This is a genomic window from Bradyrhizobium sp. ma5 (assembly GCF_042258955.1).
In the GTDB taxonomy this organism is placed as follows: domain Bacteria; phylum Pseudomonadota; class Alphaproteobacteria; order Rhizobiales; family Xanthobacteraceae; genus Bradyrhizobium.
Genome location: NZ_CP170156.1, coordinates 2,614,703 through 2,671,272, shown reverse-complemented (window position 1 = coordinate 2,671,272; position 56,570 = coordinate 2,614,703). Strand labels below are relative to the sequence as shown.

At 64.5% G+C, this 56,570-nt stretch carries 53 protein-coding genes and 1 pseudogene (2 of these 54 running past the window's edge); 32 read left to right on the top strand and 22 right to left on the bottom strand.

Annotated elements, in window-relative coordinates:
* Nucleotides 1-424 carry the 3' portion of an SDR family oxidoreductase gene (locus ACE103_RS12350; RefSeq protein WP_375779638.1) on the top strand. Its footprint begins 356 nt before the window's first position, so the window shows 424 of its 780 coding nt (coding positions 357-780); its start codon lies off the left edge, out of view; its stop codon occupies nt 422-424.
* A gap of 121 nt (nt 425-545) precedes the next feature.
* Here ACE103_RS12350 and ACE103_RS12345 read toward each other — a convergent pair whose 3' ends face one another.
* Complete coding sequence (locus tag ACE103_RS12345) at nt 546-845, bottom strand: HU family DNA-binding protein (protein ID WP_021077434.1); 300 nt, start codon at nt 843-845, stop codon at nt 546-548.
* A 436-nt stretch (nt 846-1,281) separates the two neighbouring features.
* Here ACE103_RS12345 and ACE103_RS12340 point away from each other — a divergent pair, with 436 nt between their 5' ends.
* The 4 genes from ACE103_RS12340 to ACE103_RS12325 all read left to right on the top strand — a co-directional run bounded on the left by ACE103_RS12340 (nt 1,282) and on the right by ACE103_RS12325 (nt 6,556).
* Nucleotides 1,282-2,895 (top strand): ABC transporter substrate-binding protein, encoded by a 1,614-nt coding sequence (locus ACE103_RS12340; protein WP_375779637.1) that lies wholly within the window; start codon nt 1,282-1,284, stop codon nt 2,893-2,895.
* Nucleotides 2,896-3,123: 228 nt separating this feature from the next.
* Nucleotides 3,124-4,101, top strand: a complete 978-nt coding sequence (locus ACE103_RS12335; RefSeq protein ID WP_375779636.1) for an ABC transporter permease — start codon at nt 3,124-3,126, stop codon at nt 4,099-4,101.
* A 2-nt stretch (nt 4,102-4,103) separates the two neighbouring features.
* A complete protein-coding gene (locus ACE103_RS12330) occupies nt 4,104-4,934 on the top strand; it encodes an ABC transporter permease (RefSeq protein ID WP_375779635.1) in 831 nt (276 codons plus the stop codon).
* Complete coding sequence (locus ACE103_RS12325; protein WP_375779634.1) at nt 4,931-6,556, top strand: ABC transporter ATP-binding protein; 1,626 nt, start codon at nt 4,931-4,933, stop codon at nt 6,554-6,556. Before ACE103_RS12330 ends, ACE103_RS12325 begins: the two co-directional genes overlap by 4 nt.
* Nucleotides 6,557-6,586: 30 nt before the next feature.
* On the opposite strand, the gene ACE103_RS12320 is transcribed toward ACE103_RS12325, so the two are convergent.
* The gene (locus ACE103_RS12320; RefSeq protein ID WP_375781096.1) at nt 6,587-7,954 is read right to left on the bottom strand and encodes an NAD(P)/FAD-dependent oxidoreductase; all 1,368 of its coding nucleotides are present in this window, start codon (nt 7,952-7,954) and stop codon (nt 6,587-6,589) included.
* 78 nt (nt 7,955-8,032) lie between these two features.
* Between ACE103_RS12320 and ACE103_RS12315 the strand changes: the two genes are divergently transcribed.
* The 4 genes from ACE103_RS12315 (at nt 8,033) to ACE103_RS12300 (ending at nt 12,085) form a co-directional block, all read left to right on the top strand.
* Nucleotides 8,033-8,887 carry a VOC family protein gene (locus ACE103_RS12315; RefSeq protein ID WP_375779633.1) on the top strand — a complete coding sequence of 285 codons (855 nt, stop codon included), beginning with the start codon at nt 8,033-8,035 and terminating at the stop codon, nt 8,885-8,887.
* Nucleotides 8,888-9,003: 116 nt separating this feature from the next.
* On the top strand, nt 9,004-10,326 hold the full coding sequence (locus tag ACE103_RS12310) for a sugar ABC transporter substrate-binding protein (RefSeq protein ID WP_223968210.1): 1,323 nt from the start codon (nt 9,004-9,006) through the stop codon (nt 10,324-10,326).
* Nucleotides 10,323-11,264 (top strand): carbohydrate ABC transporter permease, encoded by a 942-nt coding sequence (locus ACE103_RS12305; protein ID WP_223968211.1) that lies wholly within the window; start codon nt 10,323-10,325, stop codon nt 11,262-11,264. Before ACE103_RS12310 ends, ACE103_RS12305 begins: the two co-directional genes overlap by 4 nt.
* Nucleotides 11,261-12,085, top strand: a complete 825-nt coding sequence (locus ACE103_RS12300; RefSeq protein WP_223968212.1) for a carbohydrate ABC transporter permease — start codon at nt 11,261-11,263, stop codon at nt 12,083-12,085. The genes ACE103_RS12305 and ACE103_RS12300 overlap by 4 nt, the downstream gene beginning before the upstream one ends.
* 247 nt (nt 12,086-12,332) lie before the next feature.
* Here ACE103_RS12300 and ACE103_RS12295 read toward each other — a convergent pair whose 3' ends face one another.
* The 3 genes from ACE103_RS12295 to ACE103_RS12285 form a co-directional block, all read right to left on the bottom strand.
* The gene (locus ACE103_RS12295; RefSeq protein ID WP_375779632.1) at nt 12,333-12,767 is read right to left on the bottom strand and encodes a DUF2721 domain-containing protein; all 435 of its coding nucleotides are present in this window, start codon (nt 12,765-12,767) and stop codon (nt 12,333-12,335) included.
* Between the two features lie 12 nt (nt 12,768-12,779).
* Entirely contained in the window at nt 12,780-14,219 is a 1,440-nt protein-coding gene (locus ACE103_RS12290) for a DUF1254 domain-containing protein (protein WP_375779631.1), read from the bottom strand.
* Between the two features lie 206 nt (nt 14,220-14,425).
* On the bottom strand, nt 14,426-15,388 hold the full coding sequence (locus ACE103_RS12285; RefSeq protein ID WP_375779630.1) for a cupin domain-containing protein: 963 nt from the start codon (nt 15,386-15,388) through the stop codon (nt 14,426-14,428).
* A 215-nt stretch (nt 15,389-15,603) separates the two neighbouring features.
* Here ACE103_RS12285 and ACE103_RS12280 point away from each other — a divergent pair, with 215 nt between their 5' ends.
* A complete protein-coding gene (locus ACE103_RS12280; RefSeq protein WP_375779629.1) occupies nt 15,604-16,374 on the top strand; it encodes an alpha/beta fold hydrolase in 771 nt (256 codons plus the stop codon).
* 82 nt (nt 16,375-16,456) lie between these two features.
* Nucleotides 16,457-16,984, top strand: a complete 528-nt coding sequence (locus tag ACE103_RS12275; RefSeq protein WP_375779628.1) for a hypothetical protein — start codon at nt 16,457-16,459, stop codon at nt 16,982-16,984.
* A 59-nt stretch (nt 16,985-17,043) separates the two neighbouring features.
* On the opposite strand, the gene ACE103_RS12270 is transcribed toward ACE103_RS12275, so the two are convergent.
* The gene (locus ACE103_RS12270) at nt 17,044-17,721 is read right to left on the bottom strand and encodes a cysteine hydrolase family protein (RefSeq protein WP_375779627.1); all 678 of its coding nucleotides are present in this window, start codon (nt 17,719-17,721) and stop codon (nt 17,044-17,046) included.
* Between the two features lie 211 nt (nt 17,722-17,932).
* On the opposite strand from ACE103_RS12270, the gene ACE103_RS12265 reads away from it, so the two are divergent.
* Entirely contained in the window at nt 17,933-18,946 is a 1,014-nt protein-coding gene (locus tag ACE103_RS12265; RefSeq protein ID WP_375779626.1) for a formamidase, read from the top strand.
* A gap of 18 nt (nt 18,947-18,964) precedes the next feature.
* Here the strand turns inward: ACE103_RS12265 and ACE103_RS12260 are convergent, their stop codons facing one another.
* Nucleotides 18,965-20,044, bottom strand: a complete 1,080-nt coding sequence (locus tag ACE103_RS12260; protein ID WP_375779625.1) for a YeiH family protein — start codon at nt 20,042-20,044, stop codon at nt 18,965-18,967.
* A gap of 86 nt (nt 20,045-20,130) precedes the next feature.
* Between ACE103_RS12260 and ACE103_RS12255 the strand changes: the two genes are divergently transcribed.
* Complete coding sequence (locus tag ACE103_RS12255) at nt 20,131-21,102, top strand: LysR substrate-binding domain-containing protein (protein ID WP_375779624.1); 972 nt, start codon at nt 20,131-20,133, stop codon at nt 21,100-21,102.
* Here the strand turns inward: ACE103_RS12255 and ACE103_RS12250 are convergent.
* The 3 genes from ACE103_RS12250 to ACE103_RS12240 all read right to left on the bottom strand — a co-directional run bounded on the left by ACE103_RS12250 (nt 21,050) and on the right by ACE103_RS12240 (nt 24,165).
* Nucleotides 21,050-21,484 carry a hypothetical protein gene (locus tag ACE103_RS12250; protein ID WP_375779623.1) on the bottom strand — a complete coding sequence of 145 codons (435 nt, stop codon included), beginning with the start codon at nt 21,482-21,484 and terminating at the stop codon, nt 21,050-21,052. The two genes, ACE103_RS12255 and ACE103_RS12250, sit on opposite strands and share 53 nt — an antisense overlap.
* 12 nt (nt 21,485-21,496) lie before the next feature.
* Complete coding sequence (locus ACE103_RS12245) at nt 21,497-22,735, bottom strand: ATP-binding protein (protein ID WP_375779622.1); 1,239 nt, start codon at nt 22,733-22,735, stop codon at nt 21,497-21,499.
* Nucleotides 22,736-22,893: 158 nt separating this feature from the next.
* Nucleotides 22,894-24,165, bottom strand: a complete 1,272-nt coding sequence (locus tag ACE103_RS12240; RefSeq protein ID WP_375779621.1) for an allantoate amidohydrolase — start codon at nt 24,163-24,165, stop codon at nt 22,894-22,896.
* A gap of 372 nt (nt 24,166-24,537) precedes the next feature.
* Between ACE103_RS12240 and ACE103_RS12235 the strand changes: the two genes are divergently transcribed.
* From ACE103_RS12235 to ACE103_RS12215, 5 genes are read left to right on the top strand one after another with little or no spacing between them, the layout of a single operon-like run.
* Nucleotides 24,538-25,647: a BMP family ABC transporter substrate-binding protein gene (locus ACE103_RS12235; RefSeq protein WP_375779620.1), complete on the top strand. Its 1,110-nt coding sequence runs from the start codon at nt 24,538-24,540 to the stop codon at nt 25,645-25,647.
* On the top strand, nt 25,644-26,756 hold the full coding sequence (locus tag ACE103_RS12230; protein WP_375779619.1) for an ABC transporter permease: 1,113 nt from the start codon (nt 25,644-25,646) through the stop codon (nt 26,754-26,756). The genes ACE103_RS12235 and ACE103_RS12230 overlap by 4 nt, the downstream gene beginning before the upstream one ends.
* Nucleotide 26,757: 1 nt before the next feature.
* Nucleotides 26,758-27,684 (top strand): ABC transporter permease, encoded by a 927-nt coding sequence (locus tag ACE103_RS12225; RefSeq protein WP_092124843.1) that lies wholly within the window; start codon nt 26,758-26,760, stop codon nt 27,682-27,684.
* 17 nt (nt 27,685-27,701) lie between these two features.
* Entirely contained in the window at nt 27,702-28,385 is a 684-nt protein-coding gene (locus tag ACE103_RS12220) for a cysteine hydrolase family protein (RefSeq protein ID WP_375779618.1), read from the top strand.
* Entirely contained in the window at nt 28,382-29,914 is a 1,533-nt protein-coding gene (locus tag ACE103_RS12215; protein WP_375779617.1) for an ABC transporter ATP-binding protein, read from the top strand. The genes ACE103_RS12220 and ACE103_RS12215 overlap by 4 nt, the downstream gene beginning before the upstream one ends.
* A 140-nt stretch (nt 29,915-30,054) precedes the next feature.
* Here ACE103_RS12215 and puuE read toward each other — a convergent pair whose 3' ends face one another.
* Nucleotides 30,055-30,993, bottom strand: coding sequence for an allantoinase PuuE (gene puuE / locus ACE103_RS12210; RefSeq protein WP_375779616.1), 939 nt, complete (start codon nt 30,991-30,993; stop codon nt 30,055-30,057).
* 1 nt (nt 30,994) lies between these two features.
* Nucleotides 30,995-31,408, bottom strand: coding sequence for a DUF3830 family protein (locus ACE103_RS12205; RefSeq protein WP_016843084.1), 414 nt, complete (start codon nt 31,406-31,408; stop codon nt 30,995-30,997).
* 199 nt (nt 31,409-31,607) lie between these two features.
* Between ACE103_RS12205 and ACE103_RS12200 the strand changes: the two genes are divergently transcribed.
* The 3 genes from ACE103_RS12200 (at nt 31,608) to ACE103_RS12190 (ending at nt 33,842) form a co-directional block, all read left to right on the top strand.
* The gene (locus tag ACE103_RS12200; RefSeq protein ID WP_375779615.1) at nt 31,608-32,342 is read left to right on the top strand and encodes an SDR family NAD(P)-dependent oxidoreductase; all 735 of its coding nucleotides are present in this window, start codon (nt 31,608-31,610) and stop codon (nt 32,340-32,342) included.
* 212 nt (nt 32,343-32,554) lie between these two features.
* Complete coding sequence (gene trpS / locus ACE103_RS12195; RefSeq protein WP_375779614.1) at nt 32,555-33,556, top strand: tryptophan--tRNA ligase; 1,002 nt, start codon at nt 32,555-32,557, stop codon at nt 33,554-33,556.
* 82 nt (nt 33,557-33,638) lie between these two features.
* Complete coding sequence (locus ACE103_RS12190; RefSeq protein ID WP_375779613.1) at nt 33,639-33,842, top strand: hypothetical protein; 204 nt, start codon at nt 33,639-33,641, stop codon at nt 33,840-33,842.
* 12 nt (nt 33,843-33,854) lie between these two features.
* On the opposite strand, the gene ACE103_RS12185 is transcribed toward ACE103_RS12190, so the two are convergent.
* The 3 genes from ACE103_RS12185 to ACE103_RS12175 form a co-directional block, all read right to left on the bottom strand.
* On the bottom strand, nt 33,855-34,745 hold the full coding sequence (locus tag ACE103_RS12185; protein ID WP_375779612.1) for an aldose 1-epimerase family protein: 891 nt from the start codon (nt 34,743-34,745) through the stop codon (nt 33,855-33,857).
* A 110-nt stretch (nt 34,746-34,855) separates the two neighbouring features.
* Nucleotides 34,856-35,623, bottom strand: a complete 768-nt coding sequence (locus ACE103_RS12180; protein ID WP_375779611.1) for an enoyl-CoA hydratase-related protein — start codon at nt 35,621-35,623, stop codon at nt 34,856-34,858.
* Nucleotides 35,624-35,674: 51 nt separating this feature from the next.
* Entirely contained in the window at nt 35,675-36,109 is a 435-nt protein-coding gene (locus ACE103_RS12175) for a MarR family winged helix-turn-helix transcriptional regulator (protein WP_223968234.1), read from the bottom strand.
* A 267-nt stretch (nt 36,110-36,376) separates the two neighbouring features.
* On the opposite strand from ACE103_RS12175, the gene ACE103_RS12170 reads away from it, so the two are divergent.
* Nucleotides 36,377-37,276 carry a CHAD domain-containing protein gene (locus ACE103_RS12170; protein ID WP_375779610.1) on the top strand — a complete coding sequence of 300 codons (900 nt, stop codon included), beginning with the start codon at nt 36,377-36,379 and terminating at the stop codon, nt 37,274-37,276.
* Between the two features lie 114 nt (nt 37,277-37,390).
* A pseudogene (locus tag ACE103_RS12165) lies at nt 37,391-38,632 on the top strand (SulP family inorganic anion transporter); the annotation flags it as partial.
* Nucleotides 38,633-38,667: 35 nt separating this feature from the next.
* Here the strand turns inward: ACE103_RS12165 and ACE103_RS12160 are convergent.
* Nucleotides 38,668-39,678, bottom strand: coding sequence for a LacI family DNA-binding transcriptional regulator (locus ACE103_RS12160; RefSeq protein WP_158231170.1), 1,011 nt, complete (start codon nt 39,676-39,678; stop codon nt 38,668-38,670).
* Between the two features lie 98 nt (nt 39,679-39,776).
* Between ACE103_RS12160 and ACE103_RS12155 the strand changes: the two genes are divergently transcribed.
* The 4 genes from ACE103_RS12155 (at nt 39,777) to ACE103_RS12140 (ending at nt 44,498) form a co-directional block, all read left to right on the top strand.
* Nucleotides 39,777-40,649 (top strand): phytanoyl-CoA dioxygenase family protein, encoded by an 873-nt coding sequence (locus tag ACE103_RS12155; RefSeq protein WP_375779609.1) that lies wholly within the window; start codon nt 39,777-39,779, stop codon nt 40,647-40,649.
* Nucleotides 40,650-40,726: 77 nt separating this feature from the next.
* Complete coding sequence (locus tag ACE103_RS12150) at nt 40,727-42,073, top strand: MFS transporter (protein ID WP_375779608.1); 1,347 nt, start codon at nt 40,727-40,729, stop codon at nt 42,071-42,073.
* 3 nt (nt 42,074-42,076) lie between these two features.
* Nucleotides 42,077-42,931 (top strand): sugar phosphate isomerase/epimerase family protein, encoded by an 855-nt coding sequence (locus tag ACE103_RS12145; protein WP_375779607.1) that lies wholly within the window; start codon nt 42,077-42,079, stop codon nt 42,929-42,931.
* A 64-nt stretch (nt 42,932-42,995) separates the two neighbouring features.
* Nucleotides 42,996-44,498 (top strand): hypothetical protein, encoded by a 1,503-nt coding sequence (locus tag ACE103_RS12140; RefSeq protein ID WP_375779606.1) that lies wholly within the window; start codon nt 42,996-42,998, stop codon nt 44,496-44,498.
* A gap of 14 nt (nt 44,499-44,512) precedes the next feature.
* On the opposite strand, the gene ACE103_RS12135 is transcribed toward ACE103_RS12140, so the two are convergent.
* Entirely contained in the window at nt 44,513-45,298 is a 786-nt protein-coding gene (locus ACE103_RS12135; RefSeq protein ID WP_375779605.1) for a division plane positioning ATPase MipZ, read from the bottom strand.
* 293 nt (nt 45,299-45,591) lie between these two features.
* Nucleotides 45,592-46,380, bottom strand: a complete 789-nt coding sequence (locus ACE103_RS12130; protein WP_194455818.1) for a crotonase/enoyl-CoA hydratase family protein — start codon at nt 46,378-46,380, stop codon at nt 45,592-45,594.
* Between the two features lie 105 nt (nt 46,381-46,485).
* Here ACE103_RS12130 and ACE103_RS12125 point away from each other — a divergent pair, with 105 nt between their 5' ends.
* The 4 genes from ACE103_RS12125 (at nt 46,486) to ACE103_RS12110 (ending at nt 50,146) form a co-directional block, all read left to right on the top strand.
* Nucleotides 46,486-47,055: a TetR/AcrR family transcriptional regulator gene (locus ACE103_RS12125; RefSeq protein WP_375779604.1), complete on the top strand. Its 570-nt coding sequence runs from the start codon at nt 46,486-46,488 to the stop codon at nt 47,053-47,055.
* A 37-nt stretch (nt 47,056-47,092) separates the two neighbouring features.
* Nucleotides 47,093-47,851, top strand: a complete 759-nt coding sequence (locus ACE103_RS12120; protein ID WP_375779603.1) for an SDR family NAD(P)-dependent oxidoreductase — start codon at nt 47,093-47,095, stop codon at nt 47,849-47,851.
* A 112-nt stretch (nt 47,852-47,963) separates the two neighbouring features.
* Nucleotides 47,964-48,887 (top strand): glutathione S-transferase family protein, encoded by a 924-nt coding sequence (locus ACE103_RS12115; protein ID WP_375779602.1) that lies wholly within the window; start codon nt 47,964-47,966, stop codon nt 48,885-48,887.
* Between the two features lie 224 nt (nt 48,888-49,111).
* Nucleotides 49,112-50,146: an LLM class flavin-dependent oxidoreductase gene (locus ACE103_RS12110; protein ID WP_375779601.1), complete on the top strand. Its 1,035-nt coding sequence runs from the start codon at nt 49,112-49,114 to the stop codon at nt 50,144-50,146.
* 84 nt (nt 50,147-50,230) lie between these two features.
* Here the strand turns inward: ACE103_RS12110 and ACE103_RS12105 are convergent, their stop codons facing one another.
* Complete coding sequence (locus tag ACE103_RS12105; RefSeq protein WP_375779600.1) at nt 50,231-50,464, bottom strand: porin; 234 nt, start codon at nt 50,462-50,464, stop codon at nt 50,231-50,233.
* Nucleotides 50,465-50,784: 320 nt separating this feature from the next.
* Between ACE103_RS12105 and ACE103_RS12100 the strand changes: the two genes are divergently transcribed.
* On the top strand, nt 50,785-51,567 hold the full coding sequence (locus tag ACE103_RS12100; protein ID WP_375781095.1) for a tetratricopeptide repeat protein: 783 nt from the start codon (nt 50,785-50,787) through the stop codon (nt 51,565-51,567).
* 27 nt (nt 51,568-51,594) lie between these two features.
* On the opposite strand, the gene ACE103_RS12095 is transcribed toward ACE103_RS12100, so the two are convergent.
* From ACE103_RS12095 to ACE103_RS12085, 3 genes are all read right to left on the bottom strand, one after another.
* Complete coding sequence (locus tag ACE103_RS12095; protein ID WP_375779599.1) at nt 51,595-52,305, bottom strand: hypothetical protein; 711 nt, start codon at nt 52,303-52,305, stop codon at nt 51,595-51,597.
* A gap of 741 nt (nt 52,306-53,046) precedes the next feature.
* Nucleotides 53,047-54,621: a porin gene (locus tag ACE103_RS12090; protein WP_375779598.1), complete on the bottom strand. Its 1,575-nt coding sequence runs from the start codon at nt 54,619-54,621 to the stop codon at nt 53,047-53,049.
* 842 nt (nt 54,622-55,463) lie between these two features.
* A protein-coding gene (locus ACE103_RS12085; RefSeq protein ID WP_375781094.1) for a DEAD/DEAH box helicase crosses the window boundary here: on the bottom strand, nt 55,464-56,570 show its 3' portion. The gene runs 1,998 nt beyond the window's last position; 1,107 of the gene's 3,105 nt are visible here — the last part of the coding sequence; the start codon falls outside the window, past its right edge; it ends in the stop codon at nt 55,464-55,466.

Below are 56,570 nucleotides of genomic sequence, written 5' to 3'. Positions count from 1 at the left end.
GATCCGCTTCAGCCGGCTGGTATGGCCGGGCATGAAGCAGCGCAAATGGGGCCGCATCATCAACGTGCTCAACACCTTCGCCAAGGCGCCGGCCGCCAATTCCGCGCCGACCTCGGTGTCGCGCGCGGCCGGCATGGCGCTGACCAAAGTGATGGCCAATGAAGGCGGCGAGCACAACATCCTGGTGAATGCGCTCTTGGTCGGCCTGATCATGAGCGATCAATGGGTCAAGCGTCATGCCGCCCAGGCGCCGGACACGGATTTCGGGGAATTCGCCAAGGGCCTTGCCAAGGGCACGCCGCTCGGCCGCATCGGCACGGCGGAGGAATTCGCCAACCTCGCCTGCTTCCTGGCCTCGGAGCAAGGCTCCTACATCACCGGCACCGCCATCAATGTCGATGGTGGCCGGTCGCCGGTAGTCTAGCACTTCGGCTTCGATCCAGTCGAAGCCGAAGCGCCAGGGTCTTGCTTTGGCAGGCAGCAACCTACGGCAGGAAGCGACGGCTCAAAAGCAAAAGGCCTCCGTCACCGGAGGCCTTCTATTCTTAAACCGCGTCCTTGGCGGCCTTGACCGGCCGCGCGCGGACGATCTTCCGGGCCGGCTTGGCCTTGAACATCATCTCTTCGCCGGTGAAGGGGTTGGTGCCCTTGCGCGCCTTGGTCGCCGGCTTCTTGACCACAACGAACTTGGCGAAGCCGGGGACGAGGAACACCCCGGCCTTCTTCAGCTCCTTGTGGCCGACATCGACGAGCGAGTCCAAAACGTTCTTGACGTCGCGCTTGGAGAGTTCGGTGGTGGTCGCGATCTTCTCGATCACTTGCGACTTCGACAGTTGGGTAGCCATGGTTGCTCCATTGATTCTGGAGTGGGCACGATATGGCGGAAAACGCCGAGAAAAACAGTGTTTTCTGCACTCACCACAGCAATATCGCTGTGGACAGCCCCCGAATCAGGGTTTTTTCCAGTGTTTTTTCCAGTCAAGTCGCTTCCGACCCCTAAAATTACAGCGTTTGCGCGGCTTCGGGGCGCCCGAAACGTCCCCTTGAGAGAATCACCCGACGCATCCCGCACGACCTGTGTGCGACAATATTGCGTGCAATTCGGGTTGCGGCGCACTGCGGCGCGCCACTTCAGGTTTCGGAAACGATCCTTCAAAAAGGCCGAGGCATTAGAAATGACTCGGGTTCCCATTCCATCGTAACATCGCAAAAAGGGGCGCCACGGCCGATCGGCCGGCCACCCCGATGCAAGCCTTTATCTATGTTCCGGAGACCCCGCGTATGGATTTGTCCCGCCTTGAGATCAACCGCCGCACGGCCCTTCTGACCTCGGCCGCAATTGCGGCCAATGTCATCAATCCGATGCGGGCATTCGCGCAGGAAACCCCGCGCAAGGGCGGCGTGTTCAACGTCCATTACGGCGCCGAGCAGCGCCAGCTCAACCCCAGCATCCAGGCCTCGACCGGCGTCTACATCATCGGCGGCAAGATCCAGGAGAATCTGGTCGACCTCGACGCCAACGGACAGCCGGTCGGCGTGCTCGCCGAGAGCTGGGAGGCGACGCCGGACGGCAAGACCGTCACCTTCAAGCTGCGCAAGGGCGTCACCTGGCACGACGGCAAGCCGTTCACCTCGGAGGACGTCGCTTTCACCGCAATGAACATGTGGAAGAAGATCCTCAACTACGGATCGACCCTGCAGCTGTTCCTCACATCGGTCGATACGCCCGATCCGCAGACCGCGATCTTCCGCTACGAGCGGCCGATGCCGCTGAACCTGCTGCTCCGCGCCCTGCCCGACCTCGGCTATGTCTCCGCCAAGCATCTCTATGAGAGCGGCGACATCAGGCAGAACCCGACCAATCTGGCGCCGGTCGGCACCGGCCCGTTCAAATTCGTCAAATACGAGCGCGGGCAATACATCATTGCCGACCGCAATCCGGATTACTGGCGGCCGAACGCGCCCTATCTCGACCGCATCGTCTGGAAGGTGATCACCGATCGCGCCGCGGCGGCCGCGCAGATGGAGGCCGGCGAGCTGCACTACAGCCCGTTCTCAGGGCTGACGATCTCGGACATGGCGCGGCTCGGCAAGGACAAGCGCTTCATCGTCCAGACCAAGGGCAATGAGGGCAACGCGCGCACCAACACCATCGAGTTCAACTTCCGCCGCAAGGAACTGTCCGACATCCGCGTCCGCCGCGCCATCGCGCACGCGATCAACGTGCCGTTCTTCATCGACAATTTTTTGGGCGATTTCGCCAAGCTCGGCACCGGCCCGATCCCCTCGACCTCGACCGACTTCTATCCCGGGCCGAACACGCCGCAATACGCTTACGACAAGGCCAAGGCGATCGCGCTGCTCGACGAGGCCGGCTTCAAGGCCTCCGGCGGTAACCGCTTCTCGCTGAAGCTGCTGCCGGCGCCGTGGGGCGAGGACATCTCGCTGTGGTCGACCTTCATCCAGCAGTCGCTGGGCGAAGTCGGCATCCAGGTCGATATCGTGCGCAATGACGGCGGCGGCTTCCTCAAGCAGGTCTATGACGACCACGCCTTCGATCTCGCCACCGGCTGGCACCAGTACCGCAACGACCCCGCGGTCTCGACCACGGTGTGGTACCGCTCCGGCCAGCCCAAGGGCGCGCCGTGGACCAACCAGTGGGGCTGGGAGGACAAGACCGTCGACAAGACCATCGACGATGCCGCGACCGAGGTCGATCCGGTCAAGCGCAAGGCGCTCTATGCCGATTTCGTCAAGGAAGTGAACACCGAGCTGCCGGTCTGGATGCCGATCGAGCAAATCTTCGTCACCGTGATCACCGCCAAGGCCCGCAACCACTCCAACACGCCGCGCTGGGGCTCGGCGAGCTGGCACGATCTTTGGCTGAGCGCGTGAGGCGGCGGCGGCGCGCCTTGCTTCTCCCTCGCCCCGCTCTTGCGGGGGCGAGACGAGCGAAGCTCGCTCTTAGAGGGCTGGGGTGAGGGGCTCTCTCCACCAATATTGCTCTATCGATGGACCTGTACCCCTCACCCGGACTGCTTCGCAGTCCGACCTCTCCCCGCAAGTGGGGCGAGGTAAGAAGAGGCCGGTGTCCACTTCGTCTGAAAACGCTATAGATAATCGATGCGTATCCTGAGCCTTGCGGGGCGGCGGCTGGCCGCCTCGATCCCGACCCTGTTCCTGATCCTGATCGGCGTGTTCCTGCTGTTGCAGCTCGCGCCGGGCGACACCGTCGATGCGCTGATGGCGCAGATGGGCGGTGGCGATGCCGCGACCGCACAACAGCTGCGCAAGTTCTACGGGCTCGACCTCTCGGTTCCGGCGCAGCTCGGCAACTATCTGTGGCACCTGGTGCGGCTCGACCTCGGCTTCTCCTCGATCTACGGCAAGCCGGTCGCGACCGTGATCCTGGAGCGGCTGCCGCCGACCATCCTGCTGATGACCGCATCGCTGTCGTTCGCGTTCTTCTTCGGCCTCGTGTTCGGCGTGATCGCCGCGCGCGGCGTCAACCGCTGGCCGGACACGTTGATCTCGACGCTTGGCCTGATCTTCTACGCCACCCCCTCGTTCTGGTTCGGGCTGATGACGATCGTGGTGTTCTCGGTCTATCTGCAATGGCTGCCGTCCGGCGGTTTCCAGGACATCGGAACGGTGCAGACCGGCATCCGGGGCGTGCTCGATATCGCCGCGCACCTGGTGCTGCCGACGCTGACGCTCGGGCTGATCTTCCTTGCGATCTATTTGCGCATCATGCGCGCCTCGATGCTGGAGGTCCTGAACCTCGATTTCGTCCGCACCGCCCGTGCCAAGGGCCTGGACGAGACCCATGTCATCACCCGCCACGTGCTGCGCAACGCGCTGCTGCCGATGGTGACGCTGATCGGCTTGCAGGCCGGCACCATGCTCGGCGGCTCGGTCGTGGTCGAGAGCGTGTTCTCGCTGCCCGGCCTCGGCCGCCTCGCCTATGAATCGGTGGTGCAGCGCGACCTCAACACCCTGCTTGGCATCGTGTTCGTGTCCGCCCTGCTCGTCATCGTCGTCAACTTTGTCGTCGACCTGCTCTACGCGCGGCTCGACCCGCGCATCGCGGCGGAGGGCTGACGATGGACACGGTGAAACGCTACTTCCGCAGCCCGGCCGCAGTGATCGGCCTGATCCTGCTGCTGCTGGTGATCGCGATGGCTGTTAGCGCCGGCTTCTTCTATCCGCGCGATCCGCTCGCGCTGGCGGGCCGGCCGTTGGTCTGGCCGTTCTCCAATCCGCGCTTCCTGCTGGGCACCGACAATTCCGGCCGCGACATCGCCGCGCAGATCTTCTACGGCGCGCGGATCTCGCTCCTGATCGGCGGTGTCGCCACCGTGATCGCGATCCTGATCGGCATCCTGGTCGGCGCCTTCGCCGGCTATTATGGCGGCTGGGTCGACAATTTGCTGATGCGGATCACCGAAGCGTTCCAGACCCTGCCGAACTTCGTGCTGCTGTTGGTTCTGGTCGCAGTGTTCGGCTCGACCTTGACCACGGTGACCATCGCGGTCGGCGTGGTGTCGTGGCCGGCACCGGCGCGGCTGACCCGCGCCGAGTTCCTGTCGCTGCGCAACCGCGAATTCGTCCAGGCCGGCAAAACGCTCGGCATGAAGGACCTCCAGCTGATCCTCGGCGAGATCCTGCCGAACGCGCTGCCGCCCGTGATCGTCTATGCCAGCGTGGTGATGGCGGTCGCGATCCTCCTCGAAAGCGCACTCGCGTTCCTGAGGCTGTCCGATCCCAACGTCGCCTCCTGGGGCAATTTGATCGGGCTCGGCCGCGATGTGCTCCGGGTGCAATGGTACGTCTCGGCGATCCCCGGCATCGCGATCCTCGTCACCGTGCTCGCGGTGTCGCTGGTCGGCCAGGGCCTCAACGATGCGCTCAATCCGAGGCTGAAGAGCCGATGAGCGACACCGTGCTTTCGCTCGACGCCCTGACCGTGCGCCTGCCCAAAGGCGCCGACCGGCCGCATGCGCTGTCCGACGTCTCCCTGTCGGTCGCCTCCAACGAGATCCTCTGCGTGGTCGGCGAATCCGGCTCCGGCAAATCGATGATGGCGAACGCCATCATGCGGCTGCTGCCGACCGAGGTTGGGATCGAACGGGGCCGGATGATGTTCGACGGCCGCGACCTCTGCGCCGCCGATCCGGCCGAAATGCGCGAGGTGCGCGGCGCGGGGATCGCGATGATCTTCCAGGAGCCGATGACGGCGCTCAATCCGCTGCGCACCATCGGCGACCAGATCGGCGAGATGTTTGCGATCCACACCGGCCTGTCAAAGGCCGAGATCAATGCACGCGTCCTTGCGTTGCTCGAAGACGTCCGCATCCCCGACCCCAGGGCGGCTGCAAAAGCCTACCCCCACGAGCTCTCCGGCGGCCAGCGCCAGCGCGCCATGATCGCAATGGCGCTGGCTTTGGACCCGAAGCTTCTGATCGCCGACGAGCCGACCACCGCGCTCGACGTCACGACGCAGGCGCAGATCCTGAAGCTGATCCGCGATTTGCAGCAGCGCAAGAAGACCGCGGTGCTGTTCATCACCCATGATTTCGGCGTGGTCGCCGAGGTCGCCGACCGCGTCGTGGTGATGCAGCACGGCGCGATCGTCGAGCAGGGCGCGGCCGACAAGGTGCTGAACGACCCGCAGCATGCCTACACCAGGCAGCTGATCGCGGCGGTGCCGCCGCTGAAGGCGCCGCCGCCGCGCATCCTCTCCGGCAAGGACATCCTGACCATCGACGGCGTCTCCAAGACCTACCGCACCGGCGGCTTTCTCGGCCGCGGCGCGCGAGTGACGGAGGCCGTGAAGAACGTCTCGCTGCGCCTGCCGCGCGGCGCGACGCTCGGCATCGTCGGCGAATCCGGTTCGGGCAAGTCGACGCTCGCGCGCTGCATCGTCCGGCTGATCGATCCCGACAGCGGATCGATCGTGCTCAACGGGAAGGACTGGGCGAAGCTCGGCCGCGAGGAGATCAGGCGCGAGACCCGCCACATCCAGATGGTGTTCCAGGATCCGTTCGCCTCGCTCAACCCGCGCCGCAAGGCGGCTGAGCTGGTGGCGCAGGGACCGATCGTGCACGGCACCGATCGGGCGATCGCGCTCGCGGAAGCGCGACAACTGTTCGAACTGGTCGGGCTCGACCCGTCCGCCGGCGATCGCTTTCCGCACGAATTCTCCGGTGGTCAGCGCCAGCGCATCGGGCTGGCGCGTGCGCTGGCGCTGAAACCCGATGTGCTGGTGGCGGACGAGCCGGTCTCGGCGCTCGACGTCTCGGTGCAGGCGCAAGTCCTCAAGTTGCTCGCCGGGCTGCGCCAGCAGCTCGGGCTCTCCATCATCTTCATCACACACGATCTGCGCGTCGCCGCGCAGATCTGCGATCTCGTGGCCGTGATGAAGGATGGCGCCGTGGTCGAGCAAGGGCTGGCCGCCGAGGTGTTCGGCAGGCCGCAGCATCCCTATACGCAGGCGCTCTTGTCGGCGATCCCCGGCGGCGACTTCACGCGCAAGCGCGATGCCTTGATCGCCTGATCAAGCCGCGCAGGTGGCGTCGGCGTGCATTCACCGCGAGCGACGCGAGGCGAGCAAATGCTCCGCCCAGCGCAGCAACTCGAAGCGATCGCCCCTGACCAGTTCCTGGGCATCGCGGCGCCGATAGAGCACCAGCATCCAGGGCGCGAGCTTGCGCAGCAATCCGTGCGCCATGTACTGCACCGGCTCGGTGAACGGCAGCGCCAGCTCGCTTTCCGGCACGCCCTGCACTGCCTTTGCCAGTTCGCGGCCGAGCGGGATCGTCAGCGCGACGGCGCGGCCGTTGCAGCCGGTCCAGCCATAGGCGTTCGGGCCCAGCCGATGCATGCGCGGCAGGAAGTCCGCCGTCATTCCGACATAGCCGTTCCAGACATAGTCGAAGGAGACGTCACCGATCTGCGGCCACAGGCGCTGCAACCGCTCGGTGACCCGCGCCTTCAACCGTCCGGTCTTGTCGCCCGGGCCGAGCACGGCGCCGCCGGTGACGAGGCGATTGCGGGCGTCGTAGCGCGCGAAATACAGCTCGCCATGGGTATCCGACATCGCCTGCCGGCCGGGAATGATGGTCTTGCGGACATTGTCCGACAGCGGCTGCGTCGCCATCTGCCACGACAGCACCGGCATCACCTCGGTCGCGATCTCAGGCACCAGCGATTTTGTAAACTCGCCGCTATAGGCATTGGTCGCCACCACCAGCGCGCGGCCGGAGATCTCCCCCTTTTCGGTCTTCACCACCCAACGATCGCCGCGGCGCTCGAAACTGAGCGCAGGCGAACGGGCGTAGATCCGCGCGCCGAGGCCGAGCACGGTGCGCGCCAGGCCCCGCGCCAGCGCCAGCGGATTGACGTGACCACCGGTCCTGTTCCAGAAGCCGCCATACCACGCATCCGAGCCGAGCATGTCCCTGGTCTGGTCGCGCGACAGCAATTCGACCGGCGCGTCGAATTTCGACCATTGCTGCACCCGCCGCTCCGCGATCTTGATCCGGCCCGGCGAATGCACCGGCTGCACCCAGCCGGCCTGCTCCTGCTCGGCCTCGATATTGTAGCGCTTGACGACGTCGAACAGCATTGCCGCGCTGTCGCGCAGCATCGCAACGAAGCGCTCGCCGGCGGCGCCGTGCCTCTTGATGATGTCATCCGGATCGGGACGCGACAGCGTCGGGATCACCTGGCCGTTGTTGCGGCCCGAGGCGCCCCAGCCCGGCTCGGCAGCCTCGACGATCGCGACGTCGACATTGGCCTCGCGCAGATGCAGCGCGGTCGACAGACCCGTGAAGCCGCCGCCGATGATGACGACATCGGCCTGCTGCACGCCCGTCAATTCGGGACATTCGGGGCCGGGAGGCGTCGCTGCTGCCCAGAGCGAATTGGGCCAGCGCACGGCATTGCTGCTCATCATGATCCTTTCTTGCGGGGGCCTGCGCGTTCTGGTTAGCTTTACTCTACTCTCTCATTCCAGCCGGGAAGACAAGAAGTGGCACTCAAGAACGTCATCGGAATCGATCACGCCGTGGTCATGGTGAAAGACCTCGACAAGGCCGCCGAGAATTACAAGCGGCTCGGCTTCACCGTGTCGCCGCGCGGCACCCACAGCGCGCATATGGGATCGGGCAATTACACCATCATGTTCGACCCCGACTACATGGAATTGCTCGGCGTGCTGACGCCGACCGAACACAACGCTCCGGCACGCGCCTTCCTCGAGAAGCGCGGCGAAGGCATCGAACGGATCGCGTTCACTGCCGTCGATTCCACCGCCGGCGCCGAGGAGATTCGCGCACGCGGCTATCCGCCGATCGGGCCGACCGATTTCGAGCGCCCGGTGACCTTGCCGAACGGCACCGTCTCCGCCGCGAAATTCCGCACCTTCCAGTGGCCGACCGCCGAGGCGCCCGGTGGCGTCCGGATCTTCGCCTGCCAGCACAAGACCCGCGAGACGGTGTGGATCCCCGAATTGATGACGCACGCCAATGGGGCAAAACGCCTCAAGCAGGCGCTGATCGTCTCGCCCGATCCGGCAGCCGATGCCGCGCATCTCTCCAGGATGATCGATATCGCCGTCAGAAACGATCCCGACGGTGCGGTTGCGGTGCCGTCCGGCGGCGACCGCGCCGACTTCGTGTTCCTGACCAGGGATCAGCTCGGCAAACGCTATCCCGGCGTGTCGCTGGATGGCCTGTCCGAGCGCGGCGGCGCCGGCCTCGTGATCGCGGCCGACCTTGCCGCAACCGAGAAGGCGCTCGGCACGACCGGCGTCAAGAGCGGCAGCGGCATCACCGTGCCGCCGGCCGCTGCGAACGGCACCCTGCTCGCCTTCGTCAAGGCATAGCCGCCATACCATGCGCGGCGCAACGATATGCAGCGGCGCCGCGCATGTAGGGGCTAGGCACGGAAAGTTGAGACGCTAGTATCTCTCCCAAACAAGAACCGTCCAGGGAGAGAAACATGTCGCATCACCTGATCTCGCGCCGGCAGATGCTGGCCGGCACCGCTGCCGCCGGAGCGGTTGGATTGACCGGATTTCCGGCCCGCGCCGAGGTCAACTGGAAAAAATATTCCGGCACCACGCTCGAAGTCAGCCTCGCCAAGGGGCCGCGCGGCGACAATCTGCAAAAATACATCAAGGAATTCACCGAGCTCACCGGCATCAAGGTCGAATCCGAGCAGGTCCCCGAGCAGCAGCAGCGCCAGAAATGCGTGATCGAGCTGTCGTCGGGCAAGCCGAGCTTCGACGTCGTGCACCTGAGCTATCACGTGCAGAAGCGGCAATTCGAGAAAGCCGGCTGGCTCGCCGATCTGTCGGGCTATCTCAAGGATCCGAGCATGACGCTGCCGGACCTCGTCGAGAGCGATTTCTCCGCCGCCGGCCTGCAATATGCGCGCAACGACAAGGGCCAGATGCTGTCGCTGCCGTGGTCGGTCGACTATTTCATCCTCTACTACAACAAGGAGTTGTTCCAGAAGAAGGGCGTCGAAGTCCCGAAGACGCTGGAGGAGATGGCGGTCGCCGCAGAGAAGCTGACCGATCCGAAGGAAGGCATCTACGGCTTCGTCGGCCGCGGCCTGCGCAACGCCAACATGGCGATGTGGACCAACTTCTATCTGAACTATGGCGGCGAATTCCTCGATGCCAAGGGCAATATCCTGACCGACGGCCCCGAGGCGATCGAGGCCACCAAGCTCTATCAGCGGCTGCTGACGAAATGCGCGCCGCCCGGCGTCGCCGGCTTCAACTGGATGGAATCGATGGCCTCGTTCACGCAAGGCCGCGCGGCGATGTGGATCGATGCCGACGGCTGGGCGCCGCCGCTGGAGGACCCCGCCGCCTCGCGCGTCGTCGGCAAGGTCGGCTACACACTGGTGCCCGCGGGCCCCAAGGGCAAATTCTCGTCGACCTATGGCGACGGCATCGGCATTCCCGCGGCGAGCAAGAACAAAGAGGCCGCCTATTTGCTCTGCCAATGGGTGGTCTCGCGGGGACAAGGCGCCCGCCTGCTGCAGGCCGGCGGCGGCGTGCCGTTCCGCAACTCCGTCGTCGACGACCCCGAGGTCGCCAAGGGCGTGAAGACCAAGGAATGGCTGCAGTCGGTGGTCGATTCCGCCAAGATCTCGAAGCTCGGCCTGCCCGTCATCATCCCGGTCGCCGAATTCCGCGACATCGTCGGTGCGGCGCTGACCGCGACGTTGTCGGGCGCCGATCCCGCCACCGAGCTGAAGAAGGCGCACGAGCAATTCCGCCCCATCCTGGAGCGTAGTGAAAAAGCGTGAGCGTGGTGACACAAGCTTCGCCGGCGGCGGCCGAGAACAACGCCGCGCCGGCGCGTGAATGGCGTCCGCCGTCCTACTGGCCATTCGTGATCCCGGCGCTCGTCGTGGTGCTGGCCGTGATCATCTTTCCGTGGGTGTTCACGATCTGGATGAGCCTGCAGGAATGGAAGGTCGGCTCGCCCACGGTCTTCGTCGGGCTCGCCAACTATTTGCGGCTGCCGACCGACCCGCGCTTCGTCGAGGCGGTCGGACACACGCTGTCCTACACCGCGCTGTCGGTGGTGCTGCCGCTGGTGTTCGGCACGCTGGCGGCGGTGGTGTTTCACCAGAAATTCGCCGCGCGCGGCTTCCTGCGCGGCATCTTCATCATGCCGATGATGGCAACCCCGGTGGCGATCGCGCTGGTGTGGACCATGATGTTCCACCCGCAACTTGGCGTGCTGAACTATCTGCTGTCGCTGGTCGGCCTGCCGCCGCAGCTCTGGGTGTTCAACCCGACGACGGTGATCCCATCGCTGGTGCTGGTCGAGACCTGGCAATGGACGCCGCTGGTGATGCTGATCGTGCTCGGCGGCCTCGCCGCGATCCCGACCGAGCCTTACGAGAGCGCGCAGATCGACGGCGCCAATTTCTGGCAGGTGTTCCGCTTCATCACGCTGCCTTTGATCATGCCGTTCCTGTTCATCGCCGGGATGATCCGCATGATCGACGCGGTGAAAAGCTTCGACATCATCTTCGCGATCACGCAAGGCGGGCCGGGCTCGGCGTCGGAGACCATCAACGTCTATCTCTACAGCGTCGCCTTCGTCTATTACGACCTCGGCTACGGTTCGGCGATCGCGGTGGTGTTCTTCCTCCTGATCGTGGCGCTGGCGGGGCTGTTGCTCTACCTGCGCAAGCGCCTGCTGTGGACGTCGGCACTCGGAGACGGCGCATGAACCCGCGCTATATTCTGGGCCGGATCGGGCTGTGGCTGTCGGTATTCGTCATCGTCTCGCCGGCGATCCTGTTCTTCCTCTGGATGGGCTCGCTGTCGCTGAAATTCGAGATCGACAACGCCTCCTATCCGCCGGTGTTCATCCCCGAGCATTTCGCCTGGAAGAACTATGCCGACGTGTTCGCCTCCAACCGCTTCCTGACCTATTTCAGCAACAGCCTGATCGTCACCGGCTGCGCCACGGGGCTTGCGATGCTGGTCGGCGTGCCCGCCGGCTACGGCATTGCGCGGATGGCCGCGCATAAATCGGCGATCGTGATCCTGATCGCGCGCATCACCCCGGGCCTGTCGTATCTGATCCCGCTGTTCCTGCTGTTCCAGTGGCTCGGCCTGCTCGGCACGCTGGTACCGCAGATCATCATCCATCTCGTGGTCACGGTGCCGATCGTGATCTGGATCATGATCGGCTATTTCGAGACCACGCCGCTGGAGCTGGAAGAGGCCGCGCTGATCGACGGCGCGACGCGCTGGCAGGTGTTCCGCCATGTCGCGCTGCCGATCGCGAGGCCCGGGCTCGCGGTCGCCTTCATCCTCGCGGTGATCTTCTCCTGGAACAACTTTGTGTTCGGCATCGTGCTGGCCGGGCGCGAGACGCGCACGCTGCCGGTCGCGGTCTACAACATGATCTCGTTCGACCAGCTGAGCTGGGGCCCGCTCGCCGCCGCCGCGCTGATCGTGACCGCACCGGTGCTGCTGCTCACCGTGCTGGCACAGCGGCAGATCGTCGCCGGGCTGACGGCAGGCGCGGTGAAAGGCGGCTAGGGCAAGTTGTTGGGCCGTCGCAGGGGACCGCGGTCAAAATATCGAAAACAACCCCATGCAAAGTAGCCGGCAGCCGGCGTTCGACCAAGCAACTTGACACGTCGGGCAACTCAGGCATACATTTCTAATATTCAGAAATCATGCAGCAGACCGGGATTACCCCTCCCAAGGGAGCGGTGAACTTCTGCCGAGCCTTGTAGCCCGGATGAAGCGCAGCGTAATCCCGACATCAGCTGTGTCGTATATCTCAGACCTCAAAATCACTGTCGCGCAAAGAAATCCGCGTCTCCCGTGCCAAATCAATCAATGACGAGCAAAACAGGGCAAGCGCGCCTATGAACAGCAACGCAACTCCATATTCGTGCGGTATCCTGTAATACGCACTCCCAAATGCGACGATGATGATAAGTCCGGTGAAAATTGCGGAGATGACCGCACAAATTAAGGCCCGGTTCAGTAAGGCCGCTCGACGTTTGAGACGCGATAGATCGGCTTTCAAATAGGCCTTGGAGGCATTGTCATCCGGGATGGCGTGCAGAAACTGCGCCCTGTCGACCACGCGGTTTATCCTCCCACTCAGCACCGAAATGAAGTTCGCAACGGCGCCAAGTAGGAAAGCCGGAGCTGCAACAGTCGCAATGATACTGCTGAGCTGGTCAATGGAAGGTGTCACCGGCAGCATTTTTGAACTGCTCTAGCTGCTTGTGACCTTCCGTACAGGTGGCGGTTTCCATGTTCCGTTGATGATCGATGGCGACTTTTCGTTCGGCCAATACATGCGCAGCATTAGGACAAACTTGCCTGCAGGCGCAGGAAGCCAGTTGCTCTCCTTGTCGGAACCCGGACTATCCTTTTGGATGTAGAGATCCACCGAACCGTCCGGATTGGGTTTGAGGTTCTGGCGGGCACTGATGGACTGGCGGTTGATCGAATTTGGGACGAAGAAGTAATTCTCGTCATACATCGTGAGCGACCAAAAGCCTCCGACCGGGGGAAGCCGCCCTTTCGGGAAGTGCATGATGTACTTGTTGCTGCCAACGTAATCCTTGCCGTCGGCGTCCTTCTGCGAAGTTGGATAGCACGCATCCTGAATGCGGTTGGCACCAAGCCCGATTGCCGCGATAAGAGCGCGGTTGAGATAATTAGTGCCATAGATGCCTGCTTCGCCATCGAACGCCCAGCCATTGTCGTTTCTGATCGCCTTGTTGACCTTGAACTGGAGCATGATCCGATCAAAGGCGACCTGTGGGACGCGCTTGGCAAACGCAGCATCGAACTTGCTCGCGTCAAAATCCTTGCCGGGGATAAGGCCGATCTTCGCGAACTTGGCGATCTCGGCAGCGTCAGCGGGCGCTGGCGGATTGCGCTTCATGAGTTGCGCAAGAAGGGTAAAATAGGCTGCAGCGTCCAGACGATTGACCTGATCGCGAACTGCCGTCTTCATATCGATTGAAGTATCGACCTTACCTGCCGGCGGCGCATACGCTTTGCCATAAGCGCTGAGCGGGACGAGTTTGAACTCATCCTGTGCTGCATGCACGGCCGCGTAATCCTCTGGCGTGCCAGTGCAATAGATGCGACCCAAAATCCAGACGATACTCGTCGGTGACTTGTATTCCTTGACACCAGCGGGCAGCGTTCCCTTCCAGCCCGGTCCGGTGATCGCGTAGTTCTGTGCTTTCGTGCCGGTCGTGCGCTTGCCCGGCACCTGAAAGACATTGGTCCAGCCATCCAGCATCGGAAACAGGAAGTAGCGGTCCTTCATGTCTGGCATGCTCAGGACCCAAGGTTCGTCGCCCACGTCGATCCAGGCGGTTGTGTAGAGCGTATCGGCATTGGGGGCCGTGACGTCCTTGAAGCTGGCATCCGGGTACTTACGGAGCTTGATGAGTTGCCCCATCGGCCCGCGTGTGCCCTCTACTGACGCAACATTTGTCATGACCCGGCGGGTCATCTCCATTGTCACGAGAGCATAGCCATAAATGTATGCATCTTGGGCAAGCCAGAAGTCTTCGCCGCCCTCCAACGCCCGGACCACTGGGCCATCAAACTCGGCGCGAGCTGCGCGCGAAAGTGCAATAGTCGAGATTGCGGTGCCGATCCCCGCAAGTGCTTGGCGACGGTCTATAGACATGCTGGACCTTCCCTGCCTCCTTCAGAGAGGAAACAGGGCGGGGTCCATTCACCTTGATCTATATCAAGAAGGCAGAAGGTCTGCTCTGGGTCAAAAGCCGCCGATAGCGACCGAGCCTAGGGACTACCGGTTCTCTTCGGAGCGCCAAAGTTCTCAGGGGTCATCCAGACCGTCATCTATGGGATGAACGGACATCTGGGCCAAGGTCATTCGGCAACTTCTGCTTCCTGAACGTCCCCTTGCCTTCCTCCGCCGTCAGATCGTCGAGCTGCTCGGTACCGGCCGGGCGATAGGCCGTGATGCCGGTGGAACAGCTTCGAAAACGCCGCCGCGGTCTCGTAACCGACCCGGTTTGCAATTCGTGCGATCGGCTCGTCGCTGGTTTCGAGCAGGAACGCCGCTTCTGCCATCCGGCGTTCGATGACATAACGATGCATCGACTGGCCGACGAGCTTGGTGAACCGGGCCGAAAAAGCTGAGCGGCCGAGCCCAACGCGCTGGCCGAGGTCGCTCAGGGCCCAGGGCCGCTCCGGGTTTTCGTGGATCAGCTTGAGTGCGGGCCCGATGTGCGGGTCCGATATCGCCCCGAGCCACCCGCCTTCTCCGGGACCGAGAGACTTGATCCAGTTTCGCAATACCTCGACGAAGAGCACTTCCGTCAGTCGTGAGAGCGCGACGCGTTGGCCGGGACGCTCCTGCGCGGACTCGCTGACCATGCGACGCAGGATCGCTTCAAGCCACTCACCGTCCGCCGTTGGCTTCAGCAGGAGCACGGGCGGAAGTAGCTCCAGCACGCTGCCGAACAGCGGCCGTGAGACCGTGAAATTGCCGCAGATCATGGTCGAGAGCGGCTTTGCACGACTGCCGTGACGAACGACGCCAAGACGCGGAGACGATCGATCGATATCAACAATCTGCAAAGGCTTGGCCCGGCGATCCGAATAAAACACATGGGGCTCGCCGCGAGTAATCACGACAAAATCGCCCTCTGTCATCTGGATTTCCTGTCCCTGTCCGAGCGCAAGGGTCGCCGAGCCGCGGCTGAGATAGTGAAACAGGGCGTAGGGGCGCGCCGGCAACTCCAGATTCCAGGGATGGCCGAGCTCGAAGTGAAAGAGCAGCGTCCCGCCGAGACGAACGCGATCGAGCACCTGGGCCAGTATGTCCATGCGGGCGAGATTAGACCGGCGGACGATCCGACACAACATACGGACGATCGATCTCTATCGTCCGAAAGGCCGGCGGAATAGGTCACGTCGCGGCGGGCCGACGTCACGTACGGCAACCATTTCGCCGATGGCAGATGGAAGAACCGCGACCTTGCTGGAAACGCCTGTCCATTCCTCCGGACCGTGTTCGTCCGTTACGCCAACAGGAACAATCAATGCGCAATATCTTCCTCTCAGTCGCCACCGTACTTCTGGCCGGAACGACGTTGGTCGGCTCCGTCCATTCCGCCGAGCTGCCCAAGGGAGCAGCCCACAACATCGTGCTCGTGCACGGCGCTTTCGTGGACCAGACGAGCTGGCAGCCCGTTGCCGATATTCTCACGAAGAAAGGCTACAACGTCACGCTCGTCGAAAATCCGCTTACCTCCCTTACCGCTGACGTCGATGCCACCAAGCAGGCGCTCGCGAAGCAGGACGGCAAGACCGTACTCGTCGGCCATTCGTGGGGTGGCATGGTCATCACGCAGGCCGGTAACGATCCGAAGGTGTCGGCGCTCGTTTACGTCTCCGCTTTCGCGCCGGAGGTCGGTGAATCCCTCGCGTCGCTGGCAAAGGCCGGCCCGCCGACCGAAGGCGGCAACGCGATCCATCCCGATGCGAAGGGCAATTTGTACATCGATCCCAAGGTGTTTCCGTCAGCCGTCGCGGCCGACCTTCCTCCGGAAATTGCTGCGCACCTGGCCAACTCGCAGCTTCCGTTGAACCACGTTGCGTTCGAAGCCCCGGTCGACGTTGCAGCCTGGCACGACAAGCCGACGTTCTATGTCATCAGCACCAAGGACAAAGTCCTTGCGCCCGCGGCCCAGAAGTCGTTCGCAGCCAGGATGAAGGCCCAGACGACGGAAGTCGCCGGCAGCCATGCCTCGCTCGTCGTGCATGCGAAGCAAGTTGCCGAGGTCATCGAAAAGGCAGCGCTCGTGAAGTGACGGTACCGCTCCCGGCGCTTTCGCGCCGGGAGCGCGCACGCTCGCTCAAAGAATGCAGAACGCATCGAACGGAAACTCCTGCATGTTCAAGACGATTCTTGTCACTCTCATTGCCTCGGCTCTTGCCACCGGAACTGTCGCGGCTGCTCCCGCCGTCAGGAAAGAGCCGCTGGATGCTGCGACCCTCGGCGCGATAAAATCGAAGTTTGGCAGGCTGATGGAGTTGGCCAACAACCACGACTTCAAGGCCCTGCATGCGATGTTCTGGCAATCGCCCTCAACCCTGCTGGTGGCCAAGAGCGCGATCCCGTCCGAGGGGAACTGGGCCGGGTTTTGGGGCAACGAGGCGGTTGATCAAAAGCTGCATGATATCGGCAGCTCCGGTCCGGTCGTGCTCGAGCCGGATTATTCGAAGCTCAGGGTTGTCGGCCTGACGCGCGACGTCGCCGAGTCCTACGTGCCGATGAACATCACGGTCTCTTATGCGGGGCAGGATGGAACAGCCAGGCCGTTTCTCATGATCATCAATTGGCTTCGCGTCGGAAAGGACTGGAAGATCGCTTCCGAAATCATTCTGCCGGTGCCGCCCGCACCCGCCGCAAAGGGTTAGGCAGTTCGATCCGGCCAGGGCTGCGCGTTGATGAGTCCGCGTCCCAATCTCATCTTGCCCTAGCCGGCGAGCGCTTCCAGCACCGCGGCTGAATCGGTGACCCAACCGAAAATGCCGCCCTGGGCCTTGATCATCTTCAGGCCCATCTCGTGGAATTCCGGAAAGTAGGACGCGCAGCCGTCTGATATCACGATGCACCGGTAGCCGCGGTCGTTGGCCTCGCGCACCGTGGTGTTGACGCAGACTTCGGTGGTGACGCCGCAGACCAGCAGGTTCTCGATGCCGTATTTCTGCAGGATGTCGCCGAATTCGGTGGCGTAGAACGCGCCCTTGCCGGGCTTGTCGATCACGATCTCGCTGCCCTGCGGATAGAGCTCGGGGATGATGTCGTGGCCGGCCTCGCCGCGGATCAGGATCCGTCCCATCGGCCCGGGATCGCCGATGCGCAATGACGGCGCACCGCGCTCGACTTTCGCCGGCGGCGCGTCGGAGAGATCGGGCAGATGGCCCTCGCGGGTATGGACCACGAGCAGCCCGGCGTCGCGCACAGCGGCGAGGACGGCGGCGATCGGCTGCACCGCGCGGGCAAGCTGGCTGACGTCATTGCCGAGCGTCTCGCCGAAGCCGCCGGGCTCCATGAAATCGCGCTGCATGTCGATGATGACGAGCGCGGTCTTGCTCCAGTCGAGCGTGATCGGCGCCGGCTCCGCCGCGATTGTCCCGCTTGAATTCGCCATGACGCACGCCTCGAATGCGAGAAGACCCGCATATGATTAAGCAAACCGCGTGCCATTGCGCAATGACGCGGCTCGCACCGCCTCACCACACACGGCATTTGTGCAGCCACCGATCTTGCTGGCATGATCGTTGCTAGCTGGGAGCCCGAGCGAAACCACGACGACGGTTCACGAAATGACGCAACGCGTCTGAAAGAACGGGAGGACAGGCATGAATGGACTTGGCGGTCTCAACAAGTCACCCAACGGCGTCGTGATCGGACTGGTGCAGCTGCAGCTGCCCGTGGTTGCGACCAAGGCCGATCTGGCGCGGCAGACCGAGCGCATCGTCTGGACGGTCGGCAAGGCGCGGCGCAATCTCGCCACCATGGACCTGGTCGTATTCCCCGAATATTCGCTGCACGGTCTCTCGATGGATACCAATCCGGAGATCATGTGCCGGCTCGATGGGCCCGAAGTCGCGGCCTTCAAGAAGGCCTGCATCGACAACAAGATCTGGGGCTGCTTCTCCATCATGGAGTTCAACCCGCACGGCAATCCCTACAATTCCGGGCTGATCATCGACGATCACGGCGAAATCAAGCTCTATTACCGCAAATTCCATCCGTGGATTCCGGTCGAGCCGTGGGAGCCCGGCGATGTCGGCATTCCCGTGATCGACGGACCGAAAGGCGCGAAGATCGCGCTGATCATCTGCCATGACGGCATGTTCCCGGAAATGGCGCGCGAATGCGCCTACAAGGGCGCCGAGATCATGATCCGCACCGCAGGCTACACCGCGCCGATCCGCGACAGCTGGCGCTTCACCAACCAGGCCAACGCGTTCCAGAACCTGATGGTGACGGCCAATGTCTGCATGTGCGGCTCGGACGGGTCGTTCGACTCGATGGGCGAAGGCATGATCGTCAACTTCGACGGCAGCATCATCGCGCACGGGACCACGGGACGCGCCGACGAGATCATCACCGCCGAGGTGCGGCCCGATCTCGTGCGCGAGGCACGGATCAACTGGGGCGTCGAGAACAACATCTATCAGCTCTGGCACCGCGGCTATGTCGCGGTGAAGGGCGGCGCGATGGATTGCCCCTACACCTTCATGCAGGACATGGTGTCCGGCCGCTTCCGCCTGCCGTGGGAAGATCAGGTCAAGATCACCGACGGCACGTCCTGCGGCTTTCCCGCGCCGACACGGATTTTCGGCAAGACCGCGAAGGCCGCCGAGTAGCCACGCCACCCCTCGCGGCTACTTGAAGAAGTGCACGAGGCCGATGCTCAGGCCCAGCAGCAGCATCAGCGACAGCGTGACCGCGGCCGTCACCCGGCCGCCGACGGTCGAGAGCACGCGCACATCGACGCCGAGCCCGAGTGCGGCCATCGACACCACGGTGAGGATCGCCGCCGTCCTGGTCACCGGCGCGATCGCGATATCGGGCACGAGCTGGAACGAGCGCAGCGCGGCCAGCACCAGGAAGCCGATGATGAACCACGGCACCAGCTTGAACGGGCTGATCGAGGCAGCCTTTGCAGTCCCTTGCTCGGCCATTCCCGTCTTGGTGCTTGCCTTGCGCCGCCGCGCCACGAACAGCGAGAGGCCGACCACGATCGGGCCCAGCATCAGCACGCGCACCAGCTTCACCAGCGTGCCGATCTGGGTCGAGACGATGCCGGCGGGCACGGTCGCTGCCAGCACCTGCGGCACCGCATAGACCGTCAGCCCGGCGAGGATACCGTATTGCGTCGCCGTCAGCTTCAGCAGCGGGATCAGCAGCGGCAGGCCCAGCACCATCAGCACGCCGAGAATCGCGGTGAACGAGATCGACGAGGCGATGTCGTCGCCATTGGCCTCGATCACGGGCGCCACCGCGGCAATCGCAGAGTTGCCGCAGATCGAATTGCCGCAGGCGATCAGGATCGCGAGCTTGGCCTTGAGTCCGAGCAGGCGGGCGAGGCCATAGCTCACCGCCAGCATGATCACGACGGTCGCGGCAATGGCGCCGATCAGAAGCCAGCCCGACGCCAGGATCGCGGCAAAGCTGATGGACGCGCCGAGCAGCATCACCGCGACCTCGAGCAGCTGCTTGGCGCTGAAGGCAATGCCCGAGCGCCAGCGTTCGGCGGGTTCCCAGGCGGTGCGCACCGCCATCCCGAGCAGGATCGCGACGACCAGGGCCTCGATATACGGGTGGTCGAAAACCCGCTCTTCGGCGGCCTGGATGCCGAGCGAGATGATCGTGACCACCCCGCAGAGCAGAATGCCCGGAATGAGCAGGAAAATGCGCTTCAGCGCGCCCTGCTTCTGCCCTTGGTCTTGTTGTTGCGGCACGAAATCCTCTTTTCGGAGAAGATTTTATGCGCCCGGGGACGGCTCTTGGCTAATATCTTTTCGAACTGCCCTGATAGAGAGAAGTTATGTCCCTCAACCTGCATCTGCTCCGCCTGTTCGCGGCGGTGGCGAGAAGTGGAAGTTTCTCCCGCGCTGCCGATCTCCTGCACATCAGCCAGCCGGCGATCTCCAAGGGCGTGCGGGATTTCGAGCTGCAGGTCGGCTGCCGGTTGCTCGACCGCACGCCGAAGGGGGTGCGGCCGACCCGGGAGGGCGCGGCGCTGGCGCGCCATGCCGAGACGCTGTTCGCGGCCGAGCGTGCCGCTGAGGACGAATTGCAGGCCCTGCGTAACCTCGACAGCGGCTCGCTGCGCATCGGCGCCAGCACGACGATCGCGACCTACATGATCCCGGAATATCTCGGCGTGTTCCACCGCGCGTTTCCCGGCATCGACCTGCATGTCGTGAGCGCCAATACCTCTGATATCGCGGCGCTGATGCTGGGGCATGAGATCGAGATCGCGCTGGTCGAGGGGCCGGTCGAGGACGAGAATCTGACCAGCGCAGCCTGGCGCACCGATGTGATGGTCCTGATCGCGGGTCCCGATCACCGCTTCGCAGCCGCCGCGGGCGCGATCGACGTCCGCCTGCTGAACGACGAGATCCTGATCGTGCGCGAGCCCGGCTCCGGCACGCGCGAAGTGGTCGCGCAGGCGCTGGCCGCCCACCGGGTCGAGCCGCAGCGGACGCTCGAGATTGGCAGCACCGAGGCGATCAAGCAAGCGGTGGCGGCCGGGGTCGGCGTCGCCATCGTGTCGATCGCGACGATCGACGATCAGGTCAAGCTCGGGAAACTCAAGGTGATCCCGATCAAGGGCGTCCATGTCGAGCGCACGCTCTGGCAATTGAAATCGCCCGGCCGGCTGGACGTGCCGGCGGCGGTCGCGTTCGAGGGGATCATTCGGGAGACGCGGTCTGCGAAGGCGGCGCCGCGCACGCCGTCAGCTAAAGCGCGGCGAACAGACCCTGCGCCCACGCAACGGCATGCTCGAAGCTGAACACGCCGGGCTCGAAATAGACCGCGCGCGCCAAGACGATGCCGACCACCAGCACCCAGAACACGCTGGTGCCCGCGGTCTTCAACCATTTCGACACGCCATCGTTCGCGGCCGAAGAATCGACCGCGGGAACCGGCTCGCCGAAAGGATCGAATGCGGATTCGCTCATCGTCTTGACCATCTGGACTGTCAGCACAATGTCGCAACGGCGGGGGCGGAAGCAAGGGTAGTTGAATGCCTTTTGCGCCGGTTCCTTGGAAGGACGTTTTCCAGCCCGAAAGCCGGGGAGTATTTCCTTCTGAGCGCCTAAAGCGCGAGGCGCTTTAGGTCTTTGTTTGAGCATGATCTTTTCGGAAAACCGCTTCGCACTTTTCCGGATCATGCTGATCCGGCATCAACCATCGGTCCCGCGCTGCGGCGCCAGGCGCGGCAGTTCGATCCGCACGCTCGTCCCCATGCCCGGAGCACTATCCAGATGGAGCTCTCCGCCCAACCGGTTCGTGACGATGTTGTGAACGATGTGGAGGCCGAGCCCGATACGGCCGATGTCGCGGCGCGTGGTGAAGAATGGATCGAAGGCCTGCCGCAGCACATCACGGCTCATCCCGCAGCCATCGTCGGCGAACAGGATTTCCACCTGGTCCTGACCTGACGCGCGGAGCCGGATCGTGATGGTGCCGCCCTTGCCGTCCGGAAAGGCATGCGCGACCGAATTGACGAACAAATTGGTCAGCGCCTGGCCGTAGGGGCCGGGATAGCTGTTCATCGCGAGACCGGACGGGCAGTCGACCTCGAGCGCCAGATTGTTCTTCGGCAACGCCGGACGCAGGTTCGAGAGCACCTGCTCGGTCACCTCGCCGAGATCGAACTGGCTGCGGTCGAAATAGCTGCGATCGACGGCGACCTGCTTGAACGATTGCACCAGGTCCGCGGCGCGCTTGAGGTTGCCGACCAGCAGCGACGACGCGCTTTCGACCACCTCGATGAAATCGCTGAGGCTGGAGCGCTTCAGCTTGCCGCGCGCGGCCTCGGCAGCGAAGTCGGCGCATTTCTGCTCCAGCACCGAGGCCACCGTGAGGCTGGTGCCGACCGGACTGTTGATCTCATGCGCGACACCGGCCACCAGCCGGCCCAGCGCCGCAAGCTTCTCGGCCTCGATCAGCGAGGCCTGGGTCTCCTGCAGATGATGCAAGGCCTTCTCGGCCGCGTCGCGGGCGGCACGGATCTCGCGTTCGCTGCGCTTGCGGTCGGTGATCTCTTCGGCCGCAACGTTGACGCCGACGATGCTTCCGTTCGGCTCGCGCTGCGGGTGCCAATGCGTGATCCAGCAGCGCTCATCATTATGGCCCGGACGCTGGCCGTAAACCTCCACGTCGGTCACGGGCTCTCCGGTCTCCATGATCGAGCGGACGATGCCTTCGACCGCCGTGGCGAGTCCGGGCACGCAATCATGCACCGTGCGTCCGAGATGACCCTCGACCGAAATGCCGCAGATTTCGGTGAGCCGCTGGTTGATCTGGAGGTAACGGCAGTCGGGAGAAAGGTAGGCAAGACCGATCGGTGCAGTGTCATAGATCAGCTGCAGCGCCGGTTGTTTTGGGAACTGAACGTCCTGGACGACGGACGAGCGCATGTCCTTCCCCCCGTTCGGACAAGTCTAGCGCTTCATGGCCGGGCCGCAAGTAGCCCCAACCTATGCAGAAAATGCCAATCGAATCTGTCCGGATTCGGCACGGACGGACGACGGCGGAGCCAGGACTGGTGCCATGTGGACCGTCAGGCGCGGCAGCTTCAGCTATTCACTGCAGCGTGCGGACGAAAACTCTCGATGAAGCGCAGCAGCACACGCGCGCCGGTGTCGGCGTCGGCGAGCTCGACATGCTCGGCCGGATTGTGGCTGATCCCGCCGCGGCAGCGCACGAAGATCATGCCGATATCGGCGACGTCGACCATCGCCATCCCGTCATGCCCGGCCCCGCTCGGCAGTTCGAACACGGCGTGGCCCTCGGCCGCAACCGCCTCGGCGATTTGCGTCTTCAGCCACGGCGCGCAGGGCACGCTGCGGTTCTCGTGGGTGACGTCGATCTGCAAGGCGAGTTCGCGGCGCTTTGCGATCGCCTCGATCTGCCGCACGATGTCGGCGACGGCGCGCTTGCGATGCATGTCGCTCTGCGAGCGGATGTCCATCGTGAAGGACACCTTGCCCGGGATGACGTTGGTGGCGCCGGGCATGGCGCTGATATAGCCGACGGTGCCGACCAGGCCGGCTTCATCGCTCTTGCAGAATTGCTCGATCGCGACGATGCATTCGGCGGCGCCGGTCAGGGCGTCGCGCCGCAACTTCATCGGCACGGTGCCGGCATGGCCGGCGACGCCGGTGAGATTGGCGGCAAGCCGCGTTGCACCGGAAATCGCGCTGACGACGCCGACCGGCAGCGCCTTCTGTTCCAGCACCGGGCCCTGCTCGATGTGCAGCTCGACATAGCCGAGCAGTTCGCGGCGGGCGCGCGCCGCCTTGCCGATATGGTCGGGGTCGAGCCCGAACGCGACCAGCGCATCGCGCATCGAGGTGCCGGCGCGATCGCGGGTGTTGAGCACGCTCTCGTCGAAGGTGCCGGCCACCGCGCGGCTGCCGAGCAGGGTCGACGCGAAGCGCACGCCCTCCTCGTCCGCGAAGCCCACGATCTCGATCGCGAATGGCAGCCGCTTGCCGCGCCGGTTCAGATCGGCGACGCAGGCGATCGCGGTGATGACGCCGAGCGGGCCGTCCCATCGGCCGGCGTCGCGCACGGTATCGTAATGCGAGCCGAGCATCAGCGCCGGCAGGCCCGGCCGCTCGCCCTCGTAGCGGCCGCAGACGTTGCCGATGGCATCGAGATGCGCGCTCATGCCGGCCTCGCGCATCCAGGACAGGATGAGATCGGCCGCTTTGCGATGCTCATCGGTGAGGAAGACGCGCGCCAGATGCTCCGGCGTCTCCGAGATCGCTGCGAGCTGATCGATCCGCGCCACGATCTCGTCGCCAAGAGAAGGCGGATTCGCGGACGGTTTCTTCTCGCTCATGCTGTTTCCCATCAGTCCGACCCGGCGCCCGAGCCCGCTTCACTCGTAGCAGGCCCGATCCGATTCACCAGCCGGCAAATCACGCGTTGTCCGCCGCCCCCGACCTGGCTCGCACCGGCCATCCGGCGGTTAGCGACTGCTTAACGGCATTGCATACAACAACGATCGATAGCTCATAAAATAGGCAACATAACCCCGACCGGCCTCCGCTCGCTGTCACCCCAACAACCATTCGCATTCACATTCAATCACTTACGGAGCGGTGATCGCCAAACGTGCTCTGGCACGAAGCTTGCGACACTCCGTCAAGCGCTGCCGTTAGGGCGGCCGCGACAAGGACAGGCGGGCCGGACCCGCCGGAGGGAGCAGGCGATGGATTTTGGCAGGATTTCAAGAAGGCATTTGTTGCAGGGAAGCGCGGCGCTGGCGTTGGGCAGCACGCTCGGAATTCGCGGCGCGGCGGCAGCGGAAACCACGGTCGGCTTCATCTATGTCGGGTCCCGCGACGACTACGGTTACAACCAGGCCCACGCCCAGGGCGCGGCGGCGGTGAAGAAGCTTCCCGGCATCAAGGTGGTCGAGGAAGAGAAGGTGCCGGAGACCGACGCGGTCGAGAAGACCATCGAGTCCATGATCAATCTCGACGGCGCCACGCTGCTGTTTCCGACCTCGTTCGGCTACTACAACCCGCACGTCGTCAAGATGGCGGGCAAGTTTCCCAAGCTGCACTTCGAGCATTGCGGCGGCCTGTGGAGCGACAAGGACCCGAAGAACGCCGGCAGCTATTTCGGCTACATCGACGAGGCGCAATTTATCTCCGGCATCGTCGCCGGCTATTCGACCAAGAGCGGCAAGCTCGGCTTCGTCGCGGCCAAGCCGATCCCGCAGGTGCTGCGCAACATCAACGCGTTCACGCTCGGCGCCCGGCTCGCCAATCCGAAGGCGACCACGCAGGTGATCTTCACCGGCGACTGGTCGATGCCGGTCAAGGAAGCCGAGGCCACCAACAGCCTGATCGACCAGGGCGTCGACGTGCTGACCTGTCATGTCGACGGACCGAAGACGATGGTCGAGAACGCCGCGCGCCGCGGCGCGATGGTGTGCGGCTATCACGTCAACCAGTCGCCGCTGGCGCCGAAGGCCTATCTCACCGGCGCCGAATGGAACTGGGAAGCGCTCTATCCGAAATTCGTCAAGATGATCGTCGCGGGCGAAGCGATCCCGAACTTCTACCGCGGCGGCCTGAAAGAAGAGATCGTCAAGGTCTCGCCCTATGGCGAGATGGTCTCGGCCGAAGCGCGCAAGCATGCCGACGACGTCAAGGCCAAGTTCATGTCCGGCGAGTTTGCCATCTTCAAGGGCCCGCTGGTCGACAACAAGGGCAAGACGGTGATCGCCGGCGGCACCGACCGCGGCCAGCAGGATCCCGAGCTCGAGAAGATGGATTATCTGGTCGAGGGCGTCATCGGAGCCACCGCGTGACGACCGAGGCGGCGGAATCGGTGGAGGCGGCCGGCGGCGTTGCTCCGGCCGCCGATCCCGGCTTCCTCCAGCGCTACGGCGCGAGCATCGAATACATCCTGATCCCGGGCGCGGCGCTGGTCGGCGCACTCGCGGTGTTCGGCGGCTTCATCGCGCTTTACGGCAAGAACCCGCTCGACCTCTATTTCTACATGTATTACGGCGCATTCGGCACCTGGTTCTCCTGGCAGAACACGCTGACCCGCGCCGCCCCCCTGATCCTGACCGCGCTGTGCACGGCGCTGCCGGCGCAGCTCGGCATGGTGATCATCGGCGGCGAAGGCGCGCTGTTGATCGGCGCGCTGTCAGCAACGTCAGCGGCGCTGGCGTTGCAAGGCGCGGCACCGATCGTGGTGCAGATCGCGATGGTGATCGCGGGCATGATCGGCGGCGGCCTCTGGATCATGCTGTCCGGCGGCTTGCGGCAGTATCGCGGGGTCAACGAGACGATCTCGAGCCTGCTGCTGGTCTATATCGCGCTTGCGATTCTGAACCACCTGGTCGAGGGGCCGATGCGCGATCCGGCGAGCCTCAACAAGCCGTCGACGCGCGAGATCGGCGCCGCCAACATGATCGGCAGCATTCCCGGCACTGACGTGCATTGGGGCCTGGTGTTCGGCCTCGTCGCGGCCGTTGCCGCCTACATCCTGATCTATCACACCACCTTCGGTTTCGCCGCGCGCGTTGCCGGCGGCAACATCCGCGCCGCCAAGATCGTGGGGCTTTCCGTCGGCAAGCTGATCTTGACCGTCTGCTTCCTCGCCGGCAGCAGCGCGGGACTGGCCGGCATGATCGAGGTCGCGGCCGTGCAGGGCCGCACCAATGCCAACCTCGCGGCGGGCTACGGCTTCACAGGCATCCTCGTGGCGTTCCTGGCGCGGCAGAATCCGCTTGCGATCATTCCGGTGGCGATCCTGCTCGGCGGCATCTCGGCCTCCGGCGGCCTGTTGCAGCGGCGGCTCGGCCTGCCCGATGCCTCGGTGCTGGTCTTGCAAGGCATCATCTTCGTGTTCGTGCTGGCAAGCGACGCGCTTTACGGGCGCATCGGCTTCCTGAAGGGAAAGACCTGACATGGCGGACGCTTCGCTCGGGCTCTGGACCGTTCCGCTCGCCGTATTCGGCGGCGCCATCCGCGTCTCGACGCCGTTCCTGTTCGTCAGCCTCGGCGAATGCATCACCGAGCGGTCCGGCCGCATCAATCTCGGCCTCGAAGGCACGCTGGTGATGGGCGCGATGAGCGCCTACGGCATCTCCTATCTCTCCGGCTCGCCATGGCTCGGGGTGCTCGCGGCCGGGATCACCGGCGCGTTGTTCGGCGCGCTGCATGCCGGGATCTGCTCGCTGCCGCGGGTCAACGACATTGCGGTCGGTATCGCGCTGATGCTGCTCGGCACTGGTTTGGCCTTCTTCCTCGGCAAGCCGCTGATCGAGCCGACGGCGGCACGGCTGCCGGCGATCGATTTCGGCTGGTGGAGCGACGTACCGCAGCTGCGCGCGGCGCTGCGTATCAACGTGCTGTTCCTGATCGGCGTTGCGATCGCGCCGCTGCTCTATTGGGCGTTCAGGACCACGCGCTGGGGCCTGTTGATCCGCACCGCCGGCGAGAGCGCGGACGCGGCGCGCGCGATGGGCCATTCCGTGCTGCTGATCCGGCTGCGCGCCACCATGGTCGGCGGCTTCCTCGCCGGCATCGGCGGATCGTTCCTGTCGCTGTTCTATCCAGGCAGCTGGAACGAAGGGCTCTCCTCGGGACAGGGCATCACTGCCGTGGCGCTGGTGATCTTCGCGCGCTGGGACCCGATGCTGTGCCTGTGGGCCTCGCTCGCCTTCGGCGGCGCCGCTGCGCTCGGGCCGGCGCTGCAATCGGTCGGCGTCACCTCCGGCTATCATCTGTTCAACGCCGCGCCCTACATCCTGACGCTTGCGATCATGATCATCACCTGCTCGCCGAAGCGCACGCTGACCGGCGCGCCCGCCGAATTGTCCATCACCCGATAGAGCTGCGAGATCATTCCATGCCCGAGCGCTTCATCAAATCCGAGCCCTACGCCTGGCCCTACAATGGCGATTTGCGGCCAGAGAACACCGCGCTCATTATCATCGACATGCAGACCGATTTCTGCGGCGTCGGCGGCTATGTCGACAAAATGGGCTACGACCTTTCGCTGACCCGGGCGCCGATCGAACCGATCAGGAAGCTGCTCGCGGTGATGCGCGCGCAGGGTTTTCACATCATCCACACCCGCGAAGGCCACCGGCCTGATCTGGCCGACCTGCCCGCCAACAAGCGCTGGCGCTCGCGCCAGATCGGCGCCGGCATCGGCGATCCCGGCCCGTGCGGCCGCATCCTGGTGCGCGGCGAACCCGGCTGGGACATCATTCCCGATCTCGCGCCGCTGCCGGGCGAGCCCATCATCGACAAGCCCGGCAAAGGCTCGTTCTGCGCCACCGACCTCGAGCTGATGCTGCGGCTGCGCGGCATCGAGAACATCGTGCTGACCGGCATCACCACCGACGTCTGCGTGCATACCACGATGCGCGAGGCCAACGACCGCGGCTTCGAATGCGTGCTGGTCGAGGATTGCTGCGGCGCGACCGACAGAAGCAACCACGACCACGCGCTAAAGATGATCAAGATGCAGGGCGGCGTGTTCGGCGCGGTGACCAAATCCACCGACCTGATCGGAGCGCTGTCGTGATCATCGGCGAACCGCCCGCACCATCAGGCGCGTTCGGCGTCGACGCCATCGCCATGACGATGCGGTTCGGCGACTTCGCAGCGCTCGATAATGTCGAGCTCAAGGTGCGTCCCGGCTCGTTCCATGCCTTGCTTGGTGAAAATGGCGCGGGCAAGAGCACGCTCGTGAAATGCATCATGGGCTACTACCACGCCACCGAAGGCGAGATCATCGTTGGCGATCGCCAGCAGACCATCGCCAATCCGAAGGACGCGCACGCGCTCGGGCTCGGCATGGTCTACCAGCACTTTACGCTCGTGCCGGCGATGACAGTCGCGGAGAACCTGGTGCTGGCGCGCGACGACGTGCCCGCAATGGTCGACTGGCGCAAGGAGAAGAAGGAGCTCGAGGCTTTCCTGGCGCGGATGCCGTTCAAGGTGCCGCTCGATGCAAAAGTCTCCGACATCTCTGCCGGCGAGCGGCAGAAATGCGAGATCCTCAAGCAGCTCTATCTGAAGCGCCGCTTCCTGATCTTGGACGAGCCGACCTCGGTGCTGACGCCGGGCGAGGCCGACGAGGTGCTCGGCATGCTGCGCGCCATGGTGGTCGCGGGCGAGCTCACCATCCTGATGATCACGCACAAGTTCCGCGAGGTGATGGCGTTTGCCGATGACGTCACGATCCTGCGCCGCGGCAAGCTCGCCGGCACTGGCCGGGTCGCCGACCTAACGCCCGACGAGATGGCCCGCACCATGATCGGCGCCGAGCAGCTGACCGTGCAGCCGCCGCGCACCGGCGAGACCGGTGCGCCGCGGCTCGAGCTCGACAAGCTCACTGCGCTCGACGATGCCGGCGCGATCGCCGTGCATGGCGTGTCGCTGACGGTGAAGAGCGGCGAGATCGTCGGTATCGCGGGCGTCTCCGGCAACGGCCAGCGTCAGCTGGTCGAGGTGTTGGCCGGCCAGCGCGACGCCGAGGGCGGCGTCATCCGCGTCCAGGGCGAGACCTATGCGGCAAGCCGCGAGGAGATGCGCCGCCACAAGATGTCGCTGCTGCCGGAGGAGCCGCTGAAGAACGCCTGTGTCGGCGGCATGAGCGTTGCCGACAACATCGCGTTCCGCGAGTTCGACCGCGCGCCGTTCGCGCGCGGCGGCTGGTGGCTGAACCGCTCGGCCTTCCGCGCCGACGCCGAGCGCAAGATCAACCGCTACAAGATCAAGACCCGCACGCCGGAGACCCCGATCGCGGCGCTGTCGGGCGGCAACGTGCAGCGCGCGGTGCTGGCGCGCGAGCTCTCGGGCGACGTCGAGGTGCTGATCGCCGCCAATCCCTGCTTCGGGCTCGATTTCGCCGCGGTAGCGCAGATCCACGCCGAGATCATGGCCGCCCGCAACCGCGGCGCCGCGGTGCTCTTGGTCAGCGAAGACCTCGACGAACTGCTGGAATTGTCGGACCGGCTGGTCGTGATGTTCCACGGCACGTTCGTGCATGAAGCCCGCGCCAGCGAAGCCGACCTCACGGAGATCGGGCGGCACATGGCCGGGCACTGACCATCCGCGTCATTGCGAGCGAAGCGAAGCAATCCATTGTCCCGCGTATGCGGGATCATGGATTGCTTCGTCGCTATCGCTCCTCGCAATGACGATGCTGGATAGCTCGGCGGCACTCTGCGTCACATCACAACGCCGACCTACCCGATCTCGAATGCGTCCGCGGCGAGATGCTTCAGATTGGCGTGCCAATGCTCGGCGATCGCGAGCCGGGTCGGCACCCAGACGTGCTCGTGCTTCTGGATGTAGTCGAGGAAGCGCATCAGCGCCGCAGCGCGGCCGGGACGGCCGACGACGCGGCAATGCAGGCCGACCGACATCATCTTGGGTGAGGTCGCGCCCTCGGCATAGAGCACGTCAAAACTGTCCTTCAGATAGGTGTAGAACTCGTCGCCGCCGCCAAAGCCCTGCGCGTTGATGAAGCGCATGTCGTTGGCATCGAGCGTGTAAGGAATGACAAGGTGCGCTTCGGTGCCGGCAGCCTTGATCCAGTACGGCAGATCGTCGGCGTAGGAGTCGCAGAGATAGCGCAGGCCGCCCGCCTCCATCAAAAGCCGCAGCGTGTTGATCGAGGAGCGGCCGGTGTACCAGCCGAGCGGCCGCGCGCCGGTCGCCTCGGTATGCACGGCGATGGCGCGCGCGATCTCCGCGCGCTCCTCGTCCTCCGACATGTCCTTGTGCTCGACCCAGCGCAGGCTGTGGCTCGCAATGTCCCAGCCCGCCTCCTGCATAGCCGCAACCACATCCGGATTGCGCTTCAGCGCCATCGCGACGCCGAACACTGTGGTGGGCAACTTCCGCTCGGTGAACATCCGCCACAGCCGCCAGAAGCCGGCACGCGCGCCATATTCGAACATGGTCTCGATATTGGCATGACGCCGGCCGACCCAGGGCTGCGCGCCCAGCACGTCGGACAGAAACGCTTCCGAGGCACGATCGCCGTGCAGGATGTTGTTCTCGCCGCCCTCCTCGAAATTGACCACGAACTGTACGGCGACGCGCGCCGCGTCGGGCCATTTCGGATCCGGCGGGTTACGGCCGTAGCCGCGGAGGTCGCGCGGATAGCGGGCCTCGGTCACATCAGATTTCCTCGAAGCGGATGTTCTGCGCGCCCTTCCACAACACGGTCTTGCCGAAGGCGGTGAGGTTCTCCAGCCCCGAGGTCAGCGTGATGAAATGATTGCCGGCGAGCTGGCCCATCTTGCTGGCGAAGTGCACGCCGCCGTAGGCAAGCAGGATCTCGGTTTCGCTGATGCCGCCCGGATAGAGGATGATCTGGCCCGGCGCCGGATAGCTGGTGTGGTTCTCGTAGGAGACGCCGAAGTCGAGATCGCCGAGCGGCATCCAGACCCCCTCGCCGCTCCAGCGCACATGGATCGCCTGGCTCTCGAACGGCATCGCCTTGCGGAAGGCGGCGACCGTCTTCGGCGCGAGCTGCTCCTCGAAGCGGGCGTCAAAGGTGAACTCGCCGGCGCGGACAATCAGTTTGCTCATCGAACTCTCGTGGGTGGGCTGGACAGAATGATGCCCCAACCTTTGACGCCGGCCCGCGCCGGACGCAAGGCCGATTCCGGCTCCAGATGCCGGTTTTTTGCCGCAATGGCGTTCGCGGCAACGCAGATTTGAGCAGGGTTGCGTTGCACCTCGCCTCCCGCTTTGCGAACCTCTCCGCATTCGCAAGGGAGGACGGCCGATGACGACAAACAGTCTGCACGGACATGTGGCGCTGGTGACCGGCGGATCGCGCGGCATTGGTGCTGCCATCGCCAAGATGCTGGCGGACGCTGGCGCTGCCGTCGCGATCAATTATCGCGAGCGGTCGGCCGAGGCGGAAGCGCTGGCGAAGAGCATCACAGCCGCCGGCGGCCGGGCCGCCGCTCTCGGCGCCGACGTCTCGGAAGCCGCCGCTGTCGCCAGCCTGGTCGAACGCGCCAAATCCGAGCTCGGCCCGGTCGACATCCTCGTCAACAATGCCGGGATCGCGATCGTCAGGGGTGTCGACGACCTCACCGAAGAGGATTTCGACCGCACCATCGCGGTCAACCTCAAATCGGCATTCCTCTGCACGCAAGCGGTGCTGCCGATGATGCGCACCCGGAAATGGGGCCGCGTCGTCAACATCTCCTCCGGCGCTGCCCGCGGCGCCGGCGCGATCGGGCCGCACTACAACGCCTCGAAGGCGGCGATGGAGGGCCTGACCCGCGGTTATGCCGCGCGTCTCGTCAAGGAAGGCATCACGGTCAACGCCGTCGCGCCGTCGCTGATCGAGACCGATATGATGAAGGGACAGAGCGGCCTCGTCAGCCGGATCCCAATCGGCCGCTTCGGCACCGCCGAGGAAGTGGCGCAGGCCGTGATGCTGCTGGTCAACAATCCCTACATGACCGGTCAGACCATCGCGATGAGCGGCGGCATGGCGTTCAACTAGGTTTTGGCGATGTCTTGACCGCATCGCAGGTTTGCCCTACCGCTTGCGGCATGAACCGATCGAACCTCATCGCCAATTTCTGGTGGCTCGCCGACTGACAGGCGGGCCGAACGCGTTCATGCATCTTCGGGGCCGCCGCATTGGGCGGCCTTTTTTGTTTGGCATCATCCAGCCCGCATGCGGTGTCCCCATTCAACCGAATGGAGAGACCAGTGACAAAACCGATCATCCTCACCGGCGACCGCACCACCGGGCCGCTGCATCTAGGCCATTACGCCGGCTCGCTCCGAAGCCGCCTCAAATTTCAGGACAGCCATGAGCAATTCCTGCTGCTTGCCGACATGCAGGCGCTAACCGACAATGCTCACGATATCGGCAAGGTCCGCAGCAACGTCATCGAGGTCGCGCTGGATTATCTTGCCATCGGGATCGATCCCGACCGAACCTCGATCTGCCTGCAATCGCAGCTCCCGGCGCTGGCGGAACTGTCGATGCTCTATCTCAACCTCGTCACCGTCGCGCGGCTGGAACGCAACCCCACCATCAAGGACGAGATCCGCGCGCGCGGTTTCGGACGCGACATCCCGGCAGGCTTCCTGTGCTACCCGGTGGCACAGGCCGCCGATATCACCGCGTTTCGCGCCACAATCGTGCCGGTCGGCGAGGATCAGGCGCCCCTGATCGAGCAGACCAACGAGATTATCAGGCGCGTCAACGCGCTCGCGGGCCGTGCGCTGCTGCAGGAAGCCGAAGCCATCATCCCGCGCGCGGGGCGGCTGCCCGGCGTCGATGGACGCGCCAAGATGAGCAAATCCGCGGGCAATGCGATTCCACTGGCGGCTTCGCCCGATGACATCTCGGCGGCCGTGCGCGCGATGTTCACCGATCCCGCTCATCTGCGTGTCACCGACCCCGGCAAGGTCGAGGGCAATGTCGTCTTCACCTATCTCGACGCGTTCGACGACGACCGCGACGCCGTTGAAGAACTGAAGGCGCGTTATCGGCGCGGCGGGCTCGGCGATACGGCCGTCAAGCGGCGGCTGGAGGATATCCTGCAAGCCCTGATCGCACCGATCCGCACACGGCGCGCGGAGCTCGCCAACGATCGCGACCACGTCGTCGACGTGATCAGGCGCGGAACCCTGAAAGCGCGGGAGATTACTGAGCGTACCAGGCGCGACGTCATGGCGGGGCTTGGCTTGTTCCAGCTGTGAACGCGCCGTCATCAAAGCGTGGCAGGAACTGTGGTTGGCTATGACAGTTGTCCGCTTGGCGAAACCGGATTTGGAGCCTGTCGTGATCGATCCGAAAACGCTTCTCGAACGCGCCGCACAGCTGTCTGATCAAGCCAAGGGCGAGCAAGATACCGGCATCCGCGAGCGGTTGCTGCGCATGGCCGAGCATTACCGCGATCTCGCCGCGCACGAGGCCTGGGCGCATGAAAACCCGCCATCGGTGGGCGCGCTCACGGGTGCGCTCGGCAGCCGCGCAGCGCATTGAGCTGATCCTCGATCAGCTCACGCGAAGGCGATAGCCCAGCGACTGACGTGCGCCCGGTGCGATGTGCATCAGGCCCGGCTTGTCGGCGAACTCGCCATCGAACTCCGCGGGGCTGGCAAATCCGTGCCACGGCTCGATGCAAAGGAACGGCGCGCCGCCAGGCTTCGACCAGATGCCGAGTTCGCGAAAGCCGCGCCAAGACATTTCGATCGCCCGGCCTTGCGTGGCTGCTGCCGGGCCTAGTGTCGCCGTGAACAAGACCGATCTACTCGCGACCTGATCGAAGATCATCGCGTCGTCATCGAACAGCTCCTCCGACAGCGCAAGCGATCTGCCCTTGACCGGATTGGGTTCAGGCTGCGGCCGCATCAATCCATCCTTCAGCCGCCGGATCGGCGCAGGTTCAGTCTTGCCGAAGGTCAGCGTGTAAGCCTCCTTCGGCAGCCCCTGCACCAGCGGCCAGTTGAAGGCGGGATGACCGCCGAGCGAGGCCGGCAGCATCTCGTCGCCAGTGTTGATGACGTCGAAGGCGACGTCGAGATCGGTGCCATCGACCGCATAGGTGACCTCGAGCCTGAACGCGAAGGGGTAGCGCGCTCGGGTTTCCGCATCGTCGATGAGAGCGAGCTTGCACGATCGCGGTCCCTGCTCGACCCATTCAAAACGCCGGTCCCGCGCAAAGCCGTGCTGCGTCATCGGATAGGCCTTGCCGTCGTGGCGCAGCGTGTCGTTCTTCAGCCGGCCGACGATCGGGAACAGGATCGGCGCATGGCGCGGCCATTGCGGGCCGGCCGGCCACAGCAGTTCCGCCCCTTCGGCATTCCTGAGCGACGACAGTTCGGCGCCCTGGGCCGAGATGGTCGCGGAGATATTCTCGCCGCGCAGCGTGTAACTGTCGCTCATGCCTCGCCTCGCCGGTTGCGTCATGCCCCCACACGAGATGTTCGATGCTGGCGATGCCGTCAACCCCAAAGCGATGGGCCGCCCGCGCGTGGCGGCCCGTAGCCTCAAGCCTACCCGGTGATCTTGGAGAAATCGGGCTGGCGGCGCTCGGCAAAGGCCGCAAAAGCCTCGCGCGCTTCCGCGCTCATCAGCCGCTGCTGGAAGATTTCGCCCTCACGCGCCATTTGCGCGCTGATCCCAGCGGGATCGCGCATCAAGGCCTTGGTGTGCTGGAGCGAGCCGAACGGCCGCTTCGCCAGCGCGTCCGCCGCCGCACGTGCCTTGGCGCGGAGATCCGCAAGCGGCACCACGGCATTGGCAAGGCCGATGGAGACCGCGGTTTCTGCCTCGACCGGCTCGCCGAGCGCGAACATCGCATAGGCGCGCGCATAGCCGATCCGCTGCGGCAGCAGATAGGTCGACGCCGCCTCCGGCACCAGCGCGAGATTGACGAACGGCGTGATCAGCCGCGCGGTCGGCGCGAGGTAGACGAGGTCGCAATGCAGCAGCATGGTGGTGCCGATCCCGACCGCATTGCCCTGCACGGCGGCAACCAGCGGCCGCGTCGCCTTGGCGAGGCCGGCGAGGAAGCGCGACACATGACGCTCGCCCTGCACGCCGCGCGACACCGCCGCGAAATCGGCGAGATCGTTGCCCGCGGTAAAGCTGTCGCCGTCGCCCTGGAGCAGCACGGCGCGGATCGCAGGGTCGCCTTCCGCGCGTTCGAGCGCGTCGGCCATCGCGCCATACATCGCGTTGGTGATCGCGTTTTTCTTGTCCGGACGCGCCATCGTCACGGTGAGAACGCCACCGTCCAGCGTTACGACCACTTCACTCATGTCTCACTCCTGTTGCTTGCTTCCTGTTTGACGCGTTGTCTTGAAGGCGCGCTAGCCGTCTTTGTCCTTCGGAAACTTCTCTTGCAGGCTGGTCAGCCAGCGCGACACGACATCGATCTCCGCTTCCGAAAACCCGTCCATCAGACGGTTGTTGATCACCCTGGTCCGCGTTGCGGCTCGCTTGCCGAGCTCCTGCCCCGCGGCGGTCAGATGCAGCCGCTGGCTGCGCCCGTCCTCACCGTCGCGCCGGCGCTTCACGAGGCCCGCGCGCTCCATCCGGTCGGCTAGCCCCGACATCGCCGACGGCACGATGTCGACCGCCTGCGAGACATCGCCAATCAGCGCGCCGTCATTGCGCCCGAGGAAGAACAGCACGCCGGCCTGCGCCGACGTCAGATCGTGTGCGGCCGTCTCCTGCTCGATGGCGCGCTGCAGCCGCCGATAGGCCACGGTCAGAAGAAAGATCAGCCGGTGTTCTGCTCTCATGCCCCTGTTATATATTTCGTACGCGAAATATCAAGATATTTCGCGCGCGAAGTATCTTGATATTCGGCACGCGCTGACCGAGCGAGCCACGCAAACTGACCGGAATGCACCCCGCGACCGGGGTGATTGCGACATTTTGAACGCGTCGCCGGATCGCAGCGCTGCGTTCCAGCAGAAAACCCTTGATCGCCAACGATCAAACGGGAAATCTTGCGCCCGGGAGCCCAAGTGTCGCGCTCGCGGCTCGGGCGGGGTCACGAGAGTGTCATGACGTCAGCGGCAAGTTCGGACAGGGAGCGCGTTGTCCGCCCGAAGCGGCCGCGCCATCTCAGCGAAGCCATGCGTTGCGAGACCGCGTTTCGCCTGATCCTGTCCGAATGCCTCGAGGAAGTCGCGACCAACCACGAGGCGCTGAGCTCCGGCGATCCGGCCGCGCTCCACCAGACCCGCATAGCACTGACGCGGCTGAAGGCGGCGGTCGCGTTCTACGGCCCGATGGTCGCGGACGCCGAATGGACGCGGCTGAAGTCCGAGCTGAAATGGCTGAGCGCCCATCTCGGCGCAACACGCGACCTCGACGTCGCGATCGAGAACAGCAAGGAGATGCCGGAGGAACAGATGCTTAGGACGGCACGCGCCGATGCGTTCGAAGCCCTGAAGGAGGCCTTGCAGAGCGATCGTTACTGGCAATGGTTCGACGGCATGTGGGACTGGGTCGGCAGCGGCCCCTGGACCGCGCGGCAGAACCGCCGTGCCGCGCAACGACGGGCCGTGCCGGTGTCGGTGTTTCACGCGCGCCGGCTGGCGCGGTGGCATGGCAAACTGTGCCAGAAGAGCCGCGGGCTGCAAGGTATGGGCAAGAACAAGCGCCACCGCGTCCGGCTCGCCAGCAAGCGGCTGCGCTACGCCATCGAGTTCTCGGAAGGCGGATTGCCGCCCGGCGAATACGCGTCATGGCGGATCGTCCTCAAGCATCTGCGCAAGGGACAGCAACTGCTCGGCGAACTGAACGATGATGAGGTCCGCCGCGCGCTGCTCGAAAACGCCGATGCGCTCGCGCGACGCGACGATGAGCGCAAGGCCAAGCACCAGCGCGTGCATGAGCGGAAACGCAAGAGCCGCCTGCTGCGCCGCGCCGCGGACATCTACCGGAAGATTGCCGAATGAACGCAGCCTCTCTTCCGCGGCCCGCGCAGCTGTCGTCCGCAACAATTCCCCGCAGGTTTGCCGCATCCAGCGACGCTGCCCGTTTCCTTCATTCCCCTCCCCAAGGTTATCCCCATGCCTGACGGTTCCTCTACGGCGCATCTCTATCGTCCCAAGCTCGTCACCACGCTGACCGAAGGCTACGGCGTCGATGCATTCCGCCACGACGTGATGGCGGGATTGACCGTCGCTGTGGTGGCGCTGCCGCTATCGATGGCGATCGCAGTGGCCTCGGGCGTGACGCCGGAGCGCGGGCTGTTCACGGCCATCGTCGGCGGCTTCCTGGTCTCTGCCCTCGGCGGCAGCCGGTTTCAGATCGGCGGGCCGGCCGGCGCCTTCATCGTGCTCGTCGCGGCGACGGCCGCAAAGTTCGGCGTCGAGGGGCTGCTGCTTACCGTGCTGGTTTCCGGCCTGATGCTGACGCTGATCGGCGCGTCCGGCCTTGGCTCGCTGATCCGCTACATCCCGCATCCCGTCACCGTCGGTTTCACCTGCGGAATTGCGGTCACCATTCTGGCCAGCCAGCTGCGCGATCTCGGCGGGCTGACGCTTGCAGGTCACGAGCCCGGGCCGTTCCTGCCAAAGCTCGCCGCCCTTGGCCACGCGCTGCCGACCCTGAACGGGTCCGCGCTCGCAATCGGCGTCGGCTCGGCAGCCGTGATCTTCGGCCTGCGCGCCTGGCGGCCGGCCTGGCCGGCGATGCTGATCGCGATTGCGATCGCGTCGGTCGCGGCGCTGCTGCTGCACCTGCCGGTTGAGACCATCGGCAGCCGGTTCGGCGAAATTCCGCGCGGCCTGCCGGTGCCGCATCTGCCGGAATTCTCCTGGGCACTGCTGATGCAGGTCCTGCCGGCATCGCTCTCCTTCACGCTGCTCGGCGGCGTCGAGAGCCTGCTCTCGGCCAAGGTCGCCGACGGCATGACCGGCCGCAAGCACCGTTCCAACATGGAGCTGGTGGCGCAGGGCATCGCCAACGTCGCGTCCGCATTCTTCGGCGGAATCAGCGTCACCGGCACCATCGCACGCACCGCGACCAACATCCGGGCCGGAGCCCGCAGTCCCCTGTCAGGCATGATGCACGCGGCGTTCGTGCTGTCGTTCATGATCGTGGCGGCGCCGCTGGCGAGCTATATCCCGCTGTCGGCGCTGGCCGGCGTCCTCGTCGTCGTGTGCTGGTACATGGCCGAGAAGGAGGCGTTCCTGGAGCTGATCAAAGACTGGCGCGGTGCCGCGGTGCTGATCCCGACCTTCGGCCTGACGGTGTTCGAGGACCTGACATTCGGCATCATCACGGGATGCGTGATCGCTGCACTGCTCGCCGGCATCGACCGCTGGCAGCGGCGAACCAAAACCTAGCCGCTGTCGCGCAGCACCAGCTCGAAGCCGAGATCGATGCGGCGCTCGCCGCCGCGCTCCAGGGTCAACGTCGCCGCGGTGCGGCCGATCGCGTCGCCATGCACGCTGATCGTGCTCAATGTCGGCGAGATCAGCTGGCCCATTTCGAGATCGCCGAGCCCGATCACGGCGACCGGCTGCGCCGATGCGGGCCCGTCGCGCAGCAGCCCGGCCTTGCGCAGCCCCGACATGAAGCCGATCGCATGCGCATCGTTGGCGGCGAACACCGCATCGACATCAGGCAGGCGCGCATGCGCCGCCACGCTGCCGGAGTCCTTGCGGTCGAGGATCAGCCGCCGCGGCTCGGATAGACCGCTTGCCAGCGCCTCGTCCCTGAAGCCGAACCAACGGCGCGTGCCGCGCGGATCGTCGCCCCCGATGAAGGCGAGCTGCTTGCGCCCCTGCGCAACCAGATGCTTGGCGACAGCGACGCCAGCCTTGTAATTGTCGAAGCCCGCGACCGCGTCGATCGGGTTGGCCGGCAGATCCCAGGTCTCGACGATCGGAATCCGCGCATTGCGCAGCAGGCGGCTGCCCTCCTCGGTCGCCGGCGAGCCGACCATGATGATCGCCTCGGGCCGCCGCGACAGCAGCGCCGCCAGCACGCGATCCTCGCGCACCGCATCATAGCGTGACTGCGCCAGGATCACCGAGAAGCCGAGCGGCTCGAGCTTGTCGGACAGGCCCTGCACCGTGTCGGCAAAGATCGAGTTGGCGATGGTCGGCACCAAGACGCCGACCGAATTGGTCCGTGCACTCGCCAGCGCGCCTGCCACCAGGTTCGGGACATAGCCGAGGTCGCGCATCGCCCGCTCGACCCGCGCACGGGTCTCCGGGGCGACCAGGTCGGGCATCCGGACCACCCGGCTCACCGTGATCGAGGAGACGCCCGCGCGCTTGGCCACCTCTGAGAGGGTGGGCGCGGCACCGGTCGGGCCGGTCCCGGGTTCGGTCAGGTCGGAGCTCATGGGCTGGACCCTGCACGATTCCGGGTTGCCAAGCCATGATGTTAGCGCTAGCATCGCCCAATGTTAGCGCTAACATCGAACAGAAAGGGAGAAGCGGCATGATTTCGGACGAGCAGGCCCAGGCCTACAAGCGCGACGGGGTAATCGTGGTCCCCGAGGTGCTGAACCAGGAGACCCTCGGCAAGGTCCGCACGGTGCTCGCCGAGCTGGTGGCCGGCGCCGCCGCCGTGAGCGAGCACACCGACGTCTACGACCTCGAGCCGGGCCACACGCCGGAGACCCCGCGCGTCCGCCGCATCAAGGCGCCGCACAAGGTGCACCCGATCTTCGACGAGATCATCCGCAGCCCCGCGGTGATCTCGATCCTGACCAGGCTGATCGGTCCCGGGCTCCGGCTGCACGGCTCGAAGCTCAATATGAAGTCGGCGCAATACGGCTCGCCGGTCGAGTGGCATCAGGACTGGGCATTCTATCCGCACACCAATGACGACATCCTCGCGATCGGCGTGCTGCTCGACGATTGCGATATCGAGAACGGCCCGATGCTGGTGACGCCGGGATCGCACTCCGGCAGCACGATGTGGGATCATCACGGCGACGACGGCTGCTTCGCAGGCCTGATCGATCCCGACCAGATCCAGGACGACATCAAGCGCGCGGTGCCCTGCATGGGCAAGGCCGGCAGCATGTCGTTCCACCACGTGCGCGCGCTGCACGGCTCGGCGACCAACACATCGGACCGGCCGCGCAACCTGCTGCTCTATGAAGTAGCCGCCAGCGACGCCTGGCCGCTGATGGGCGTGAAGGATTTTGACGAATTCAACAGCCGCCTACTGGCGGGACCGCCGGTGGTTACCCCGCGGCTGACCGACGTGCCGGTGCGGATGCCGTTGCCGCCGGCCAAACGACAGGGATCGATCTACGAGACCCAGTCGGCGTCGAAGAAATCCTACTTCACGCGCGCCGCCTGAGACTTACGACAATGCCCGCGGCGAGCCGCGGGCATTGCTGCTTTCAAGACATAAAAATCAAAATAACGGGGAAACGAATGACCGAGATGGCAACAGATGGCGCTCGCACATCGCGCCTGCGTGTGATCCTGGCCGCAAGCATCGGCTCCGCGCTCGAATGGTACGACTTCTTCCTGTACGGCACCGCGGCCGCGCTGGTGTTCGGCGAGCTGTTCTTTCCGAAGAGCGATCCGGTGGTCGGCACGCTGCTGTCGTTCCTGACCTTCGGCGTCGGCTTCGTGGTGCGGCCGTTCGGCGGCCTCATATTCGGGATCCTCGGCGATCGCTATGGCCGCAAGCCGGTGCTGGTCGCAACGCTGTTGATGATCGGCATCGGCACCACCGCGATCGGCTTCCTGCCGACTTATGCGCAGATCGGCGTCTGGGCGCCGATCCTTCTGGTCGCGATGCGCGTGATCCAGGGCCTCGGCGCCGGTGCCGAATATGGCGGCGCGGTGATCTATCTGGTCGAGAACGCGCCGCCGAAGCATCGCGGCTTCTGGGGCGGCTTCGCGCCGCTCGGCGTCTCCGTCGGCAATCTGCTCGCCGCCGCGGCCTTCGCGCTGGTGACGATGCTGCCGCGCGAGGACTTGATGAGCTGGGGTTGGCGCCTGCCCTTCCTGGCAAGCTTCCTCCTGATCGTGGTCGGCATCTTCGTCCGGATGCGGATCACCGAGACGCCGGTCTACACCCAGGCGGTGGTTGCGCGCGGCAAGGTCGAGCGCAATCCGGCGATGGAGGCGTTGCGCCGGCACCCGCGCAACTTCTTCGTCGTGCTCGGCGCTCGGATGGCCGAAAACGGGCTCGGCTATTTCTTCCCCGTGTTTGGCCTGAGCTACGTCATCACCACGCTGGGCGTGCCGAAGGCGGAGGCGCTCAGCGCCTTGATGCTGGCGTTCACGATCGAGCTGTTTGCGATCCTCGGCTTTGCGGCGTTGTCGGACCGGATCGGACGGCGGCCGGTCTACATGTTCGGCGCGCTGGCCGGCGTGGCGCTTTCCTTCCCGTTCTTCTGGATGGTCGGCACCAAGGAGTGGATCATGATCGCGCTCGCGTTCATCCTGGCGCGCGCCGTGGTGACGGCGGCGATGTTCGGACCGCAGGCGGCGTATTTCGCCGAGCTGTTCCCGCCGCAACGTCGCTTCGCTGGCTTTGCCTTCGCGCGCGAGCTCGGCTCGCTGCTGTCGGGCGGCCCGGCGCCGTTCGTCGCCACCGCGCTGGTGGCAGCCTACGGCACCTGGTGGCCGGTCGCCTGCTACGCGATGTTCCTGTCGGCCTGCACGGTGGTTGCAATCTGGATCGGGCCGGAGACCTATCAGGAGAACATCGCCGCCGACACGAGCGATCAGGCCGAGCTGCCCGCGGCGATCCCGGCGCGGGCCTGATCGGTGGCGCAGCAACTGCGCGTCCTGCAGTCGCTCTGGGCAATGGAGCGGCGGCTGGCCGACGAGGACGAGTGGCCGCTGCAAACCCAGCTCGCGATGATCCGCGATGCCGGGTTTGACGGCGCCGGCGTGCGCTTCATCGATCCCGCCTTCGCGCGCGAGGTGACGAGCTTCCTTCGCGCGCATGGCATGATCTGGCAGGCGCAATGCTATCCGAAGAACGTCGACGACCTGAAACCGGTGCTCGAGCTGGTGGCACAGCTCGGTGCAGATCACGTCAACCTGCAACCGGACATCCGTCCGCGGCGGCTCGCCGACTGCATTCCCCTGCTCGAAGGCTGGCGGCGGCTTGGCGCGCAGGCCGGCGTCGCCGTGCATGTCGAGACCCATCGCGATCGCATGACGACTGACCTGTTCTTCCTGCTCGATCTGCTCGACCGCTTTCCCGATCTGCGGCTGACCGCCGATCTCTCGCATTACCTGGTCGGGCGCGAATTCGCCTGGCCGGTCGACGACGTCAATCATGCGATGATCCACCGAATCCTCGACAATGCCTGGGGCATCCACGGCCGCATCGCGAGCCGCGAGCAGGTGCAGATCTCGCTCGGCTTTCCGCAGCATCAGGGTTGGGTGTCGCTGTTCACGGACTGGTGGGACTACGGCATCCGCTCCTGGCGCAAGCGCGCCGGGCCCGATGCGACCCTGACCTTCCTGTGTGAGCTCGGTCCCCCGCCCTATGCCATCACCGGGCCCGATGGCAGGGAATTGTCCGACCGCTGGCAGGACGCGCTGGCCATGAAGGACATGATCCGCACGCTGTGGAACCGCATCGCGAACGAGCCGCACGGCGCTGCATAGCGTTGATTGAAGCAAGCCGCGGCGGCATTCTGAGCCACCGCAACTCGAAACGCCGCGAGGACCCGTGCGCGTCGCCAGCGCATATCCGCGTCGCCTCATCGCATGCGTCGTCTGGGCGCTGGCCGCCCTGGTCTGCACCAAGGCGACTGCGGCGGAGCTGACGCTTGACGTCGCCACCATGCCGCGGGTTGCGAGCATCGACCCGCGCTTCCAGTCCTACAACATCGAGATGGTCGAGGTGACCGGCGGGCAATTCTGGAAGCCCTATGCCACCGCACGGCCCGGCACGAAGCCCGAACGGTTCGCAGCGCGCGCGCCGATCGATCTGCACGACGGCAGGCTGCGCAAGCTCGCAGCGGCACTCGCTCCCGCCTACCTCCGTGTCAGCGGAACCTGGGCCAACAGCACGTTCTTTGCAGATTCCGACGCGCCACCGGCTGCACCGCCGGCCGGCTTCAAGGGCGTGCTGACGCGACAGCAGTGGCAGGGCGTGGTCGACTTCTCGCACGCCGTCGATGCTCCCATTGTCGCGTCCTTCGCGATCAGCGCCGGCACGCGTGGCACTGAAGGCCGATGGAACTTCGAGCAGGCCCGGCAGCTTCTCGCCTTCACGAAATCCACCGGCGGCCGGATCGCCGCAGCCGAGTTCATGAACGAGCCCGATCTGCCGGCCATCGGCGGCGCCCCAGAACGCTACGATGCCGCGGCCTACGGCCGCGATTTTGCAACGTTCCGCGCATTCATGAAGGACACCGCGCCCGACGTGACGATCCTCGGCCCAGGCACGATCGGCACCGGCGCGGATACAAAGGCCCTCTTTGCGGTTTCAGCGGCGGGCATCGACGCGGTCTCCTACCATCATTATGGCGCGCTCTCGGCGCGATGTTCCGGCGATCGCACCGCAAGGCAGGCGCTGTCAGACCAATGGCTGGCGCGAACCGGCAAGACACTCGCCTTCTACCAGGCGCTGCGCGACCGGCTCGCACCGGGCAAGCCGATCTGGCTGACCGAGACCGCGGAGACCGCGTGCGGCGGCAACCGCTGGGCCGCGACCTTCGCCGATACGTTCCGCTATCTCGATCAGCTCGGGCGGCTCGCCAAGGCGGGTGTTCAGGTGGTGATGCACAACACGCTGGCCGCGAGCGACTACGGGCTGCTCGACGAGCAGACCCATCTGCCGCGGCCGAACTACTGGGCCGCGCTGCTATGGCGACGGCTCATGGGAACCACCGTGCTCGATGCCGGCGTCGACGAGCCCTCCGGTTTCCACGTCTACGCCCATTGCGCGCGCGACCTGCCTGATGGAATAGCCCTGCTCGTCATCAACAATGATCGGCGGACGCGGCGCAAGCTGACGCTGCCGGCGGCATCGCAACGCTACACATTGGCGAGCGAAAGGCCTGCCGACGGCAATGTTCGGCTCAATGGCAGCGCGCTTGCGCTCGGGCCTTCCGACGAGATGCCCGCCCTGAACGGCGAGCCGGCCCCGGCGGGCGCGCTCGTCTTCGCTCCCGCAACGATCACGTTCCTGACCGTTGCCAATGCGGGCAACGCCAACTGCCGGTAGCGATCCGACCTCGCCTACGCCGCGTCGAGGTTGGCGTCGGCGCACTCCGCCGTGCGCGACACCAGGTGGCCCAGCATGATGGCGGTCATCAGCCGCTCCATCTCGAGCCATGCGGTGACATGCGACATGGTCGGCCGGCCACCGAGCGCGAGCTGATTGACGTCGTCGACCGCCGTCAATCCGCGCGGATAGAACTCGCGGAAGATCACGCGCTCGGCCAGGCCGTCGACCAGGCGGAAATTCAGTGTCTTCGATAGTTCGTTGAGGGCTTCGCCGACCAGGCGCTTGTTGCGTGAACCGATCGTCGAGAGGCGGTTGCGCAGCACCACCCACTCGAATGCCGGTTGATCCTGCGCGCTGCGCTCGCGCCGCGCTTCCTCCACCATCTTCGAATAATGGCTGATGCCGGTGACCTTGAAGTCGTTCGGATCGACGGTGCCGAGCACATCGAAGTCGAGGAAGCTGTCGTTCAGCGGCGTAATCAGCGTGTTCGCCAGCGAATGCGTGAACGTCGTCAGATAGGTGTCGTGGCCGGGGCAATCGATGACGACGAAATCGTGCGACCGGCTGAGCCGCTCGACGATCTCGGCAAGCGCGCTGCGGCCGAGCGTCTCGACTTCGCTGCTTCTGCCGCTCACCGTCTCGAAGCACATATGCGCCGGGATATCGAGATTCAGCGAGGTTTGCCGCGCCCAATCCCGCCGGTTATCGACGTAGTGCGTCAGCGACTTCTGCTTGTTGTCGAGATCGATGGTGGCGACACGCTGACCCGCCTTGATCAGCGCAATGGCGACATGCATGGCAATTGTCGACTTGCCCGAGCCGCCCTTGTTATTTCCGACAACAATTACTCGTGCGTTTGTCATGGGAATCCATACCTGACGCTTGAGTGAAAGCAGGACGAAATTGAATTTAATGAATGGATTCGAATCTCCCTGATTCGACGAATCTCGACAAGAGTCGTCGCACGGTCATCGTGATCGAAATTGACGCGGCTGCGACAACATTGTCACAACCGCAATTCGAGCACGTATCGTGAACGCAACGTGCTGCGCCGCGGGCTGGCGCGCCGCCGGGACTAGCGCTTCGGGGACTAGCGCCCCTGGAACACCGCGGCGCGGCGCTCGACGAACGATTTGATGCCCTCGGCAGCGTCGGCCGTGTTCAGCACGCGTTCGCGGATCTGCGGGATGATCGCAATTGCCGCCTGCTCGCCAGCTTCAATGAACTTGCGGCCCGCCTCTTTCGTCACCTGGATTCCGAGTGGCGCGTTGCGCGCGATGATCTCCGCAAGCGCCATCGCACGCTCGATCTGCTGACCGGCCGGCACGACTTCCTGCACGAGACCGATCCGGTGCGCTTCTGCGGCGGTGAACTCGTCGCAGAGCAAGAGGTGATACATCGCATCGCCCCACCCGGCGCGGCTGATGTAGCGGAAATGCGCGCCGGCCAGCGGCGCGATGCCGCGCTTGGCTTCCATCTGGCAGAACCGGCTGTCGTCTGCGGCAATGACGATATCACCGGCCAGCATCATCTCGATCCCGACAGTGAACACGATGCCCTGCACCGCCGTGATGATCGGCTTCCGGCACCGCTTCGACAATCCAAAGGGATCGACGTTGCCTTCCGGCAGCGGCTTGCGGCTTGCCGTCGGACCGAAGAACTTCGGCATGTCGAGACCCGCGGTGAAACTGCCGCCGGCGGCACACAGCACGCCGACCCAGAGGCCGTCATCATTGTCGAGCAGCGTCAGCGCGTCGGACAGCTCGGCCATCATTTCCGGGCTGAAGGCATTCTTCTTCGCGGGATTGTCGATGATGATCTTCAGGATGTGATCATGCCGCTCGTGGCGGACCCGCCCTTCGCTCGCGCTGCCGGACATCTGTTGCTCCCTGCTTTGTGACTGAGAATTTTTCTGGATGATGGTTGTCATCCAGGTGCATGATGGTCATAATCCAGATGGAGAGTCAAACAGGGGCACTGCGAAATGGGCCATTCCCAGGCCGACAAGGCCAGGAGCCGGGAGCGCATCCTGAACGAGGCGGCGACGCAGATCCGCGACAAGGGGATCGACGCGCTCAGCATCGGCGGCCTGATGCAGCAGGTGAAGCTGACCCATGGCGGCTTCTATGGGCACTTTGCCTCGCGTTCCGGCCTGATCGCCGCGGCGCTGGAACAGGCGCTGAATTCAGGCGAAGCGTCGGCGCACGCAGCGCGCGATCCCGAAAGACCGGTCAGCGTCAACGCGCTGGTGCGGAGCTATCTTAGCCGTAGTCATCGCGACTCGCCGAAGTCGGGCTGCGCGATCGGCGCGCTGATCTCGGACGTCGGACGCGCCGACGAGCAGTGCCGCGCGGTGATGGAACCGCACATTGAATCCTTCATCGCCAAGGTCGCCGAGACGTTGGGCGACGACGACGATGCCCGCGCGATCGTCGCGGTGAGTGCGATGGTCGGTGCGCTCGCGATCTCGCGCGTCATCACCGATCCGAAGCGGTCCGATGCCATTCTGCGCACGGTGCGCGATGCCATCGTCGCGATGGCGTCAGACCAATGATTTCGTCCGCGCCGCGGGCAACTTGATGGAGTGAGACATGAACGACCGATCCGCTCTCGAGCCGACCGCCGTGCAAGGAAGCGTGCTGATTGCCGGCGTCGGCGCATCCAACGGCCTCGGCGCCGCGATCGCGCGCCGCTTTGCCGCCGGTGGCTATCCCGTCGCGATCGCCGGGCGCAACGCCGAGAAGCTCGCCGCGACCGCGGCGGAACTCGCGGCAACCGGTGCCAGGGTCAGCCATGTCGTCGGCGATGCCTCAAATGCCGCGGATGTCGCCGGCTTCGTCGAGGCCGCCGGGAAGCTCGCGCCGCTGGCGATGGCCGTGCACAATGCAGGCTCCAACCGGCCGGCGCCGTTCCTCAAGGTCACCGAGCAGCGCTTCGAGGAGCACTGGCGCGAACACGCGCTCGGCGGATTCAAGCTCGCGCAGGCTGCGATCCCTGCCCTGCTGGCGCGCGGCGGCGGCACGCTGGTGTTCACCGGCGCCAGCGGCTCGTTGCGCGGCAAGGCCAACTACGCGCCATTCGCCTCCGCCAAGGCCGCACTGCGCGCGATGGCGCAGAGCGTGGCGCGGGAATTCGGGCCGCAGGGCATTCATGTCGGCCATGTCGTGGTCGACGGCGGCATCGAGGGCGATCGCCTGCTGAGCCTGCGTCCGCAATTGAAGGACGACCGCGGGCCGGATGGGCTGCTCAACATCGCAGCCATCGCGGATGCCTATTGGGTGCTGCATCACCAGCACCGCAGCGCGTGGACGCTGGAGCTCGACCTGCGGCCATGGGCGGAGTCGTTCTGACGGCACGGCGCCGTCGTCGTTCTCCAGCGGAAATGGGTTGCGATCCGCCGGAATCTTGTCAGGCTATGCGACAAAATCCGAGGAGATCGCAGCCCTGTCCCGGGAGAAGGCCATGTCGCAGCCCACGCCGATCCTGCATCATTTCGATCAATCGCCGTTCTCCGAGAAGATCCGCATCATCTTCGGCTTCAAGAAGCTGGCCTGGAACTCGGTACGGATTTCCCGGATCATGCCGCGACCGGATCTGATGCCGATGACCGGCGGCTATCGCCGCACGCCGACGATGCAGATCGGCGCGGACATCTATTGCGACACCCAAATCATCATCCGCGAGCTGGAGCGGCGTTATCCGACGCCGACGCTGTTTCCCGCGGGCCATGCCGGGATGCCCTGGGCGCTCGGCATGTGGACCGACCGGCCGTTCTTCCAGAACACGGTCACCCTCGCGTTCGGCTTCATCGGCGATAAGGTCCCGCAGGATTTCATCGAGGACCGCGAGAAGCTGCGCGGCGCCAAGTTCGATGTCGCTGCCATGACCGCGGCGCTGCCGCAGATGCGCGACCAGTTCCGCGCCCATGTCGACTGGATCGAGGCGCAACTTGGTGATGGCCGGCTGTGGCTGTTCGGCGAGTTCAGCCTCGCCGACGTCAGCGCCTACATGAACGTGTGGTACGCCCGGCAAAGTGTCGCGACGATGGACGAGATCATGAAGCCCTTCCCGCGCGCTGCGGCCTGGGAGGAGCGCGTGCGCGGCATCAGTCACGGCGCGCGCACCGAAATGTCGTCAGCCGACGCGCTCGAGATCGCGGCGAAGGCACAGCCGGAGACGCCGGTTTTCGGCGACCCCTTGGATCCGAACGGTCGCAAGCCCGGCGACATCGTCAGCGTGATGCCGGATGACTACGGCAAGATCCCGGTCCGCGGCGAGATCGTCTCGCTGTCGGCACAGCACATCGCGATCCGCCGGTCCGACGAACGCGCAGGCGAGGTCGTGGTGCATTTCCCGCGGGCCGGCTTCCTGGTCATCCCGGGCTGATCGCCGCAGTCCCGGCCACAGGCCGGATACAAGCGTCCTGGAAACGCTGCGTTTCGCAGCGTGGCCTTGCCGGCCGGCGAACAGGCAATATTTGCACTCTATCTCCAACCGAAGGCTCCACAGCGCAGGCTCGCGGACATCTCTGCAGCAATACAACCTTTCGGCCTGCGTGCGATGGGTGGCCCGTGGCGGATGCTCCGCCACGCCGACAACTGGACTATGTGATGACGACCTCTCTCGAACTCGGGCTCGACACATTCGGCGACGTCACCAAGGACGCTGCCGGCGCGCCGCTGCCCCACGCCCAGGTGATCCGCAACGTCGTCGACGAGGCGGTGCTGGCCGATCAGCTCGGGATCGATTTCATCGGGCTTGGCGAGCACCACCGGGCCGACTTTGCGATCTCCTCCCCCGAGACCGTGCTGGCGGCCATCGCCGCGCGTACCCAAAACATCCGTCTCGGCTCGGCGGTGACCGTGCTGAGCTCGGACGATCCGATCCGCGTCTTCCAGCGCTTCGCGACCGTCGACGCGGTCTCGAACGGCCGCGCCGAGGTGATCCTCGGCCGCGGCTCGTTCACCGAGTCGTTCCCGCTGTTCGGCTTCGACCTCCGGCAATACAACGAGCTGTTCGAGGAGAAGCTCGACCTGTTCACCGAGCTCCTGAAGCAGGAGCCGGTGAGCTGGGAGGGCAAGCTGCGGCCGCCGCTCAGCGGCCAGTCGGTCTATCCGCCGGTCGAGCACGGCCGGCTGAAGACCTGGATCGGCGTCGGCGGCAGCCCCGAATCGGTGGTGCGCGCGGCGCATTACGACCTGCCGCTGATGCTCGCCATCATCGGCGGCGATCCCAAGCGCTTTGCGCCCTATGTCGACCTGCACCAGCGCGCCTACCAGCAGTTCGGCCGGACACCGAAGCCGATCGGCGTGCATTCGCCAGGCTACGTTGCCGAGACGGACGCGCAGGCTCGGGAAGAACTGTGGCCCGACTACAAGGTCATGCGTGACCGGATCGGCAAGGAGCGCGGCTGGCCGCCGATGAGCCGCGACGAGTTCGTGGCCGAGGCCGAACACGGCTCGCTCTATGTCGGCGGACCGGAAACCGTCGCCCGCAAGATCGCGGCGACCGTGAAGGCGCTCGGCGCTGCGCGCTTCCAGCTGAAATATTCGGCGGGCCCGCTGCCGCATGAGAAACTGATGAAGAGCATCGAGCTCTATGGCCGCAAGGTGGTGCCGATGGTGCGCGACATACTCGCCGCCTGATTGGCGAGAGCGAACCCTGCAAAGCAAAACCCCCGGCGTTTTGGCGCCGGGGGCTCTGTTAGATCTTTGTCAGATCAACCGGGATCACCAGTTGCGCTGGACTTTGAGCATCATGGTCAGGGTGTTCTGATTCTTCAGCTCGTAAATCGCAACCGGCTTGCCGAGAGCGGCGCTGCCCGGGAAGGCGACCGTACCGGCAAACTTCTGATCCAGATGGGTGTAGGTCAAGTCACCCGTGAAGGTCAGGTTCTTGACGGGGGTCCACTGGGTCTGCGTGCCGATCTGCGCGATGTTGTAGTCCGGGTTGCAGGAGGTCATGCCTGCGACAGCCGCACCGAGGAACAGCACCCCAAGTACCACCCACACCGTTGCCGGCGGGGCGCGGACGAGGGTCTTGGCGCAGCGGTGCCGCCGAAGATGGTGTTGGCGCCAGCCGGACCACTGAGGTCGTGGATGTTGTAGCGCGTCGCAAGCGGATTGCTCCGGTTGTCATCATGTCGTGTTTTCACGAGACTTTTGATGGACGCGCAGAGGGGCGCGGGCTAAGGCTCAATGAGATTCTCTCTCGCATCCTCCGGAAGCTTCCCGTGAGTGGCAGGCAAAACAATTTCCTCGCTCAAGCGCTGCAACAAGGCGCAATGGCGTTACGAACGCAGCAATTCGGTCAGGCGGAGCAGATTGCAGTCAACATCCTGAAATCCAGCCGCACAGACAGGAACGCAGCGCTTCTGCTCGCCCATGCTTTGAGGGGACAGAAGCGGGAAGCCGAGGCGATTGCGCCGCTCGAGCGGGTTGCGCGCCGCGGCGACGATGGCGAGGTCGAGACCTTGCTTGGCGCATTGTTGTGCGGTGCGGGGCGGGCCACGGACGGCTTGGCACAGCTTCGGCGCACGGTTGCACGCCGCCCGCCATATCTCCCTTCATTTCAGGAACTCGCCGGGCAGCTTGCCAAGGCCGGTCAATACGACGAGGCGATCAGCACGGTCGAGGCCGGCCTGGCGCTGGCCCCCGACAGCGTCGATCTGAAGCTTGATCTCGGGCGGCTGCTGCATGATACCGATGACTTCGCGCGGGCTGCGCATGTCCTGACCGCCGCGCGCGATGCTGCGCCGGGACGCCCCGATATTCTCAACCAGCTCGGGCGGGTCCTGGTCCTGCATGGCGACTACGCCGCGGCCGCGGATGCTTTCCGCCGCGTGCTCGCCCAGTACCCTGACGATCGCTCGACCCGCGCCTACCTTGCCACATCGCTCTTCGAGCAGGGTGAGCGCGACGCTGCCGAGGCGGCGCTGCGCTCCGTCATTCGTGGTCAGCCCCAGCTTCTGGGACGCGCGGCGTTCGTCATGGCCGCGGGATCGCGTGGCCGCTTCTTCTTCGCGCAGAGCGACGCTGCGAAATTCCTCGGCGGGGAAGCAGGCTGAGCGGATCGAACGAAATCTCGTCGCGCCTCAGGCCCTGAAGTTTCTCCGGTAGAGGTTGGGCTGTCGCTTGAGCTCACCCCTGAACTCGCCGACGCGCTTGGCTTCTTCCGCGGTGAATGACGATGCCTGCGCAGTCCAGTCGTCGCGCTTGACCGGAATGCATTGCGCGATGGGTGTCCCCTTGCGGAGGACACCTCGGAAATTCCGGTCGTGCCAGTAAGCCGGGAAGTGCACCCAGTTGTCGGTATAGAGGTCCGAATTGACCAGGCCGCTGAGCGTGGTGAACGGCAGGTCGAAGCGGTTGACGGGATGCGTGAAGTAGATCGCGTAGCCTTCAGGCGCCTCGACGGTCCACAGATTGTGGAATTTGAGAAAGAAGCGGCCCGCTTCGAACAACGGCGTGCCGCTGACCTGACCCGGGTCGTGAAATCCGATCGGCGAGCGCGGAAATTCGGGTGTGCCTCCCGGCGGCAGGTCGTGATCCCAGGTGATTTCGCCGTCCTCGACCTTGAGATCGCAGACCAGTGGCAGCAGGAACCCGCAGGTCATCGCGTCAACGAATGGCGGGCAGCGCTTGATGGTGTCCTCGTCGTGCAGGTTGATCGAGGAAAAGGCCGTTGCCGGCATGGTCTTGAGCCAGTCGGGAATGCCCTGCGCTGCCGGAATGGGCCGCGGTATTAGCCCCTCAAGCCCCGCCGGGCAGCGGAAATTGAGCGTCAGCTTGTTGGTGGTGGACATTGGGCGCTCCGATCTCCTGACGGACTACATCAATGCGTCGCAGCCATTCAAGCGCGTTTTCGCGAACAAGCGTGAACGTCCACGGTCGCTAGCAGACTAAGAAGTGGCTGGAGGACAGGGCTTTTTGTTGTCTCTGACACACGCCAGCAGAACAACTATGGGCTTGAAAGTTCTTTATCGGCTTATGGAATTCCGGGGAGAACAAGCTTCAATGTCACAGAATTTCGTTATGCTGGGGCGCTCGTTTAACGAGCGTTAGATCAATTTGTAACTCGCCTTATAGACGCTCCCTATGAGCATTTTCGAATCCTTGCGATCCCTTTTTCATAGCCCTTCGTCGAGATAAACGGATCAGCTGAACTCTCTCGGCTCAGAGGTTAGGTTTCGCAGGATGATAGGTGAACGGGTCTGCCGCCCATCCTCGGCCATGTCGTTCCAGCCAACCCATCGCCACTAGCTTTCTGCACGTTGGATTGACGCGCTGTATGGAGGCTCCCTCCCCGAAGATGCGCTCAGCAAGTTGGCGCTCTGTGAGACCTGGCTGCTCGCGGATTATACGAACTATTCGTTGGGCTACCGTCATGGCAGGACAAACGTCCGCCGTGGATGGGTCTGCGTCAATGACCCAATTATGACGTGGCGCGAAAGAAAAATGGCTAGCGAGCAGTCACCACCGGGCAAAGCAAAACCCCCGGCGTTTCCACCGGGGGCTCTGTTAGCTTGCAATCAGGTCAACCGGAATTACCAGTTGCGCTGAGCGCGGAGCATCAGGAGAAGCGTATTCTGGTCCTTCAGCTCGTACAAAGCTGTGGGCTTGCCAATGGGAGTGCTGGGCGCCACGACTGTACCTTCGGCCTTCTGATCCAGGTGGGTGTAGGTCAGGTCTGCCGTGAAGGTCAGGTTCTTGACCGGGGTCCACTGGGTCTGCGTGCCGATCTGCGCAATGTTGTAGTCGGGGTTGCAGGTCGTTATAGCAGCTCCACTGCCCGCGGGAGCAAGTGCGCTCCGGAGCGAACCACCCACGCCGCCAACACCGCAGATGAGCACCTTGGCCGTGTCGTTATACATGACAGCAGCATAAGCACCGTAGATCGACGTGTTCCAGTAGGGGTTCCAGTTGTGCACGTATGCACCGCGGAAGCCCCAGGTCTGAACCAGCTGCTGCTGCGTTCCGGTCGCGAACACCGAGTCAGGCGCAATGCCGAACCCTACGCTCTGATAGGCGCCAGGCAGATTGGTGCCACCATAAATGGTGTTCCCACCGGCCGAACCGGCAAGGTCCTGGATGTTGTAGCGCGTCGCACCGTCCGTATAGACGCCTTGCAAGTTGATGGTGTCGCCAGGTCCGGTCGGGAGGTTCTTGATCGACAAGGCCAACTGACCTGCCCAACCCCATCTGTCGTCCGGATGGCCGGTCAACTCAGTGCCGCCGTAGTAGGCCGCGTGGTTGTCATGCGCCGCGAACGACGCCTGGAACAGACCCCAAGCCTGGTCGACGCGCAGCATCGCGACGAAGTCCGGTGCGATCGTGCCAGCGTAATCGCTCGCGCCGAAAGGACCGGTAGCGCCGATAGCAGCACCAATCGGGCTGAGGGCGCCAAGATTGGCCACACCAGCCTGATAGTAGGCCGTCTGATCCTGAGCCGACAGAGACAGCGACACGCCGTTGCCGAACTGAGCGGTGTAGGTGAACTGGTTCACACCAGTGATCGTACCGCCGCCGCCGACGAGACCGTCGAAGTTGTTGCCCGGATAGTTGGCCCACGGAGCCGAGAACTGCGAGACCGCCTTACCCATGGTGAAGCCGGCGAACTGGATGAAGGCGTAGTAGACGCCAACCGTACCGCCTGCAACGCCGCCGGAGTTGGCGTTGTTCGGAGCCGAAGCAGTGCCGATCGGCGAGTAAACGGTCGCGCCGTTGCCTTGGCCGGCGTAGGTGTCGGTCGTCCACGAGAACGTCGCATCGAAGAAGGTACGGACGACGCCGTACTCGGTCGCGGTGCGCGTATCGATGTTCAGGTCTTCACGAGAGCGCCAGGTGTAGCCGTTGGTGAAGCGGTTGTTCGCCGCGCCAGCGCCCGAGGTGTTGCCCGTGTTGTCCGAGTTGGTGTTCGCCAAAACGTCCACACGCAGGTAGCCGCCCAGCTTGATACAGGTATCGGTGCCCGGGATGTAGTAGAAACCGGGACCATACAGGGAGCAAACCTTCACGTACTCGACCGCTTTGGCCTTGACGGGAAGATCGGCCGCCTGAGCTCCGCCGACCGCGACGAGAGCCGCCGCCGAGCCGAGGATAAGGCTCTTAACCATCTTCATGTTAAACCTCCAAGTTGCTCTATCTCAGGGAAGGTTCCGGATCCGCCGGGTAAACACCCTAGGTTGGTTCCCTTTGTCCCTTAAATCCCCGCTCAGTCGCTTCGCGCCTTCGGACACACCCGCATGAACGCGAGGGACTTAAGCGAACCACCTAAAACGGGACGACCTTGGGATGCCCCCCTCCGTCGCAGTTCCATAAGAGACAGAAGGCCCCCGATCACGCAACAAAAGACCGCTCGCGTTGAGGTAAGTTACGGCTGTTTTCGGGCAAATGTTGCACAAATATCACGGGTATTTGAACTGCGGCATATCAGCAAGTCATTGAAATACAAAAAGAATATTTGAGATACCGCTAGCGGGCACAAGTTCGGGCAACATCGGGCGGAACGGTGTGCAAAACGCGTCTTCCCATGGAGAAAGCGAAAATCGGAGCCCGTTCCGGCGCCGCTGATTCCGGCTCGGTGCACAATTTTTCGGCCCGAAAACCCCGGTATCTGAATGACATAGCCCGCCTCAAATACCGTCGACTCGCGCCTGGAAGGGGGCGTTCCGATTGCTCGGTGCAGGCTGGAAGACGGCGGACGGACCGCCTCACATGTGCACTACCGGCGCTACATGTCACCGCGATGTCAGCGTGCGGGATCAGTTGATTTGTTCTCCGTGGCCACCGCGCGATGAAATATCTCCACTGCACGCGCGATGCGCTGACAAGACGCGATGCAGTCCGATCCAGTCACGAGACTCGTCGCTGAAGAGAGTCAGCAAGCGCTGCGAAGCGGCGGCGTGATCGTTCGCATCGGGGAACGCCAACGACGAAGGCTTGGCCAAGAGTAACGTCGTACTCACTCGTCCAAGATGTCGAGCAGATCATCGACCCGCTCGAACGGCGGTTCGTTTGTCTTGCCTGAATAGAAGACGCGATCGCCGTCGCGTTGGAGCGATCGTGCTCTTGATTTAGGCAGCCTCCCCGGCAGAAACGTCGCTGCGACGGCCTCCGGCCCGACGTCGAGCCTCACGATACCCCGCCGCTTGCAATCAATCCTGAGCCTTGCCGCTGCGAAGAAATCCCGGGCGGCCGACGGCAGCTTGCCGAAGCGGCGAGAGGTCTCTTCCTCCAGATCTTCCAGATCGTCTTCGCTCCGGCACCTCGCGACGCGGCCATAGATTTCAAGGCGCATGGATTCCGATTGCACATAACTCCTGGGCAGCAGATCCGCGAGTGGAAGGTTAAGATCGGGCACCCATAGATCCGCGGCCCGGTCGTTGGTCTTCTCCGACGCCTGCTTCAGAAGGTGGCTATAGAGCACCGGCCCGAACACCTGTACGTGGCCGGATTGCCGCTCGGAAAGCAGATCTCCGGCGCCTCTGAGGTCCAGATCGCGCTCGCTGATCGCGAAACCGGCGCCCGGCCTGCTGAACTCCTCCAGCACGGCCAAACGCTTGCCCGATTGCTCCGAATTCGATTCCGTCAGCATGTACGCGAAGGCGCGCGTGCCACCGCGTCCCACCCGCCCTCTGAGTTGGTGGAGCTGCGCCAGACCAAACTTCTCCGGCCAACAGACCACGATGGTGTTCGCCCGGGGAATGTCGAGACCGCTTTCCACGATGTTGGTCGCAAGCAACACGTCGGCCTCGCCTTCGACGAAGCTCATCATCCGGTCGTCAAGCTCGTCGGCCGGCAGCTTGCCGTGCAGGCAAACGATGCGCAGCTCCGGCGCCACGGCCTGCACGCGCGCCAACAGCGTATCGAGATCCTGGATGCGCGGGCAGATCAGGAAGCTTTGCCCGTGACGTCGCTGCTCGCGCAGCAGTGCAGCCGCAATAGCGGCGTCCGAAAGCGGCGCGATCTTGGTCACGACCGGAAGCCGATGCACCGGCGGGGATGCGATCACGCTCAGGTCCCTGAATCCGGCAAGACCTGCCGCAAGGGTGCGCGGGATCGGCGTGGC

Excerpts from the sequence above, each read along its gene's own strand:
- ACE103_RS12345 (WP_021077434.1), bottom strand. The coding sequence starts at position 845 with ATGGCTACCCAACTGTCGAAGTCGCAAGTGATCGAGAAGATCGCGACC.
- ACE103_RS12340 (WP_375779637.1), top strand. The coding sequence starts at position 1,282 with ATGGATTTGTCCCGCCTTGAGATCAACCGCCGCACGGCCCTTCTGACC.
- ACE103_RS12335 (WP_375779636.1), top strand. The coding sequence starts at position 3,124 with ATGCGTATCCTGAGCCTTGCGGGGCGGCGGCTGGCCGCCTCGATCCCG.
- ACE103_RS12330 (WP_375779635.1), top strand. The coding sequence starts at position 4,104 with ATGGACACGGTGAAACGCTACTTCCGCAGCCCGGCCGCAGTGATCGGC.
- ACE103_RS12325 (WP_375779634.1), top strand. The coding sequence starts at position 4,931 with ATGAGCGACACCGTGCTTTCGCTCGACGCCCTGACCGTGCGCCTGCCC.
- ACE103_RS12320 (WP_375781096.1), bottom strand. The coding sequence starts at position 7,954 with ATGAGCAGCAATGCCGTGCGCTGGCCCAATTCGCTCTGGGCAGCAGCG.
- ACE103_RS12310 (WP_223968210.1), top strand. The coding sequence starts at position 9,004 with ATGTCGCATCACCTGATCTCGCGCCGGCAGATGCTGGCCGGCACCGCT.
- ACE103_RS12300 (WP_223968212.1), top strand. The coding sequence starts at position 11,261 with ATGAACCCGCGCTATATTCTGGGCCGGATCGGGCTGTGGCTGTCGGTA.
- ACE103_RS12295 (WP_375779632.1), bottom strand. The coding sequence starts at position 12,767 with ATGCTGCCGGTGACACCTTCCATTGACCAGCTCAGCAGTATCATTGCG.
- ACE103_RS12290 (WP_375779631.1), bottom strand. The coding sequence starts at position 14,219 with ATGTCTATAGACCGTCGCCAAGCACTTGCGGGGATCGGCACCGCAATC.
- ACE103_RS12285 (WP_375779630.1), bottom strand. The coding sequence starts at position 15,388 with ATGGACATACTGGCCCAGGTGCTCGATCGCGTTCGTCTCGGCGGGACG.
- ACE103_RS12280 (WP_375779629.1), top strand. The coding sequence starts at position 15,604 with ATGCGCAATATCTTCCTCTCAGTCGCCACCGTACTTCTGGCCGGAACG.
- ACE103_RS12275 (WP_375779628.1), top strand. The coding sequence starts at position 16,457 with ATGTTCAAGACGATTCTTGTCACTCTCATTGCCTCGGCTCTTGCCACC.
- ACE103_RS12270 (WP_375779627.1), bottom strand. The coding sequence starts at position 17,721 with ATGGCGAATTCAAGCGGGACAATCGCGGCGGAGCCGGCGCCGATCACG.
- ACE103_RS12265 (WP_375779626.1), top strand. The coding sequence starts at position 17,933 with ATGAATGGACTTGGCGGTCTCAACAAGTCACCCAACGGCGTCGTGATC.
- ACE103_RS12255 (WP_375779624.1), top strand. The coding sequence starts at position 20,131 with ATGTCCCTCAACCTGCATCTGCTCCGCCTGTTCGCGGCGGTGGCGAGA.
- ACE103_RS12250 (WP_375779623.1), bottom strand. The coding sequence starts at position 21,484 with ATGATCCGGAAAAGTGCGAAGCGGTTTTCCGAAAAGATCATGCTCAAA.
- ACE103_RS12245 (WP_375779622.1), bottom strand. The coding sequence starts at position 22,735 with ATGCGCTCGTCCGTCGTCCAGGACGTTCAGTTCCCAAAACAACCGGCG.
- ACE103_RS12240 (WP_375779621.1), bottom strand. The coding sequence starts at position 24,165 with ATGAGCGAGAAGAAACCGTCCGCGAATCCGCCTTCTCTTGGCGACGAG.
- ACE103_RS12235 (WP_375779620.1), top strand. The coding sequence starts at position 24,538 with ATGGATTTTGGCAGGATTTCAAGAAGGCATTTGTTGCAGGGAAGCGCG.
- ACE103_RS12225 (WP_092124843.1), top strand. The coding sequence starts at position 26,758 with ATGGCGGACGCTTCGCTCGGGCTCTGGACCGTTCCGCTCGCCGTATTC.
- ACE103_RS12220 (WP_375779618.1), top strand. The coding sequence starts at position 27,702 with ATGCCCGAGCGCTTCATCAAATCCGAGCCCTACGCCTGGCCCTACAAT.
- ACE103_RS12205 (WP_016843084.1), bottom strand. The coding sequence starts at position 31,408 with ATGAGCAAACTGATTGTCCGCGCCGGCGAGTTCACCTTTGACGCCCGC.
- ACE103_RS12200 (WP_375779615.1), top strand. The coding sequence starts at position 31,608 with ATGACGACAAACAGTCTGCACGGACATGTGGCGCTGGTGACCGGCGGA.
- ACE103_RS12185 (WP_375779612.1), bottom strand. The coding sequence starts at position 34,745 with ATGAGCGACAGTTACACGCTGCGCGGCGAGAATATCTCCGCGACCATC.
- ACE103_RS12180 (WP_375779611.1), bottom strand. The coding sequence starts at position 35,623 with ATGAGTGAAGTGGTCGTAACGCTGGACGGTGGCGTTCTCACCGTGACG.
- ACE103_RS12175 (WP_223968234.1), bottom strand. The coding sequence starts at position 36,109 with ATGAGAGCAGAACACCGGCTGATCTTTCTTCTGACCGTGGCCTATCGG.
- ACE103_RS12170 (WP_375779610.1), top strand. The coding sequence starts at position 36,377 with ATGACGTCAGCGGCAAGTTCGGACAGGGAGCGCGTTGTCCGCCCGAAG.
- ACE103_RS12160 (WP_158231170.1), bottom strand. The coding sequence starts at position 39,678 with ATGAGCTCCGACCTGACCGAACCCGGGACCGGCCCGACCGGTGCCGCG.
- ACE103_RS12155 (WP_375779609.1), top strand. The coding sequence starts at position 39,777 with ATGATTTCGGACGAGCAGGCCCAGGCCTACAAGCGCGACGGGGTAATC.
- ACE103_RS12150 (WP_375779608.1), top strand. The coding sequence starts at position 40,727 with ATGACCGAGATGGCAACAGATGGCGCTCGCACATCGCGCCTGCGTGTG.
- ACE103_RS12135 (WP_375779605.1), bottom strand. The coding sequence starts at position 45,298 with ATGCATGTCGCCATTGCGCTGATCAAGGCGGGTCAGCGTGTCGCCACC.
- ACE103_RS12130 (WP_194455818.1), bottom strand. The coding sequence starts at position 46,380 with ATGTCCGGCAGCGCGAGCGAAGGGCGGGTCCGCCACGAGCGGCATGAT.
- ACE103_RS12125 (WP_375779604.1), top strand. The coding sequence starts at position 46,486 with ATGGGCCATTCCCAGGCCGACAAGGCCAGGAGCCGGGAGCGCATCCTG.
- ACE103_RS12120 (WP_375779603.1), top strand. The coding sequence starts at position 47,093 with ATGAACGACCGATCCGCTCTCGAGCCGACCGCCGTGCAAGGAAGCGTG.
- ACE103_RS12115 (WP_375779602.1), top strand. The coding sequence starts at position 47,964 with ATGTCGCAGCCCACGCCGATCCTGCATCATTTCGATCAATCGCCGTTC.
- ACE103_RS12110 (WP_375779601.1), top strand. The coding sequence starts at position 49,112 with ATGACGACCTCTCTCGAACTCGGGCTCGACACATTCGGCGACGTCACC.
- ACE103_RS12105 (WP_375779600.1), bottom strand. The coding sequence starts at position 50,464 with ATGACCTCCTGCAACCCGGACTACAACATCGCGCAGATCGGCACGCAG.
- ACE103_RS12100 (WP_375781095.1), top strand. The coding sequence starts at position 50,785 with ATGGCGTTACGAACGCAGCAATTCGGTCAGGCGGAGCAGATTGCAGTC.
- ACE103_RS12095 (WP_375779599.1), bottom strand. The coding sequence starts at position 52,305 with ATGTCCACCACCAACAAGCTGACGCTCAATTTCCGCTGCCCGGCGGGG.
- ACE103_RS12090 (WP_375779598.1), bottom strand. The coding sequence starts at position 54,621 with ATGAAGATGGTTAAGAGCCTTATCCTCGGCTCGGCGGCGGCTCTCGTC.